Below are 56,926 nucleotides of genomic sequence, written 5' to 3'. Positions count from 1 at the left end.
TCTACGACTCCCCCGCCCCTTATGGAGGTCACCCCAGGTAGTCGGCCACCTTGAGCACCCCACCGGTGGCCTCGAACTCGGCGCGGGCCGCGGCGAGCAGCCGGGGGTCGGCCAGGGCGTCGACCGCCACCTGCGCCAGGCCTATGGAGGAGTCCACCGCGGCGTCCACGGCTTCCTCGGTGCGGGCGTAGACGGCGAATTCCCTCGTGTGCAGGGCGACATTCTCCGGGGAGATCTTCACCATGGGGTGGATGCCGGGGATGATGTGGGAGACGTTGCCGAAGTCGGTGGAGGCCGCCAGTGTGTCGGGCAGGATCCCGGCGGGCAGGGCGGTGCGGCCCCGCAGCTGCTGGGTGCGGGCCCAGCGGGTGGCCAGGACGTGGTTGTTGCGTACCGGGAGGCTGGCGGGGTGGATGTCCCAGTTCAGTTCCAGGCCGACCCCGGCCATCTTCGCGGCGCCCTCCATGACATCGTTGACGCGGGTGGACAATTCCACCAGTGCCTCGGGCAGCAGGGACCGGACGTACACCGCCATCCTCGCCTCGTCCGGGATGACGCTGGGGCGGTTGCCGCCCTCGGTGACGATCGCGTGGAGGCGGTCGCTCGGGGGCATCTGTTGGCGCAGCACGCCGAGGCCCTGGTAGGCCAGGCTGGCGGCGTCGAGGGCGTTGCGGCCCATGAACGGCTGGGCGGAGGCGTGCGCGGAGACCCCGTGGAAGGTGGCGGTCATGGTGCGTCGTCCGACCCAGACGTGTTCGGCGATGTCATAGGCGAAGGGGTGGATCATGATGGCGGCGTCAATGCCCTCGAAGGCACCGCCGGCGATCATGTATTCCTTGCCGGAGTGGCCCTCCTCGGCGGGGGTGCCCAGCAGCACGAGCCGTCCCTCGAAGCCGAGGCCGTCGGGGGCGGTGCGTTCGGCGTCGGCAAGCACGGCCGTCGCGGTGAGGAAGGCGCCGACACCGGCGGCGGCGATGATATTGTGCCCGCAGGCGTGCCCGATCTCGGGCAGTGCATCGTATTCGGCGAGGATGGCGATGGTGGGATGACGCGTCGCGTCATACCCCCGGGTGGTCCAGCTCGCCTCCAGGGCGGTCTCCACGCCGTAGACGCCGGTCTCAGCGGTGAACCCGCGCGCCGCGAGCTTGTCGACGATCACCTGCCTGGCATGGAACTCCTCGAAGGCCTCCTCGGGGTGGTCGTGGAGATCGAAGGCGATGTCACGGAGATCATCCCGCAGGGCTTCCCCGCGTTCCTGGAGATCACGCCACAACACGGTCTGCCCGGGATAGTCGGCGAGGACCCCCTCGGCGGCCGCCATGAGCGCCTCCGCCTCGGCCTTGCGCCGGGCGATCCCCTCCTCCATGTAATCCAGGTACGTGGTCGGTGGTGGAAGTGGTTGGCTGCTCATAGTGTCCTTCAGTGGGTCGCGCGTGTGTTACAGGAAGATGCCCGATCCGGGTCCCAGGGGCAGGTCCGCGTAGAACCAGATCGCCAGAAGTGATGCCCATGCTAGCCAGAACGGGATGACAAATGGGATCAGACGCGACATGAGGGTACCCAGACCCGCATCGGGTTCATAGCGGCGCAGCAGGCCCAGGATCACGATCATGTACGGATTCAGCGGGGTGATCACCTGGGTGGCGGAGTCACCGACGCGGAAGGCCGCCTGCACAAACGAGGGTTCATACCCCAGCAGCGCGAACATGGGCACGAACACCGCAGCCATGAGCGTCCACATCGCCGACCCCGAGATGATCAACAGGTTCAGCAGCGAGGCCAGCATGATGAACGCCAGGATCGCGGAGAACCCGGTCAGACCGATGGCCTCCAGTCCGGCGGCACCCTGCACCGCGGTCCACGTGCCGATGCCGGTCCAGTTGAACAGCGCCACAAACTGGCCCAGGATGAACGCCAATACCAGGAAGTCGATCATGTCCTTGATGGATTCGCCCATCATGTGGACGACATCCTCCATGTTCTTGATCGTGCCCAGCACCACTCCATAGGCGATGCCCATGACCATGAAGATCAGGAACACGATGAACACCACGGAACTCAACAGCGGTGACTGCGGCAGGAAGCCACCACCCTCGTTGCGCCACGGGGAGTTCGGGATGAGGACCACGACCACCACCAGGATGGACACCAGCAGGGTTGTCCACAGGGATACCTTCAGGGCCCGGTTCTCGTGGGCGGTCAGCGTCGGGGAGATCTCGTCCTCGCGTGCCGGATCATCCTGACCGGAGTCGGTGACCGCGTAGTCGGTGGTGACCTGCTGGCGCCACATGCGCGGTTCCAGCACCTTGTCGATGATGAAACCACACAGCATGCCCAACAGAATCGATGCGGCGATGTTGAAGTAGTAGTTGGACACCGGGTTGACCTCGGTGGTCTCCAGGCTGGGGAGAGACTCCATCACGGCGTTGGTGATACCCGCGAACAGGGCATCCAGGCTGGTGGGCACCAGGGCGGTGGAATAACCAGCACCCACCGCCGCGAAACCACCCAGCAGACCCGCCACCGGGTGCCTGCCGGCGGCCTTGAACACCATGGCCGCCAGCGGGGGAACCACCACGAAGGCGGCATCCGCCATGACCGAGGCGGTCACACCGATGACACCCACCGCATAGGGCAGGACGAGTTTCCTCGCCGAGCCGAACAGTTTGCGGATCAGCGCCGACAACATGCCGGAGCGTTCCGCCACACCCACGGCGAGGAGGATCGGCAGCACCGTGACCAACGGCGGGAAACCGATGTAGTTGGCGCCCAGGTTCACGGTCAGCCAGGTCAGACCCTCGCCGGTGAACAGGCCCCTGATGAACAGCTCCTCATCGGAACCCGGCACGATCACCGAGACGTTCATCCACGCCATGATCGACGAGGCGATCGCGGTGAGCAGGAACAGGATCAGAAAGAGCGTGAAGGGGGTGGGCAGTTTGTTGCCGAGCCGCTCCACGCCGGTGAGGAATTTATCGCTCCACTTCCCCAGCGCGCTGGTGGGGGCGTCCGGGGTGGTCCCCCCGGCGCCTTCAGTAGCTGTGGCGGCCGTGGATCCGGCACGCCCCTCTGTGGCGGGTGGACCGTGGATATTGTCCTTGTCAGCACTCATAGTCATGACCTTCTGCACTTAAGGTGGGATACCCCGGTTGGGGCAATCCCCGGATGAGTTGAAGACTATGAGCGGGCCGGGAATCTGGCCATCCCCACCACGAAGCGTTATGCAAACGTTACCGGTGATCCACCCCCAAAAATGTGGCCCCGGACACTTCTCTCGATGCCTCCCCCGGATCACATACCTACGGGCATCCATCTTTCAATCCTTACCTAAATGACGAGGTGAACCCTAGAATCTACAGGACATGACGCCACGTTTCCGACCGCTATCCCTCCCGGTCGTCCTCACCACCCTGGCCACCCTGGTGGCCACCGCGGCCTACGCCCTCTTCCCCACCTCCGCCGTCGCACAGAGCTCAGCCCCCACCCTCGGCACCAGTCAGCAGCTGTCCTCACAGCTCGCAGGCGGTTCCGCGTCCTATAATCTCATCCACCGATCCATCACCCTGGCAGGGCTCAACCGGGAATATCATGTCGCCCTCCCCGCCTTCTTCACCCCATCGAGGTCCTATCCGGTCATCATCGGTTTCGGCGGCTGGGACCATGATGCCCTGCAGTTCCGGGATTACGCGGGCCTGGAACAGGCCGCCCGGGGGGAGGCCATCATCATCTACGCCCAGGGCATCAACGACGCCTGGGCCGGTGCACCCTATGCCAGCACCACCATGTCCCAGGACATCGACTATGTCCGCGCCGCCATCAATGATGTGATCAGCAACTATTCCGGTGACGCCGACCGCATCTACGCCACCGGCCTGTCCAACGGCGGTGGCATGGCAGCCGCCCTGGGGTGCCATGCGCCCGGGCTTGTCGACGCCATCGCCTCCATCGCCGGAGCCCACTACACCCCGACCGTCACCGGATGCCAGCCCGGTCAGGTCCCCACCCTCCTCATGCATGGAACCCACGATGATGCCATCGCCTATGGGGGTGGCACCCGCCACGGGGCGACCTACCAGGGCGCACATGCCACCTTCGACTCCGTCGCGTGGCGTAATGGCTGCACCGCCAGCACCCGGCAGACCAGTGACTACCACGGCACCACCACCTTCCGCCCCCACTACTGCACCACCGCCACGGAGTTGGTTCGCGTCAACGGCGGGGGTCATACCTGGTTCACGGACCCACGGGCTGCCGATGTGGTCTGGGATTTCTTCGTCAGGCAGGGCTGATTCCAGACCCTCTCCATAGGCGGATGCACAAGTGTCCTGCGTCACTATCATGGCGGGGTATGGAGCATCCATTCCGCACTCTGACCCTCGCCCTCGCCGCCGGCATGACTAGTGCAGCACTGGCCGTGGCGCCGGCAGCATCCGCAGTTGCCCAGGCGCAACCCACGGCATCCGCCGCTCAGTCTGCTCCCACCACCCAGGTCATCGGGACCAACCTTCTTCATGCGTCCTTCACCCAGGACGGCATGCACCGTGAGTACCTGGTCAAACTGCCCGACAACCGTGATCCGGCGCGGACCTATCCGATCGTCCTGGCCTTCGGCGGGAAGGGTGATTCAGCCACCAGTTTCCGGTCCTATGCTGGTTTGGAACAGGCCACCGCCGGTGGGGCCATCATCGTCTACGCCCAGGGGGTGGACAATGCGTGGGCCGGCGCCCCCTATGCCGCCACCACCATGGCGCAGGACGTCGCCTATGTGCGCACCGCGGTGGATGATGTGGTCGCCCATCATGGCGGTGACCGGGGGCGTGTCTACGCCGTCGGTATGTCCAACGGGGGCGGCATGGCGACCGCGCTGGGATGTCACGCCCCGGAGCTTGTCGACGCCACCGCCTCCGTCGCCGGTGCCTACTACGATCCGACGGTCACCGGTTGCAACCCCCGCGGTGGGGTTCCCACCCTGGTCATCCACGGCACCAACGACGGCCTCATGAACTACTGGGGTGGTACCCGCCATGGTGCCCACTACCGGGGCGCCTACGCGGTATTCGAGTCCTTTGCGGCACGCAACCACTGCACCGTGCCGGTGGTCCACCAGGTGCACGAGCATCCCAACAGCACCACCTTCCGGCCGGCGTTCTGCGCGACACCCACCGAGTTCGTGCGGATTGACGACGGGGGCCACGAATGGTCATACACCCCCTCGGTGGCGGATATCAGCTGGGGTTTCCTACAGCGGCAGTAGGTTCAGGCGAACGCAGCGGAGGCGTTGTCGAGGCGGGTGAGGTGTGCGTCGTCAAGCACGAGCGTCGGGGCGGCCATGAGGTCGGGCAGCTGATCGACGCGGGTGGCTGAGGCGATCGGCGCGGTGACCCCGCGGGCCAGCAGCCACGCCAGCGCGACGGTGGCGGGTGCCGCGCCGAGCTCCCCGGCGACGGCGCGCAGCTCGTTGACCACCACGAAGGCATCATCGGTGGCCAGACCCTCTGCGAACCCCTGACGCGCACGGCCCTCCAGATCCGCGCGGGAGGAGTACTTGCCGGTCAGCAGCCCGGAGGCCAGCGCGAAGTACGGGAACACCGCGGGACCGAACTCGTCCACGACCGGGCGGATACCGGTCTCATAATCCCGGCGGGCCAGCAGATTGTACTGCGGTTGGACGGCGACGGGACGGGCCGGGGAATCGGCGGATTGCTCGAAGAATTCCCGCAGGCGCTGCGGGCTGTAGTTGGACAACGCGAGGTGACGGATCTTACCCGCGGCGATGAGGTCCTCGGCAATGGCAATCTGCTCGCCTATGGAGACCGAGTCATCATCGTGGTGGTGGTAGAAGATGTCGATGGTGTCCACACCCAGGCGCGTCAGGGAGGCATCCACGGCGGCAGTGGTGGCGGTACGGGTCCGGCCGGTGTGGGGTTCCAGGGCCCCGGATTTCGTGGCGATGATCAGATCATCCGCTCCCCCACGCGCCCTGAGATAGGCGCCCAACACCCGTTCCGATTCCCCACCCGCGTTGCCCTCGGCCCACACCGAGTACATGTCGGCGGTGTCGACGAAGTTGCCGCCGGCCTCCCGGAAGGCATCGAGCACGGCGAAGGACTGCTGCTCATCGGTGGTCCATCCGAAGGTGTTGCCGCCGAGGTTGAGCGGGAAGATATCGAAGTCGGTACCGGGGATCACGGCCATGGGGGTTGCTCCTTCTATATGCCAGATGTAACGGAGCCCCACCCTAACAGCGTCACGTGAACCATCACGCAGCCGTCGGGGTGGGGCTCACGCCTCAACCCATTCAGCTCACAGCGGTCGTTTCAGATCAGCCGCCAGCTTATGGAAGGCCTCCGAGCGGTTGCCGAAACGGTGCAGGGTCATCGACACCGCCTGCTCCTTGAGCCAGTAGCGCAGCTCGACGCGCCCGGAGGAGGTGACGGGCTCGTCGAGAATCGCCACCTCGGGCCGCACCGCCAGCCGCTCGCGCTGGAAGGGTGTCACGGTGCCGATGACGCGCACGCGCGCGCCGGTGCCGTCGTCGTAGTCACCGCGCAGGAGACGGGTGATGAAGACGGCATCGTCGATGGTCTCCACGCTTGTCGACGCATCGGCCAGCACCTCGCGTACCCCACCGCCGACCCCGGGTCCGACCATGGCTGTCAGCTGCGCGCCCGCCCGGCGGGCCGCAAGGACCGCGCGCGCCACCTCGCGGGGCTCGGCGTCATCGGCGATGCGCAGCACCACCTTCGCCGGGCGGTAGCGGAAGATATTGGCCTCCGCCTCCAGCCCGGAAGGATCCCGCGGGGTACCGAACTCGGAGGTCCATGCCAGTGCATCGCTGGCGTTGGCCTGCTCCAACCAGGTGATGTCATCGGGTGAGAGGGTGTGCGTCCACTTGTTGATCAGCGGCGAGGACTTCACCGGTGCGTCCTTGGCGGGCTTGTCCGACCACCGCCCCATGAGCATGACGTAGTTCGGGCCGCCGGCCTTGGATCCCAGACCCACCGAGGATTTCTTCCAACCGCCGAAGGACTGACGTTCCACGATCGCGCCGGTGATCCCGCGGTTGACGTAGACATTGCCCACCTCAACGGCATCGACCCAGGTGCGAACCTCATCGATGTCCAGGCTCTGGATACCACCGGTCAGGCCGAATTCCACAGCGTTCTGGTACTCGATGGCCTGCTCGAGGTCATCGGCCTTCATCAGACCCAGCACCGGTCCGAAGACCTCGGTGAGGTGGAAGAAGGATCCCGGCTGCACCCCCTCCTTGATACCGGGCCTCCATAAGCGGCCGGTGTCATCGAGGGGTTTGGGTTCCAACAGCCACCGCTCCCCCGGTTCCAGCTGGGTCAGGGCATGCTGGAGTTTGTCGCTGGGTTGTTCGGTCAGGGGTCCGACGGTGGCGGACATGTTGGTCGGCCAGTCCACGACGAGGGAGGAGGCGGCGTCGACAAGCTGGCTGCGGAAGCGCTCCGAGGTGTACATGGTGCCCACCAGAATGCCGAGTGAGGCCGCCGAACATTTCTGGCCGGCGTGCCCGAAGGCACTGTGCACCAGGTCGGCGACCGCCAGGTCACGGTCCGCCGCAGGGGTGATCACCATGGCGTTCTTACCGGAGGTCTCCGCGTTGATCTGCAGGTCAGGGCGCCAGGACGCGAACATCGCGGCGGTTTCCGACGACCCGGTGAGGATCACCCGGTCCACCTCCGGGTGGCTGACCAACCTGCGGCCCGCTTCCCTGTTCGCGGGGTACACGCAGTGCAGCACCCGCCTGGGCACACCCGCCTCCCACAGGGCCTCCACCACGGCCGCGGAACAGTGCTGACTGGGTTTGGATGGCTTATGGATGACACCCGCGCCCGCGGCGAGCGCAGCGAAGGTGGATCCGGCGGGGATGGCGATGGGGAAATTCCACGGCGGGGTGATCACCGCAACCCGGTCGGGGGTGAAGTCGGCGTTGTCCACCTGCTCCAGTTCCAGGGCGCGGTGGGCGTAGTAGCGGGCGAAGTCGATGGCCTCGGAGATTTCCGGGTCGGTCTGCTCGACCACCTTGCCCACCTCGGCGGCCGCGATGGAGACCAGGTGTCCGCGGCGGGCGGCGAGGATGTCGGCGGTGCGGTAGAGGATCCGGGCACGCTCCATAGGCGGGAGTGCGGCCCACTCGGCGGCTGCGGCGCGGGTTCCCTCGATGAGGGCGTCGATATCCTCTTCCTCCACGGACAGCGGTGCGGTCTGCTGTTCCAGCCACCCCTCGCCGGCGCTGCGCTTGATGGCGGCGCGGGCCCACTGCTGGTTGGCGGTGAGTGCGGGGTTGGTGTCGGGCTCGTTGGCAAAGGGCGGGAGCTGGTCGGGGGCGCGGGCCGCCTCGAGTTCACGGGCCCGCTCACCGGCTGCCTCCAGGGTTTCGGCCTCCTGCGCGCCACGGTCCTGGGTGTCGTTGGGGCCGGGGACGGGGGCGTCGATAAGCCCGGCGAGATCCTCTATGGAGGCGCGGAACCGGCTCTCCTCGCGGCGGAAGGCGGGGTTGTCGGCTTCGAGGTCGAAGATGACGGACATGAAATTCTCGCTGGCGGAGTTCTCCTCCAGGCGGCGCACCAGGTAGGAGATGGCGGCGTCAAATTCCTGCGGACGCACCGCGGGGACGTAGAGCAGCAGCTGGCCGACATCCCGGCTGGCGGCGCGGGCCTGGTCGGAGGCCATGCCCTGGAGCATCTCGAATTCCACCTTCTCGGCCACGCCACGCTCTATGGAGAGCAGGTGCGCGAAGGCGATGTCGAAGAGGTTGTGCCCAGCCACCCCCAGGCGCAGGCCGGTCATGTTCTCCCGGCGCAGGGCCCACCACAGCACGCGTTTGTAGTTGGCGTCGGTGGCCTGTTTGCTGGGCATGGTCGCCACCGGCCATCCGGCGATCTCGGCGTGGACATGCTCCATGGGCAGGTTCGCGCCCTTGACCAGGCGGATCTTGATGGGCGCGCCACCATTGTCGACGCGGTGTGCGCCGAACTCCGCCAGTTCCTGCAGCGACGCGAGCGCATCGGGGAGGTAGGCCTGCAGGACGATACCCGCCTCGAGGTTCTCCACTCCGGGCAGGGACATCAGGCGTTTGAACACCTCGATGGTCAGGCGCAGATCACCGTATTCCTCCATGTCCAGGTTGATGAACTTCGTGCCGCCGGGTGTGCCAGTGGCCGCGGCGGCCTCCTTATATAGAGGTGTCAGACGCTTGACGACGGCCTCCACCGTCTCATCAAATCCCCACAGCGAGATCTGCGAGGCCACCGAGGAGACCTTGATGGAGACATAATCCACGTCCATCCGGCCCAGGAGCCGACGGGCGTCCTCGAGGTGTTTGAGTGCCTCCTTCTCACCGAGCACAGCCTCACCGAGGAGGTTGATGTTGAGGCGGTTGCCGTCGCCCTGGAGTTCCGCGACGGCGCGACCGAAGGGTTTGTCGCGGGCGTCGACAATCATGTGGCCGACCATCTGCCGGATGCGCGCGCGGGCAGCCGGCACCACAACATGCGGCAGGGCACGCCCCACAAGCGAACCGGCCTGGATCTGGGCGCGGTCGATGAAGGACATCGTGGACGGGGCGATACTGCCCAGGTCATTGAGGGCGCGGGCCGCGGCGTGGATGTCCTCGGTGCGCACCACCCGGTCGACGAACCCGACGGTGAACTCCAGACCATTGGGGTCCTGGAGGATCGCTGCCAGTCGTTCAGCGGTGGGATTGGGCACGCTTTCCTGCTGGGCATACTCCAACCAGTCCCTGACCTTCACCACCGCCCGGTCAGTCAGTGTGGCCAGTTCGATGGGCAGTTTCATGGAATGGTCTGTGGTTGCGGTCATGGTGCTCGCTCCCTGCTCTCCCGGGTTGGTTACATCCCGGGCCGTGTTCGTGGGCCATCTGGGTCCGGACCCCACCACAGAACGTGCTGACACACGCCCATCATGTGATCCGCACCAGTTGTCTCGGTTGTTATGACCCCCAACATACTGACAAGTGCTGATGCGGTCACCCGCCGTCCCCGGCGCGGGGGCACTAGCCCCACCAGAGACCGTCGCTGCCTTAACCCCGAGTTCCTGTTCCCAGAAACCGCGGAAGTTAACCCAGAGATCAGTACTGCTTTCTGCAGACAGGATCTCTGGGTTGGGGGGAGGCGATCCGGCACAGCGCAGAAACCCCATCTGCGCAGGGACGCGACCCCATCTCTGAACATCTCACGGTGCACCGGGATGGGGGTGTGTCTGCGAACCACGGGGGCGTTTCGCTACCCTCGGGTGGTGTGACCCCCGACATAGAGGCTGTGCTCCATTCCGGGCACCTGCCGTTCCATATCCCCTCCCCCGGGCCCTGATCACCGGCGAACCGTGGGGGTGACAGTGAGATCGAACAACTTCATATGGTTTCCCGAACCCGCCCTGGGGAGGGATCGACGAGAAGGAGTACCCATGTTCACACGTAAACTGTTCACCCTCACCGCCGTCGCCGGCCTGTCCCTCAGCCTCGCGGCCTGCGGTGATGATTCCGGCGATTCGGATGCCACCGCCACCGAAACCACCGTGGTCACCTCTGAGGACGAGACCACGGACGACCCCGCTACCACCGAGGAGACCGCTGACAACGGGGTGGCCACCGAAACGCAGACCGCGGTGTCCGATGCGGATGCCACCGCTGACCGCGACATCGTGTTCGACGCCATCGACCTGGTGATGGCGGAACATGCTGACGGCATCATCATCGATATCGACCGCGAGGATGACACCGAGGCCTACGAGATCGACGTGGTGGTCGGTGAGGAGGTCATCGAACTCAATGTGGATACCGCCGCCGGTGAGGTCCGTGAATCCGACCGTGACAATGACGATGCCGAGGATGTCCGCCGCGCCCAGGAGGCCACCGTCACCGTCGCCGATGCCATCACCCAGGCACTGGAGGCCCACCCCGACGGAGTCGTGGATGAAGCCTCACTCGAGGATGAGGACGGCCGACTGGAGTGGCAGATCGACCTCGACGATGTCGAGCGCAATGACCTGGCCGAGTTCACCGTCCTGGCGAACTAAGCGTCGCTAAGCGTCACCAAGCGCAACTAAACGCGACGACGCCCCTCCCCGAATGCCCCGCCTATGGGTGGCGGGGGGCGTCGACAGGCAGCCGGTTAACGGAACGGCACCTCGCCCAAGGTGCGGCGCAGCTTGCGGGTGCGTAGACGTTCCGGGTCCATCGCCAGGTATTCCATCGCCCGCACCGCGCACATGACATGCGCCTCCTTGGAGTTGGAGTAGAACGCCTGCGCCTGGGCGGGCAGTTTCGGCACCGAGTGCAGTGGCAGATCCGAGACTGACAGCAGTGTTCCATAGGGGATCCGGTAGCGGTATCCGTTGGTGGCCAGGGTGGAGGATTCCATGTCGATGGCCACCGCCGTGGACCCGTTGAACCATTCCCACAGTTTGCGGGGGGTGTGCCACTCCCAGTTGCGGTCGTCGGTGGATAAGACGGTGCCGGTGCGCATGAGGTCATTGTCATCGCCGTAGATCTCATCCACGCTGGCCTCGAGAGCCTTCTGGATCTCGGGGATGGCGGGGATGGGGTTGCCGAGGGGGATGTGGCGGTCCAGGATGTGGTCCTCGCGCTGGTAGGCATTGCCCAGGATGAGGTCACCGATGCGCATGCGGGCATCAAGACCCGCGCAGTGCCCGATCATCACCCACGCCTCCGGGCGCAGCACCGCCAGGCAGTCGGTGATGGTCTTGGCGTTTGACGGGCCCACTCCGATGTTGATGATGGTCAGGCCGTCACCCTCGGCGGTGGTCAGGTCAAACCGCGGCATCTGGAACCGGCTGGCCAGATCCATCGCCGTGACCCCACCCAGACCATGGATCTCCTCCACCGCGTCCCGGGTGATCACCTCCCCATTCGGCAGGGTCAGCGCCGTGTACTTCGACCCCTCCCTACTCAGCTCCCCCAACCCGAAACTGACGAACTCGGTGGTGTGCATCGCATAGTTGGTGAACAGGATGTACTTCTGCACATGATCCACCCGGATGCCGGTGTAATGCTCGATGCGGGCGCAGGCGATATCGAAACGCTGCGGCCCGAAATGGAACAGCGGGTACTCCTCACCGTGGAAGGCATCCCACTCGCCATCGATGATCGCATCATGGACCTCATCGAGGGTGGGACGCGGGATGATCTCCGCAACATCACCAGCCCGACGCGCCTCCGTCGCCGACGGCGCATCCCGGATGTACTCCGGCGGAATCCGGATATCCGACGGCCCCACCTCGATCCGACACGGATAATTCCCCGTCAGGCGCTCCAACTGCTCCCGCAGATACCGCTCCATGATGTGCGGTTTGGACAACACCGCCGAGAAACGCCCCGCCTGATCCACATACCCGAACGGTTCCGTACGGTCGATCGGCTCCCACCGCAACACCTCCACCACCAGCTTCGGATACACCACATCCGCATAGGCTGCGTAGTCACCGTCCTCCAGCGTCCTCTTCGCCAGGTCTGTGGAGTTGGTGTAGATCTCCTTCAACCGGTCGATGGCCTCGTCAATGCTGCCCATAACCTCCATAGAGGAAACGGGTGTGGTTTCTGGGGTGTCAGGGAAAGTAGTCATGGGGTCCAGATTATCCGCGGGCGCGGGATCCTGCCCTCACCAACCGAACGCCCCGCGCTTCAGGTCCTCACGGAACAGGGCGAAATCCCCGGCCAGCCGGTCGAGGTAGTCCACGGCGAATTCCTCGGTGTCGGCACGGAACACCTCGCCGGAGGCAGCCCGGGTGATGCGTCGGGCGAGTGGTTCGGCCGCCCGCACACCGGAGCTTGTCGACGCCTCCCGTGCCTCCTGCCAGGCCCCGTCGGCACGCACATGCTGGATGCCCAGCACCCGCCCGCACACCTCGGCGTAGTCACGCAGGTCATCCTTGTCCATGACCCCGGTGCTGATGTTGACCTTCTGGGGCCCGCGTTCGCGCACCAGGAAGCTGATGCCCGCGATGTCGGTGAAGCCGTAGTAGGGGTCGCCGTTTTTCACGAAGGCGTTGAAGGCCATGGCGATGCGCTCAGCCGGGGAGTCCGGCACCCAGTCGCCCTCCGGGTCCGGGACCAGGCCCTCCAGGGAGGAGGCGCGGGACATCTTCATCTCGAGAATGAGGTGGTGGGGTTGGTCGTCGACAAGCTCCTCGACCAGAAACCAGAACCTGGTCAGGCCGCGGGAGGCCGTGCCCGATCCCTGGCGGATGGCCAGGTCGTGCGCGGTGAGGGTGCGGCCCTGGGAGTCGGCGTAGGCGGTGAGCGCGGGTTCCAGTGCGTCGAGGAATTCCGGGTGGCGGTGGGTGCGGTCGTCCTCGCGGAAGGTCATGGACTCGAAATCGATGCGCTTGGCCAGGAAGGCAACCCGGTCACGCTGGGCCTTGCGGAAGAACGGTCGGATCACCGGGGGTACGTCGGCGGCGGTGAAACGCTGTTCGGCGCGGGAGGGGTCCTCGAGGCATTCGCCTATGGAGGTGAAATACCCCTCGATGAAGGCGCGGATCACCTTGGCCACCTTCTTTTTCTTCGCGCCCGCCTGCTGCGCGGCCAGGCCGAATCCCACGGCGCCGCGTTCCACATCCCAGGTAAAGGGTGCCATCCAGGCCTCGTCAAGATCGTTGACGCTGAAGATCGGCTGGCCGTCGCCGCCGGGGAGGATGCCGAAGTTCTCCGGGTGCACATCGCCGACCACGGGCACCACGGGCAGGTGGAGGTCACTGCCCACCAGGTCGCGGTAGAACAGCAGGGCGGTGCCACGGAAGAAGAGGAAGGGGTCGGAGGCGAGGTCGTCGAGTTTGCTGCGCACCGCATCGGGGACGAGCTGCATGCGCTCCACGTGGTCCTCGATGATGGTGTTGCGGATGTGGCGTCGGCGGTCGCGTCCGTGGAGCAGGCCCGGTGGGATGGGGACGGCACCGTCGGCCAGGGCCTGCGCCAGCTCGGTGAACCCCTCGCGGTGTTGGACGTAGCGGGGGATGTCGGGGTGGTCGGGGGTCGGCAAACCGAACTTGGCCACGTGGGCGAGCAGGTTTTTGGTATCCATGGTTTGAGTCTATTCACTTTCCGGATTCCGGTGCGGGGACGGGGACTCTGTGAAAGGTTGGTTCTATGTCTGATCGTCGGGTCAACCGAGTTTTCCTGGGTGTGATCCTGCTGCTTCTCAGCGCGGGATGGGCTGCCAATCATTTCGCGTCCATGATCATGGTGTTGCGGGAGCAGCTGGGGATTTCGAGCATGCTGCTCAACAGTGCCTTCGGTATCTATGCCCTGGGCCTGCTGCCGGGTCTGCTGGGCGGGGGTGTGCTGGCTGACCGTTTCGGGGCGCGGCCGGTGGTGCTCACCGGCGCGGTGGGTGCGGCCGCGGGCAACCTGAGTCTGTTGTTCTCCCACGACGGTGCCGGTCTGCTGGTCGGGCGGTTCATCGTCGGCCTGGGCGTGGGGCTGGCGGTCAGTGCGGGCACCGCGTGGGCGGGGCGTCTGCGCGGGGCGAGTGGCGTGACCTCAGCCGGTATCGCCCTGACCAGTGGTTTTGCGCTTGGGCCGATCGCCTCCGGTCTGCTGGCCGTTGCGCTGCCCACCGACCTGGTGGTGGCTGTACCCTTCGCGGTGACCTGCCTGTTCTCCCTCGTCGCGGTGGTGCACGCGGCGCTCGTGGGCGATGTGCGCGCCCCCGTGCCGGCGCCCACCCCACGCTTGTCGACGAACCCCCCGGCCCCACACAGCACGTCGCGGGACACATCGCGCACCGATTCGCGCAGCATGTCCAAGGCTCTGGCGGTCTCCCTTCCGATGGCCATCTGGGTGTTCAGCACCGTCACCACCTCACTGGTGATCCTCACCGCGCGGACCTCCTCGAATTTCGACAACGGCGTGCTGCTGCCGGGCATGGCCTCGGTGTTGTCCTTCAGCGTGGGCCTGGGTGTGCAGGCCCTCGGGCGGCGGTTCGGTTGGGGCAGGGTCTCCGGCATCGTCGGTGCCCTGCTGGCCGCCACCGGTTTCGCCCTGGTCGCCTATGGAGGGGAGGGGGCCCCGGTGTGGGTCTTCGTACTGGCGGCCCCGATCCTCGGTGCGGCCTACGGATTGAGCCTGCGGGAGGGCCTGCTCGGCATCGAGGCGTACACCCCACCGGCCCGACGCGGCACGGCGATCGGCATCTACTACGTGTTCACCTACCTGGGTTTCGGCCTGCCCGTGCTGCTGGATGCACTCATGCCGGTGTGGGGTGCCGTGCTCCCGCTGCTGGTCATCTCCGCCCTGGCGGTGGGGTCGGCGGTGGTGCGCGCCCTGCAGATCAGGCGGGGTTATCTGCCGGCCCGGTGAACGGGTGGCTGCACACGGGGACGACTCCACGTAGAATATAGTGACCTACGCCACTTTGAAAGTGGCCGTCTGCCTGTCGTCCCGCCTATGGAGGCCACCGTGTCCGAATCAATGGTTGAATCCTTCGCCACCACCCTCTCCGGCCAGGAGGCCCACCCCTCACACGCGGTCGTGCGGGGCCGGGGCCCACACCACGTGATCATGCTCAACGGGTGGTTCGGTCGGGCCGGGAACTGGGGGCCGTTCGCCGACTGCCTGGACACCGACCGGTTCACCTGGCACTTCTTCGAATACCGCGGTTATGGCACCCGCCGGGAGGAGACCGGGGTGTTCAGTCTCGCGGAGATCGCCGGGGAGGTGGTGGATTATGTGCAGCGACTGGATGCGGCACAGGTGTCGGTGGTGGGGCACTCCATGGGGGCGGTGATCATGCAGCGGGTTATGCTCGATCTGCCCACCCCGCCGGTGGCACTGGTAGGTATCTCACCGGTGCCGGCCTCGGGAACCCCCCTCAATGAGCAACAGCGCGCCCTGTTTGAATCCGCGGCGACGAAGGTGGAGTCCCGTGGCCGGATCATCAACCTGACCACCGGCAACTGTCTTCCCGCCACGTGGGTGCACCACCTGGCGCAGGATTCCTGGCAGCACACCCGACCCCATGCAGTGGCCAACTATCTGTCCGTGTGGGCTGACTGCGATTTCGCCTCCGAGCTGGGTGTCCGTGACCTGCCGATCCTGCTGCTCACCGGTGACCGCGATCCCGTGGTGACCGTCGCGGCAATCGAATCCGCCTATGGAGGGACCTACCCGGGCATGCAGGTGGACACCATCGCGGACACCGGCCACTACGCCATGTTTGAACACCCCGTCGACCTGGCGGCCCGGGTCATGGGGTTCCTCGATGCCGCCGCAGGCGGCCCCGGGGTGCGCTAACCTGCGGTGAGCCCGCGGGGACCGGGTGGGGGACGGGGGTGTGGGGCGGGCGTCGATAAGCACCGGGTCAGGTCAACCGGAGCTGTCCATGAGCTTGGTCAACAACATCTTCAAAATGTCCTGCTCGGTGTGGGTGAGGCGATTGGACCAGTCCGTGAGCAGATCATTCTGCTCCACGAACACCTCACGGACCACCTCCTGCCCCTTCTCCGTCAGCGCCAACAGGTGCGTGCGTTTATCCACCTCCGACGGCACCTGCACCACATACCCACTCCTGACCAGCGTCTTCACCACCGCGGAGGCCGTCGCCCGACTCATCCCACCCAGCGCCGACACCCGGTGCTGCTCCCGGTCCCCCGCCATCCACAGGATGTAGAGCACCTTGAACGCATTCCAACTGAGCCTCCGCGGACGGTGCACCCTGCCCTCCGCCATCCGCATACCGATACCGGCCGTGCGGTTGAGCATGATCACCAGATCCGTCGGCCGCAGATCAGTGCCCTGGAACTCCTCGCTGAGCTCGGCCATGCTGTGTTCCCGGAAGGAGGGGAAATCCAGTTCCCCGTCGACGTCTCTCACCTCACGCCCCCTGCCCTGCCGTCTGTGTACATCTTGTGTGCTAACCAGGGTACTAGAGGCCCCGGGCGGGCACCTCTCCATAAGCGGATTGAACGGCGTGCGGAGGGCACGCCCGGGGTGTCCGCGTGTTCTCCTCGCCCTGCACCATCCGCTTATGGGGGATATTGTGATCGCATGTCAGAGCAAGATCCGGGCAGGGTGCGCCGTGCGGTGAAGCGGGGGTGGGCGAAGCTTCGCCGTAACCCGCAGGATGATTTCGCTGAGGAGATCACACGCGAGCTCTATGATCACGCCACCAATATCAGGCTGCCACTGACGGCGCGGTCGAAACCACGGGGGTTGTTCCAGGATGACTGGCGGGCGCGGCCGACGCAGGCACGGCCGTGGCCGGTGGTGCTCATCCACGGGTCAGGGGCCAACAAGGGGTCCTGGGAGGAGATGGGCCGGGAGCTGCGCCGGCAGGGGTGGGCGGTGTTCGCACCGGATTTCGGGACGCGGGCAACCGAGCCGATTGCGGAGTCGGCGGCGCAGATCGGGGCGTATATCGACGCGGTGCTGCTGGTCACCGGTGCCGCCCAGGTGGTGCTGGTGGGGCATTCGCAGGGTGGTGTGGTGACCCGGTACTGGATGCGGTCCTATGGCGGGTATATGAAGGTGCGGCACATGATCTCCCTGGCGGTGCCGAACCACGGGACGCTCATGGGTGGGATCCTGCATCCGCTGACCAAGATCCACCGTGGGGAGGGGCTGATGGAGCAGCTGATGACGAGCATGTTCGGGCCCACCGGGATGGAGCAGCTGCGGGATACGGAGATCATCAGGTTCCTGGCCTCGGGCGGGGATCTGGATCCGGGGGTGACGTACAGTTGTATCGCCACGCATTTCGACCCGTTCATCCAGCCGCCCGAGGTGGCGTTTCTGGAGGTCAACGGGGACGAGGACCCGAACCGGGTGCGTAACATCTGGGTGGAGGACACCTACCCGCGGGCGATGATCCGCCACCAGGACATGGTGCGTGATCCGCGGGTGATGGAGATTGTGTGCGCCGAGCTGGAGCGCGTGGCCCGCCTGGGGTGAGACGGTTAAATTGGAGGGCATGCCGTCCCAGCCTGTTCAGACTGCCCAGCAGACCAAACCGCTCAAGCTGCCCGACCTGCGTCGCGAGCTCACCGCCGCGCTCAAGGCGGTGTGGCGCAACCTGCCCACCGGCGATCAGGCCCCGCCCGCGACGGAACTGCCCGATGAGGTGGTCCAGGAGATCATCACCAACTACGCCGAGGACCCCCGCCGCAGCGCCACGCTTATCGACGACACCACCGCCTCACTCCCCCTCCTTGCCCGCGCGCGTCACCGTGGTCTGTTCGAGGACGACTGGCGGGCCCGCACCACACCCGAGCGCCCCTGGCCGGTGATCCTCATCCACGGCACCGGCACCACCAAGGGTGACTGGCAGGAACTGGGTGCGGACCTGCGCCGTGACGGGTGGGCGGTGTTCGCCCCCGACTTCGGTACCCGCGCCACCGGTCCGGTGCACCAGTCCGCGGAGCAGGTCGGGGCCTATATAGAAGCGGTGCTGGGTGCCACGGGGGCGGAGCAGGCGATCCTGGTCGGTCATTCCCAGGGTGGTGTGGTGGCACGCTACTGGATGCGGATCCTGGGCGGGTACCCGAAGGTGCGGCACCTGGTATCGCTGGCGTGCCCGCACCACGGCACCACGATGGGCGGGGTGGTCAGCCCCTTACTGAAAACCAACCGTGGTGAGGCGGTGGCCCAGTCGGTGGTGCAGTCCTGGTTCGGTGGTGCCGGCCTGGAGTTGATCACCGGGCATGAGACCATCGAGAAGATCAACGAGGGCGGGGATCTGGATCCGGGGGTGACGTATACGAATATCGCGACGCATTTCGACACCGTCATCCAACCCCCGGAGACCTGCTTCCTCACCGCCGAGGACCCCGGGGACGCCGAGCGCATCCGTAATCTCTGGGTGGAGAACCTGGACAGTGACGCCGTGGTCCTGCACCCCAACATGCCCTTCGACCACCGGGTCCGCGCGCTGGTGCGTGCCGATCTCGCCCGCCTGGTGGAGGAACTGTGACGGCTTAGAGGTCGAGCGCGTCGAGGATCTGATCGAAGGCCGGTCCCACCCGGGTCCGCCACAGGATGTCCACGCGGTGATCCGCCCGACCGGGCCCGCCGTTGATCACCGCCACGGGTTTGCCGGCGCGTTGCGCCTCGATGACAATCCGGTAGCCGCTCATCACCGCCAGCGACGACCCCGCCACCACCACCGCATCCGCCCCATCAAGCAATTGCGCCACACGCGTTTTCCTTATGGAGGGGACCGGTTCGCCGAAGTAGACCACATCCGGTTTCAGCAGCACCGACCCGCACCGCGCGCAGCCGGCCATGGTGAAGCGTTGCACGTGGTGGTCGTCGAGGGTGACATCGCCATCGGGGTTGACGGCGGACGGGTCGAGGGCGATGGAGTCGAAATAGCCGGGGTTGAGGTGGTCGAGGCGGGCATCGAGAAGCTCACGTGCCTCCCGGTGGCCGCACTGCAGGCACACGATCGTCGCCAGATCCCCGTGCAGCGCCACGAGATTCTCCGACCCGGCCCGCCTATGGAGGCCGTCGACGTTCTGCGTCACGATCCCGCTGAGCAGCCCGGCGCGCTCCAGTTCCACCAGGGCGTAGTGCGTGCGGTTGGGTTGCGCGTCGGCCATCACCCGCCACCCGACGAAGGACCGCGCCCAGTAGCGGTGCGAGGCCACCGGATCGAAACGGAACTCCTGGTACGTCATCGGGCGGCCCTGGTTGAGGCTGCCGCGGGGGCTGCGGTAGTCGGGGATACCGGAATCCGTCGACACGCCCGCGCCCGTCACCGCGAGCACGGAGCCGGCCTCCAGGAGCTTGACGACGCCCTCCAGCGCCGCCCCCTCCTCCATAGGCGCGGTGGTCTCCTCCACGACCCGGCTTATGGAGCGGAGTGCGGAGTGGTGGGCCTGCGTGGCCAGCGGATCGAACATGCCCCTCATGATATTCCGGAAATCGTGATCCGGAATTCTCTTCCGTACCACTTGTTTACTCCTTCATCACCTGTATCCTCTATGGACATGAGCTTCCTCACCACACGCACCCGCCGCCTCGCCGTTACCGTCGCCGCCGTCGGAGCCTTCTCCGTCGCCTCCCCCGCCATCGCCGCCGCCGACCCCATCGACGACGTCCTGAACGCCCTGCCCGCCGGCCAGATCACCTGCGCCCAGGCCGAACGCTACTGGACCAACGAAGCCGACTACCGCAACAAGGTCGCCCAGGCCAACACCCTCGCCATGTTCGACAGCCGCGGCCCGCAGATCCGCGCCGCCCTCGCGCGTGTCGACGAAGCCGCCAACCGCTGCGGCCTCAAGGGCGGTAGCAACACCGGCGGCAATGCTGGCGGCAATGCCGGTGGCAATGCCGGTGGCAATGCCGGTGGCAACAACGCGCCGGCACCGGCAGCCCCGGCAGCACCTGCCGCCCCCGGCCCCGCACAGTCAGCACCCGCACCAGCCCCAGCAGCCCAGAACATCTCCCTCGCCGCACCCGGCACCCCCTCCTTCACCATCGACATCCCCGGCTTCGGCTCACTGACCCTGCCGGACCTCTACCGCATCGTCGCCGAGTTCCTCGCGCAGTTCGGCATCCGCATCTAACCCCCCATAGGCGCAACGCAGGTGACTGATGTGACTACCGCGGGGCGATGATGATCCCCCGCTCCGCTGTCACAGATGGCATACTCTCCCCCATGCTGAAAAAATCCTCCCGCACGGTCATGGCGGTTGCTGTGGGCGTCGCAACGCTCCTTTTGGCGCCCGCCCGGGCCGACGCCGCGGTCGCCGGCATGCTCAACCAGCTGCCCTCCGGGGAGATCTCGTGCGCCACCGCATCGGCGTACTGGACCAACGACGCCGACTACCAGGCCCGGGTCGGCCAGGCGCAGGCGATCGCCGCCCTCGATCCGCGCGGCAATGAGATCCTCGCGGCGCTCGGGCGTGTCGACGCCGCCGCCGAACGCTGTGGCCTCAAAGGCACCGCGGGTACCGGCGGTGGGGTTCCCGACGCTCCTGCCGACGCTCCTGCCGGTGGGGGTGCCGCCCAGCCGGGTGGCGCCGCCGAGCAGCCAGGGGGCGGACAGGGTGGCGCGGCAGGTGGCGCAGGCAACGGTGCCGGGCAGCCCGCCGGCGGTGGTGTCAGCCCGGGCAACCCGGGTGGAGCCGCTGGTACGGCAGGTGATGGTGCTGGTGCGGTGACCCCGCCGTCGGCAGGTTCCGGGGGAACCCCCGACGCACCGGTCACCGACGCCGAGGCCGTCCTCGGACCGATACGTGGCAACCCCGGCACCCCGATGAAAACCATCGAGATCCTCGGTCAGGGGCAGGTCGAGGTCGCCGACGCGGATGCGATGATGTCGAACTTCCTGCGGCAGTTCACCATCGTCCTGTGATTCTGGTCAGCGTCTGTCCATAAGCGAGGAATCCACCTGGCCGTGACGGGAGCACTGCGCATCCCAGCCGTCGGGACGGACCTGCACCTTCATTCTGCGGCCACACAGCTGGCAGAACCGCGGGGCCTCCAGCCCGGCGCGTGCCGACGGTGACAACACCTGTTCCTCCCCGATCGGCAGACCGGTATTCGGGTGGAAGACCGGGGTCTCACCGGTGAGGATCGCGGCGAGCAGGGCATCGGGATCGGTGTGTTTGTTGGGGTGCTTGTGGAGACCGGGCATCAGATGACCTTGTTGAGAACCTTGAGCGGCAGCTGCAGACGGTCCATCATCTCCAGGTCGTCCTCCATGGGGCGGCCCAGGGTGGTCAGGTAATTGCCCACGATGATGGCGTTGATACCACCGAGCAGTCCCTGCTCCGAGCCCTCCGCCCCCAGGGTGAGTTCACGCCCACCCGCGAAACGGATCATGGTGTGGGGCATGGCGAGCCGGAATGCACCGATGGCGCGCAGGGCGTCCTCGCTCTCCATAAGCGGGCGGTCCGCGAACGGGGTGCCTGGGCGGGGGTCGAGGAAGTTGATCGGCACCTCGGTGGGGTTGAGTTCGGCGAGCTGGACGGCGAACTCGGCGCGCTGCTCGAGGGTCTCCCCCATGCCGAGGATGCCTCCCGAGCAGACCTCCATGCCGGCCTCGGCAACCAGGCGCAGCGTCTCACGACGCTCCTCCCAGGTGTGGGTGGTGACCACCTGGGGGAAGAAGGACCGTGCGGTCTCCAGGTTGTGGTTGTACCGGTGGACGCCGGCCCGGGCCAGGCGGGTGACCTGCTCCGGGGTCAGCGATCCCACCGATGCGGCGACCTCGATATCCACCTCGCGCTGGATGGCTGCGACCGCCTCCTCCAACTGGTTCATGAGCTTGTCATCAGGACCCTTGACCGCCGCGACGATGCAGAATTCCGTCGCACCCGATTTCGCGGTCTGTTTCGCAGCCTCCACCAGCTGCTCGATGTCCAGCCACACCGACCGCACCGGGGATTCGAACAGGCCCGACTGGGAGCAGAAATGACAATCCTCCGGGCATCCACCGGTTTTGAGGGAGATGATCCCCTCGACCTCGATCTCCTCGCCGCACCATTTCAGCCGCACCTGGTGGGCGAGCTCCATAAGCGCGGGGATGTCCTCATCGGGGAGATTGAGGATCTCGATGAGCTGTGACTGATCCAGTCCGATGCCGTCCCCGAGGACCTGGTGGCGGGCGGTGTCAAGAATTGATGTTGTGTTGGGCATGGTGAATTACCCTAACCACTAATTGAACAGTGTTCAATCGCTTATGGAGAAAACACCCCGGCCACCCGAAAACCACAGGTGACCGGGGTACCCCATACCCCCACGGGGTTACTTCTTCTTATCCTTCTTACGCTTCTTCACCGGACCGAACACCAGCGCACCGGCAATCGCGGCGAGGAAGACATCCTTCGACAACGCTATTCCATCCTCAGACGGACGGATACCATCCTCCTGCGTCATAGCAGGGTTACGGAAATAGATCGAGAGCAGACCAGCGGAGAAGGTCCCCAGCGCCAGACCCGCGAGACGGTTCGGCACCATCGGGCTCACCAGCGCCGCACCGATCCCCAGCTCGGAGTAGGCCACCACCTTGCCGAAAGTCTCCGGATCCAGCTTGTCCAACGCCGGAACACCCGTAGCCGCGAAACCCTGCATACCCGCAGCCGCCTCAGTCGGCAGACCCAGCTTCCCATAACCCGACTGCAGCAGATACGCCCCGGAAACGCCCCGCAGAATAGCACTAGAAATGCTCATATTTCCCTCCATAACAAAGTTGTTGACTGGACACCTACCCTACCTAAAACCATAGTTAGACTGCGTCGACCCCCTCCCCGGTTCCCGCCCCTCCACTGCGGCCCCCACACCCCTGTGGATGGCCGGAGTTATCCACAGGTTCACGACGCCCGCGTTTCCCTCCCCACCGACCGCCTGCTTCCATAAGCGCCATGTCCTCCATAGAAGAACTGACGGCCACCATCACCCGCTCCATAAGCGAACTGGCCGTGCTCCTCACGGAAACCGCCATCCGCCCCGGCTCCGGCGAGCCCCTCACTCAGCAACATCTCGACGCCGCCATCACGCTCGAGAAGGCCGTCAACCGCAAATCGCTTTTCGACGCCGCTCTCGCCCACCTCGTGCACCTCAGCCGCGCGGGCGACCTGGTCGGCACCACCAGACCCACCACCTTCCTCGCCCAGCACCTCGACATCTCCACCGCCGAAGCCCTCAACCGCCTGCGCCGCGGCACCCGTGAATTCGGCGAACTCGACGACGGTAGTGACCCAGCAGCCGACACCCAGCGCGCCTATGGACGCCAGTATCTCTTCGACAACTCCATAAGCGCCGACAAACAGACCCTCATCGAACGGGAACTGAAAAAGCTCCATAAGCAGGATTCGCTTATGGAGATGAGGGGGCGGGCGGTGAGGGAGGCGTCGACACGCTCCGTTGAGGACCTGCGCACCTGGCTGCGCGCCGAGGTCGCCGCGCACAACGGTTCCGCGCTGGACAGGGATCCGCACGGGGCGGCGCGGAAGCGACATCTGGTGATCGGCAGGCCCGATGTCGACGGCGGCTGCTTCATCCGTGGTTACCTCCCCGCCGCGACCTCCGCGCTGCTCGAGGCCGCCCTCGCACCCGCCCGCAATGCCGGTTACGCCAGTCCCGTCGAACCCGAGGACGACAGCCGCGGCCTGCAACAACGGCGTGTCGACGCGTTCCACCAGATCCTCATGCGCCACGGTGAGGTGCAGACGGAACGCAACGGTGGTGTCGGCACGCTCGCGATCAGCATGTCCATAAAGGACATCGAGGACATGACCCCCGCCAGCCGCTTCCCCACCAACACCCACTGCGAACTCACGCCTATGGACATCCTCACCCTCGGCGCCGCGAAATACGACTTCCTCATCATCCACGACCCCGACAGCGGCCGCCCACTCCACCTCGGCCGCACCCAACGCACCGCCTCCATAGAACAACGCATCGCGCTTATGGCAGCCGAGGGTGTCTGCGTGCACCACCGGTGCGACCAATCCGCCGTCAACTGCGACATCCACCACGTCACCCCCTGGGCCCGCGGCGGACGCACCGACGTGGAGAACATGCACCAGTACTGCCGCACCCACCACGCACCCAACAACGACTCCCCCATAGACAGCCCCAAACGCGGTCGCTCCGAACTCGACCCCGACACCGGCCGCTACGGCTACCGCCCCCCGAAGAACTTCTACAACCCGGACCCGGTGATCGAACTCAACGAAACCGCCGCCCAGAACCGCTCCGCAGGTGCCAAAATCAGACGCCAGTGATCCCCGGTGCCCGGATGCACCTTCCCCTATGGTGGGTTCCACCCAGCCTCCATAAGGGAAGGATTCACCATGCGCATCTTCGTCGGCTTCGGCGATTACCCCCACACCGTCGCCGCACTCCGCGACGCCGGTGCCACCATCGTTTCCTCCATAAGCGAGGCGGAGGGATTTGTGTTCACCCAGACACCGGGTACCGTTTTTCCGAAACTCCCACCCGGGATCCGGTGGGTGCAGCTGCCGAGCGCAGGCATCAACGCCTACTTCACCGCCGGTCACATCACCCCGGACCGCCGCTGATCGAACGCCTCCGGTGTCTATGGACGGCAGGTCGCCGAGGCCGCCATCGCGCTGCTGCTGGCCCTCCTCCATAGGCATCCCACGATGGTGCGCGCCGACAGCTGGTCACCCCGTCCGCGTGTCGACGCCACCACCCGCTGGCTCGACGGCACGACGGTCGCCATCATCGGCGGTGGCGGCATCGCCCGCGAACTAGCGACGATGCTGCGTCCCTTCGGTGCGACCTCGCTGGCCGTGACGCGCACCGGGGCGCCCCACTGAGCTTTTCGACGCCCCTCTCTCCATAAGCGAATTACACACTGCTCTGCGCACAGCTGACCACGTCGTGATCGCCGTCCCCCTCACCGCGGATACCCACCACCTCTTTAGCGATCCTGAGTTCCAGGCGATGAACAACAGGGCGTGTCTGATCAATGTGGCCCGTGGTGAGGTCGTCGATACCGATGCCCTCGTCCGCGCCCTGGATGCATCCTCCATAGGCGGTGCGGGCCTGGATGTCACCGATCCTGAACCACTTCCTGACGGTCATCCCCTATGGGGCAGGGAGAATGTCCTCATCACCCCGCATACCGCCAACACCCTGGCATCTATGGACGAGCTGTTGGCACCGGTGATCGCGGAAAATTACCGGCGCTTCATCAATGGTGAACGCATGCTCACCGAGGTGGATGTGGAGAAGGGCTACTGAAACTGGAATGCGGTGGCCGCCGCGATCGCCCCGACCGCGTTGAGTGCCCAGTGCAGCGATACCGGTGCCAGGACGGAATCGGGGCGGTGTCGCAGCCAGATGAAACCCGCCCCGGCCACGGAGGTCGCCGCCACCGCCAGTGCCACACCCATCCATCTGCCGAACGACCCGGTTCCCAGCAGCGCGGACAGACCAGCGTTACCTGCCGTCAGATTCAGGGACGTGGCCACATGCCAGAGACCGAACAGCACGGAACCGCCGATGAAGGCTGTTTTCACCCCGAATCGTTCCAGGCTGCCGTGCAACACACCCCGGAAGAGGAGCTCCTCCGGCAGAACTGTTGTGAGCGGAATGATGATCACGGCGGCAAACAGGGCGGTCCGCATGGATGTATAGGCATCGTTGAGGAAGAATTCCCTGGCGAACGGTAAGGCAACCCCAGCGGCTACCACCGCAATCACCAGTGCGGCAGCTGTACCCCCATAGGCCAGACCTCTGCCTATGGAGGACCGGCGAACACCCAGATCACCCCAGGTCAGTCCCATGCCAGGTGCCAGTGCCACCAGGGCAACCGCACCTGCCGGTATGACCACCCAGGGATTCAGATTACTGAAATGGGCCGCCACATTGACACCCATAAGCATGGTGACGACCACAACGGTGTCGCGGACTTTCCGCCTATGGAGGTGCATGGGGGAAGTCTACAACGAGGGGGTGTCCAGAACCTGGGTGACGAGTTCGGCGATCTTGGACCGCTCGGAGCGTTGCAGGGTGATGTGGGCGAAGAGTCCGTGGCCCTTGAGGGCTTCAATGACGGAGACGATGCCGTCGTAACGCCCGACGCGCAGGTTGTCGCGCTGCGCGACGTCGTGGGTGAGCACGACACGGGAGTTCTGGCCGATGCGGGACAGCATGGTCAGCAGGACGTTGCGCTCCAGGGACTGGGCTTCGTCGACGATGACGAAGGCGTCGTGAAGCGAACGGCCGCGGATGTGGGTCAGCGGGAGGACCTCGAGGAGGCCGCGGGAGAGGGCCTCGTCGACGATGTTCTGACTGACCATCGAGCCGAGCGTGTCGAACACCGCCTGCGCCCACGGCCCCATCTTCTCATCCTGATCACCGGGCAGGTAACCCAGCTCCTGGCCACCGACCGCGTACATGGGGCGGAACACCACGATTTTTCTATGGAGGCGACGTTCCATAACAGCCTCGAGGCCGGCGCACAGGGCGAGCGCACTCTTTCCGGTGCCGGCCGCGCCGCCTATGGAGACGATGCCGACGGAATCATCCAACAACAGGTCAATGGCGATACGCTGTTCCGCGCTGCGGCCGGAGACCCCGAAGATCTGTTGGTCGCCGGGCACCAGTTCGATGGTTTTGTCGAAGGTCATCCGCCCCAGCGCCGATCCCCCCATAGGCGCCTTGAGGGTGAAACCGTGGTTGACGGGCAGGTGCTCCAGTTCGCCTATGGAGAGTTCGTGGGTGTCGTACAGTTCCTGCATCTGCTCGTCGGTGATGTGCGCGGTGGTCATGCCGGTGTACCCGCGGTCGCGCGCGAGGGCGGCGCGGTACTCCTGGGCGGGCACCCCGCTTGCCGACGCCTTGATCCGCATCGGCAGGTCCTTCGACACGAGGATCACCTTCTGCCCCTCCAGCTGCAGATTCTTCGCAACGGCGAGGATGCGGGTGTCATTCCCGGCAATCCGGAAACCGGCGGGCAGAGTCTCGATGCTCTGGTGGTTGAGCTCCACATGGATATGACCACCCTCCTCACCTATGGGCAGGGGTTGGGAGAGGTCACCATGGATCTCGCGGAGCTCGTCAAGCATCCGCAGCGCCTGACGGGCGAAGAACCCCAGTTCCGGGTGCTGACGTTTGGCCTCCAGCTCGGTGATCACCACGATCGGCAGCACCACATTGTGCTCCGCGAACCTGGTCAGTGACAGCGGGTCGGACAGCAGCACCGAGGTGTCCAGCACATACGTGATCGTCTCCATAGAGGAATCAATCCCGGTTTCCGGTGCCGCCTGGATCGGAGGAAAGACCTGTCTGTCACCCCCTTCCGTTTCCCTGTCGTGTCCTCCGCTTATGGGCGGGAACTGCGCGTTTCCAAGGAAATCAGGATGGGTAGTGGTCACAAAGTCCTCCTTCAGTGGCTTATGGGCCACGGTAGTTCCATAAGCGGAGGGGGGCCGCGGGGTCAGGGAACTTTCATCGGGTGGTCATCGCGAGTTCATCATCCGAGGGTGGCGAATGCACAAGGGTTGTGGTGGGGATGAATGGATTTCGTGTCGGGGGTCACTGGGGCGGGTTATGCTGAGGGTGTTCTCAGGGCGGGGTGTAATTCCCCACCGGCGGTGAGAGTGTCCTCCAGATGGGGAGGCTCAAGCCCGCGAGCGCCACCGTATTCCGCTTATGGAGGGTGGGTCAGCAGATCCGGTGTGATTCCGGAGCCGACGGTCATAGTCCGGATGGAAGAGAACCGTGGTGTCGGCGACTCCGTGTGCCTTATGGGCGCGGTTGTTGGCGTACCCGGATTGAAGGCCCCGAGGATTACATGTTTTCTGTCCTGTGGAGGGGTCTGATCATGAATCCTGTAACTGAGCTTCTCGACGCCACCCTGTGGATCGGCGGTGTCCCGATCCTGTGGCGTGAGATCGTCGGTAATCTTTTTGGCCTTGCGTGTGCGTGGGGTGGCATGAAGCGTCTGGTGTGGGCGTGGCCGGTGGGCATCGTGGGGAATGCGCTGTTGTTCACCGTGTTTATGGGTGGGTTGTTCAATACGCCCCAGAACCTGGATCTCTATGGGCAGGCAGGGCGGCAGGTGATGTTCATCCTTGTCAGTTGTTATGGGTGGTACCGGTGGTCGGTGGGGCGTCGACATGGTGGGCACGGCAGCGTCGACGCCGGTGAGGCTGTGGTGCCGCGGTGGGCGTCGAATCGTGAGCGGGCGGGCCTGGCGGCCGCGGCTGTGGTGGGCACGGTGGTGTGCGCGTGGATCTTCCAGTCCCTGGGGTCGTGGGGGCCGTGGGCGGATGCGTGGATCTTCGTGGGGTCGGTGTTGGCCACCTATGGGATGGCGCGGGGGTGGACGGAGTTCTGGTTGATCTGGATCGGTGTGGATATTGTCGGTGTGCCGTTGTTGTTGGTGGCGGGGTATTACCCGTCGGCGTTCCTGTATCTCGTCTATGGGGTGTTTGTGTCATGGGGGTTTGTGGTGTGGCTGCGGGTGCAGAAGCAGGCGAGGAAGCAGGAGCAGCCAGGGGAACCAGCCCTGGTCGGATAGCCCCTGCCTAAAAACCCACTCAGCTCCATAGGCGAATTTCGCTTATGGAGGGTTATTTCAATTCGCCGGTCCAGTTGGCGTAGGTGATGGGCAGGGCGCGGACGGTTTGGTCGGTGAGGACGGTGAAGAGTCGTACGGCGAGGATGGCGGAGGCGACGGTGAGGAAGATGGGGAGGTAGCCCTGGGGTTCCATGTCGGTGAATTCGACGGCGGCGATGAGGCCGAAGAGGGGTGCTGCCATGGCGGTGGAGAGGAAGGCGGCGGCGCCGAGGAGGGCGGCGGCGGGGATGGGGAGGTTGAGGAGGGGGTGGAGGAGGGTGCCGACGAGGGCTCCGGTGATGGTGCCGAGGGCGAAGGAGGGCATGAGGTTTCCGCCGATGGTGCCGACGCGGAAGGCGATGAGGAAGAGGAGGACGCGGAGGGCGAGGAGGCCCAGGAGGCTCAACAGGGTGGGGGTGAGGAGGTCGTCGTTAAGCAGGTGGTCGGAGATGGACCGCGGGTTGGCGAGGGCGGTGGGGTGGGCGTAGACGATGGCGGCGATGAGGAGGAAGCCGAGGGGCATTTGCCAGAGGATGGCGGGTCCGCGGGGGGCGCGGGCGGCGGCGTGGGTGGCGGCGCGGCTGAAGAAGTGGCCGCCGAGGCCGGCGATGGCACCGACGATGACGGCGAGGAGCAGCATGCGGGGGTCTTCGTTGAGGGGGACGGTGGTGAAGACGGCCGGGATGGGGACGAAGAGGCCGGTGGTGGCGACGGCGGCGGTGGTGGTGACCACGGAGATGACGACGGTGCGGGTGGAGGTTTCAACCAGCAGGACTTCGAGGGCGAACAGCACGCCGGCCAGCGGGAGGTGGAAGCTGGCGCCGAGGGCTGCGCCGGCGGCGGAGGCGACGAGGATGCGGGTGGCGTCGAGGTCGAGGCGCAGCCAGTGGGAGAAGCGTTCGCCGACGAGGCTGCCGGCCAGTCGTGGGGCGTTCTCGGCACCGACGGGTGCACCGGCCGCGACGGTGATGACCTGCAGGAAAGCCGATGCGGCGGTTTCGGGCAGGGGCATTTTCTCCCCGCGCAGGGCACCGACCACGGACACGGGTGTGCGCCCCCAGCGGTGCACGATGAACCACGCCCACGACATGACGAATCCGAGCACCACGAGCGTCACGGCGAGGCGCGCCGGGGTGACATCGGCGGTCGGGTTGGCGTTGTTGAGGTGGTCGGCTCCATAGACGAGCCGCTCGACCCCGATGGCCGCCCAGTTCAGCGCGGCGACGAACAGGCCGGTGAGCACGCCGATGATGGTGGCGACCACCGCGAGCCGGTTGAGCGGGATCCGGGTCATGGGCAGACGGTGGGGCATGGGGTTCCTCTCTTATGGAAGCTGCACCCAGCTTATCGACGCCCGACCCCCTCCCCCCGTCCCCCACCTCCGCGCCGGGGGTCGCCGGGGGTTGCCGGGCACCACCGGGAGTGATCCCTCCTGACCAACCCCCCTAGGTGTAACCCGAGACACGGTCGGGGTGGAAAATCGTTACCCTGTTGGGAAGCTATAGAGACAACACGTGCGCCTATGGGGCGCGGGAGGACTGGCAGAGGCAATGAGCACTGAGAATTTTGTGAGTAATCAGATCTTCATCAACGGCTGGGTGGATGGGACCTCGGAGCGGTCGACCACCACGCTGAATCCGTTCAATGGTGAGGAGGTCGCCACGATCCGGAATGCCTCGCAGGAGGATGTGGATAAGGCGTACGCCACTGCTGCGGAGGTGCAGAAGGAGTGGGCGGCGGTGCCGCCGGTGAAGAAGGCGCGCATCCTCAACAAGGCCGCCCAGGTCATCGAGGACAACCGCGATGCCATCGTGGAGCTGATCCGCCGCGAGTCGGGGTCCACCGCCCTGAAGGCGAATATCGAGGCCGGTCTGGCGATGGCCTCGCTGCGGGAGGCGGCGACCTTCCCGGCGCGTATCACCGGTCAGATCCTGCCGTCGAACACCCCGGGCAAGTCCAACTATGTCTTCCGTGAGCCGCTCGGTGTGGTGGGTGTGATCAGCCCGTGGAACTTCCCGTTCGCGCTGTCTATGCGTTCGGTGGCCCCAGCCCTGGCCTGCGGTAACGGTGTGGTGCTCAAGCCGGCATCCGACACCCCGATCGTCGGCGGCACCCTGCTGGCCCACATCTTCGAGGCGGCGGGCCTGCCGACGGGTCTGTTCAACGTGGTGGTGGGTGCCGGTTCGGAGATCGGTGACTACTTCGTCGAGCACCGCATCCCGCGTCTGATCTCCTTCACCGGTTCCACCCCGGTGGGCAAGCAGGTCGGTGCGACCGCCACGGGTGGCAAGTACATCAAGAAGGTCGCCCTCGAGCTCGGTGGCAACGCGCCGATGGTGGTGCTGTCCGATGCGGATATCAACAAGGCCGTTGCCGCTGCGTCCATGGGCAGTTTCCTGCACCAGGGTCAGATCTGCATGGCGGTCAACCGCATCATCGTCGAGGCGCCGGTCTATGACCAGTTCCTCGAGGGCTTCGCCGCGCGCGTCAGCAAGGTCGCTTATGGAGACCAGTTGGACGACGCGACGATGGTCGGCCCGATCGTCAACGATTCCCAGGTGGAGTCCGTGTCCGGCAAGATCGATCTGGCGCGTGAGCAGGGTGCGCGTGCGGTGGTGTCCGGTCCGATCGAGGGTCGGGTCATCGCACCGCATGTGTTCGCGGATGTCACCCCGGATATGGAGCTGTTCCGCGAGGAGATCTTCGGACCGGTCGTGGGTGTGGTCAAGGCGGACAACGAGGAGCACGCCCTGGAGCTGGCCAATGACACCGAGTTCGGTCTGTCGTCGGCGGTGTTCACCGAGGATCTGCAGCGTGGCATCAACTTCGCCCGTCGCGTGGAGGCCGGTATGACCCACATCAATGACATCACCGTCAACGATGAGGCCCATGTCATGTTCGGTGGTGAGAAGAACTCCGGCCTGGGTCGTTTCAACGGCGAGTGGGCCATCGACGAGTTCACCACCGACCACTGGGTGAGTGTGACCACCGGTACCGACGCGTACCCGATCTAACACCTCCCCTTCCATAGGCGATACTGGTGGGGTGGGTGTCGTGTGGAGTGAGGGTGAAATGCAGAAGAAGACTGATGTGAACGGGTCGTCGCGGCGTAGGGATATCCTCCGCCGTCGATACGCACCGGTGACCACCGCGCCGGACGCCCCGAGCGCGCCGCTGAACCGGTGGGTAACCGACGGGGTGGCCGACGAGCCCCCCATCGGCGCGACCGTGGCCGATGGTCTGGCGTTCGCCGATGCCGCCTCCAACCGCATGGTGATGTCGATCTACCCCGCCCCCGACCGCGCCCAGATCCGGGAGTTGGCGCAGGCGTGGGAGCTGCACCCGGTGATCGTGGAGGATCTCATCCTGGGTCAGCAGCGCCCCAAACTGGACCGTTATGGGGACGTGGTGTTCATGGCGGTGCGGTCGGCCCGCTACCTCGATGAGGCGGAGGAGGTCGAGTTCGCGGAGTTCCACATCGTGATGCGCCCCAACGCCATCGTGATTCTGTGCCAGGACAAGCAGTGGATCGACGGTTCCCCCGCCCTCGGTGTCGACGAATCCGGGGACCGCCGTTTCGACCGGCGGGTCGCCACCCTGCTTGCCGACGGCGACCTGCTCAAACTCGGTCCCCGCGCGGTGGCGTACCGGATGATCGACCTCATCGTCGACGGGTACGCCCCGGTGCTGCGCGGCATCGCCATCGACCAGGAGCAGATCGAACGGCAGGTGTTCAGCGGTGATGTCGCCGTCGCGCAGCGTATCTACCGCCTGAGCCAGGAGATCATCGACATGCAGCACACCACCTCCTCGGTGGGTGAGGTGGTGCAGCGCCTGCAGAATGATTTCATCCGGCACGGTGTGCCGGAGGAGCTGCGCGCCTACCTGGAGGATGTGGCCGACCACCTCACCCGCGACAACAGCCGGGTGGCGGAGTACCGCGAGTCGCTGTCCCAGATCCTCAGTGTCAATGCCACGCTCGTCGCCGAGCGCCAGAACGAGGACATGAAGAAGATCTCCGGCTGGGCCGCGATCCTGTTCGCCCCGACCCTCATCGGTTCCATATACGGCATGAACTTCGACGTCATGCCGGAGCTGCACTGGGCGTTCGGGTACCCGGTGGCACTGTTGGCCATGGTGGCGCTGGCGGTGTTCCTCTACTGGGTGTTCAAGCGCAGCAAGTGGATATAAAACTGCTTTACGACGCCCCGGCCCCCGCCTATGGAAGCGGCGGGTGCCGGGGCGTGCGGTTTATTTCCGCTTATGGAAGGCTCAGCTCCCGGGTGGGTGCTGAGGGCGCCGTTGTGGCAGCGACTGCGGTGTCGGTGAGGGTGGGTCGCAGCAGGAGCATCGCGATGGCGATGACCAGCAGGACGGAGGCCTCGTGGACGAGCATGCCGATCGACATGGTCACGCCACCGAACAGGACACCGGCCAGGAGGATCGCGACGGTGGCCAGGGCGATACCGATGTTGACGCGCATGGTGTTGACGGTGCGCTTGGCCAGTCCCAGGGCGTAGGGCAGGCGGGGCAGGCGGTCGGCCATGAGGGCGATGTCGGCGGTTTCGATGGCAGCCGGGGAACCGGCGGCTCCCATGGCGACACCGATGTCGGCCTGGGCCAGGGCGGGGGTGTCGTTGACGCCGTCGCCGACCATGGCCACGGTGTGTCCCTGCGCCTGCAGTTCCTTGACGATGACCAGCTTGTCCTCCGGCATGAGTTCGGCGCGGACCTCGTCGACACCCAGTTCGGCGGCGACGTTCTCGGCGACCAGGCGGGCATCACCGGTGGCCATGATGACCTTCACGCCCTTGTCGTGCAGGGCCTGGATGGCGGCCGGTGCATCGGCGCGGATGGTGTCCGCGACAGCGACGATGCCGGCGGCGCGGCCGTCGACACCGACATACATGGCGGTCCGGCCCAGGTTGTTCAGTTCCAGGATGCGGGTGGCGTCCGGGGTGTGGTCCAGCAGCTCGGCGGACCCGACGGTGACGGTGTGGCCGTCGACAAGCGCCCGGATACCACGGCCGGTGACGGGTTCAGCCTTCTCCACCATCTCGACCTCCAGGCCACGGTTCTCCGCACCGCGGATGATCGCCTCGGCCAGCGGGTGCTCAGAGGCGGTCTCGGCGCGGGCCGCCAGCAGCAGGATCTCGTTCTCGGTGTAGGCCGGGTCGAGCACCTCGACGTCGGTCAGCTCGGGGCGACCATTGGTCAGCGTGCCGGTCTTGTCCACGACCACGGCATCCACACGGGCGGCGTTCTCCAGGTACTCGCCACCCTTGATGAGCACACCATCCTTGGCGGCGCGACCGATACCAGCGACGATCGACACCGGGATGGAGATGACCAGCGCACCGGGGCACGCGATGACCAGCAGCGTCAGGGCAAGTTCCGTGTTGCGGGTGATCAGGCCGACAGCCAGGGCCGCCACCATCACACCGGGGGTATACCACTTGGAGAACTTCTCCAGGAAGGTCTGGGTTTTCGCCTTGTCATCCTGCGCGTCCTCGACGCGGTGGATGATCTTGGCCAGGGTGGAATCCGCACCGATGCCGATGGCCTCCACGCGCAGCAGTCCGGCGCGCAGCCAGGTTCCGGCGAAGACCTCAGATCCCTCGGCCTTCTCCGCGGGCACGGACTCACCGGTAATGGTGGCCTCGTCCACGCCACCGTGACCGGAGATCACGCGACCGTCGACGGGAATCTGTTCACCGTTTTTCACCAGGACGGTATCACCCGGGATCAGCTCCCACAGCTCCACCACCTCAGTCGTGCCGTCCTCATTGAGCCTGGTGGCGGTCTCCGGTGCGGAATCCACCAGATCGGACAGTGCCTTGCGGGTACGGTTCATCGTGGCCCGCTCCAGCGCCTTACCGAGGGCGAAGAGGAAGGTCACGGCCGCCGACTCCCAGTAGTTGTTGATGAACAGCGCACCAACCGCCGCGACGACCACCAACAGGTCAATGGAGACCATCCGGATCCGCAGCGCCTGCACCGCACTGACGGCGATGGGCCATCCCGCGATCGCGGCCGCCGCGATCATGAGCCAGTCCCAGCCCGTGATCCACGACAGGACAATCAGTAATCCCGAGACTGCAACAACGCCCCAGGTCTTCCAGGTTTTCATTGTTTCTTTCCTTTCTTCTCAACTTCTCATGTGGTGTTATTTCTCAATCTATGGCGCTTATGGAGGGAGTTCCTTGACCTGCGTCAATGACCTCCACATCCATTCCCTCCATAAGCGAAAGAGAACCCGCCGGCACCGTGGGGTGCGGGCGGGCTGTGATGTGGTGGGCGGTTAGATGGCTGAGGGTTTCGCCGTGTAGCCGACATCGGCAACCGCCTTGACCAGATCGCGGACGGTGGCCTTCCGGGGGTCGTGGCTGACCAGGATGCGGCCGGAGGAGAATTTCACCTCGGCGGATTCAACGCCGTCAAGGGAGTTGAGTTTGTTCTCGATCTTGGCCACACAGCTCGGGCAGGTGAACTCGTCGGAGCGGAGGGTGGTGTTCTTCAGGGCGGTGGGGGCGGTCATGATAACCAGGTCCTTTCTTTTCGGTTTCTTCCTGTTTCTTACAACCCTCACGTTATGGAGGTTGGGCTGGGAGTTCCTTGACGTGGATCAAGGATCGGCGAACCCGTTGTTCCCATCCGCTTATGGAGGGTGGGCGGGTTAAGATCGTGGGCGGGTTGAAAGGAGTGGGAATGTCGGATCACGCACAGCGCACGGATGAGGACATCGCCAGGCTCGAGCAGATTCTGCGGGAGGACAGTGAAGTAGCCCCGGGTGGTGCCCGGAAGATCTCGGAGTTGTTGGGCTCCATCGGGTTGAAGGATCTCATCCACGTGTTGGAGAGGATGCCGTCGGTACGCGCGGCCCTGATCCTGCGCCTGTTGCCGCGTCGGCGCTCCATCGAGGCCTTCGAGGCGCTGGATGCCGCGCATCAGGCGGATCTGGTGGATGCGCTTGGCGACGATTCCCTCGTCTCCTTCTTCGACGCCCTCGACCCCGACGACCGTGTGTCCCTGCTCGATGAGCTGCCGGCGGAGATCGCGGAACGTCTCATGCGCAGCCTGGAGGAGTCCCAGCATGATCTGACCAGTGTGATCCTGGGGTATCCCAAGGGCTCCATAGGCCGACACATGTCGCCGGAGGTGCCGATGGTCCGGGTGGATTCCACGGCCGCGCAGGCGTTGGAGGCTCTGAAGGAACAAAACGACCGCGTGGAGTCGATCTACACCGTTCCCGTGGTCACCGCGGACCGCAAGCTGGTCGGGGTGACGAGTCTGCGGCGGTTGTTGATGGCGGGGGGTGAGGAGGGCGTCGATACGCTTATGGACACGCCTGTCTACGCGCACACCGGTGACCCGGATGAGGAGACCGCCCGCTGGTTCAGGTCGTTGGATCTGCTGGCGCTGCCGGTGGTGGATGATTCCACGCGCTTGGTGGGCATGGTCTCTATTTATGATGCGATGGACATTCTGGAGAGCGCGGACAATGAGGACACCGCCCGCTCGGGTGGTTCGGAACCGCTGCAGCAGCCGTATCTGACCACCCCGGTGTGGCGGCTGGTGCGCTCGCGCATCGTGTGGCTGGGGGTGCTGGCGGTGTCCGCGCTGCTCACGGTGAGTGTGCTCGATGCCTTCGAGGATGCCCTCGCTGCGGCGGTGGTGCTCAGTCTGTTCATCCCGCTGATCACCGGCACCGGTGGCAACACCGGCAACCAGGCCGCGACCACCGTCACCCGTTCCCTGGCGTTGGGCGATGTGCGTAAACGTGATGCCCTGGCGGTGACGTGGCGGGAGACGCGGGTGGGCCTGATCCTGGGCACGCTGCTGGGTGCGCTGTTCGGGGTGTTGCTCGGCATCTTCTATGGGGCCTCCATAGGTATCGTGCTGGGTCTGACGCTGTTTGTGGTGTGCACGCTGGCGGCGACGGTGGGTGGGATCATGCCGATCATCGCGAAGACGATCGGTGCGGATCCGGCGGTGTTCTCCAACCCGTTCATCACCACCTTCGTGGATGCCGCCGGTCTGGTGATCTATTTCCTCATCGCCAAGTCCGTGCTGGGGATCTAGGCCGCACCGCCGGGCTGGTCGCTCTGCTGGTCACCGGGCTTGTCGCCCTGCTTGTCGACGCCTCCCCGCCCCGGCCCATTTTCATCCCGTTAATGTAAATGCGGATTTATGTACCATGGGTCACACTGTGCGCCAGGTGACACCCGCCATGGTGGGCACCTGTGCGTATGAGGAGAGTTCAGCAGAAACACACCAACGAAGCTAACGACCTGCCACAGGAGGCTGAAAAATGTCAGCGAACCCAGGAATCCCCTCCTCCGGAACCCCGGAGGTCAACGAGCCGACCACCCCGGTCCCGCCACTGCCCCGCAAGCCCGATCAGGCCACGGCGGAGCCCTATTCCCCCACCGGCTGCCCGATGCATATCAGCCCCGATGTCAATGCGCAGCAGGGTGAATACCTCACCACCGCGCAGGGCGGGCGTCTACGTGACACCGACCATTCGCTGAAAGCCGGTGAGCGTGGTCCCCTGCTCATGCAGGATCACCACTTCCGCGAGAAGATCACCCACTTCGACCACGAGCGCATCCCGGAGCGTGTGGTCCACGCCCGCGGTGCCGCGGCCCACGGTGTGTTCAAGGCCAATGGTGCCGCCTCCTCCATCTGCCGCGCCGGTGTGTTCGCCGAGGGTAAGGAAACCCCGGTGTTCACCCGGTTCTCCACGGTGCTGGGCAACCGCGGTTCCGCCGACACCGTGCGTGACACCCGTGGTTTCGCCGTGAAGTTCTACACCGATGAGGGCACCTGGGACCTGGTGGGTAACAACATCCCGGTGTTCTTCATCCAGGACGGCATCAAGTTCCCCGATGTCATCCACGCCGCCAAGCCCCACCCGGACCGCGACATCCCGCAGGCCCAGAGCGCGCATGACACCTTCTGGGATTTTGTCACCCTGCACACCGAGGCCACCCACCACACCATCTGGAACATGTCGGACCGCGGCATCCCGCGGTCCTACCGCATGATGGAGGGCTTCGGTGTCAACACCTTCCGCATGATCAACGACAAGGGCGAGACCAGCCTGGTGAAATTCCACTGGAAGCCGAAACTCGGTGTGCATTCCCAGGTGTGGGAGGAAGCCCAGATCACCGGTGGTGTGGACCCCGATTTCCACCGCCGTGATCTGGCGGATGCGATTGAAAGTGGTGCCTTCCCCGAGTGGGATCTGGGCCTGCAGGTCTTCCCCGATAATAAGGAGCAGATGTTTGAGGGCATTGACCTGCTGGATCCCACCAAGATCGTCCCCGAGGAACTCGCCCCGGTGCAGATCGTGGGCACCATGACCCTGAACAAGAATGTCTCCAACTTCCATGAGGAGACCGAGCAGGTCGCCTTCCACCCCGGCCACCTGCCCCCGGGTATCGATGTCACCGCCGATCCCCTGCTGCAGGGTCGCCTGTTCTCCTACCTGGACACCCAGATCAGCCGTTTGGGTGGGCCGAACTTCGCGCAGCTGCCGATCAACCGTCCGCATGCACCGGTCAATGACATGTTCCGTGAGGGCATGCACCAGCAGGGCCAGCACATCGGCGTTGCCCCCTACCAGCCGAACTCGCTCGACGGCGGCAACCCCTTCCCCGCCGAGCCGAGCAACGGGGCGCTTATCGACGTCCCCGTCCCCGTCGAAGGCGAGATCACCCGCAGTGCCCCCGCCAGCTTCGATGACCACTACTCCCAGGCCCGCCTGTTCTACGTGAGCCTCTCGCCCATCGAACAGAAGCACGTGGCCGACGCCTACACTTTCGAACTGGGCAAATGCTACGAGAAGGCCATCAAGGAACGCGCAGTGCACGTTCTGTCCAACGTCGATCACGACCTGGCCAGCACCGTGGCCAAGGGCCTGGGTGTGCCCGCCCCGGAGAAGAAGGACCTGCCCGAGCCCACCCCGAGCCCGGCGCTGTCCCAGGTGGGCAAGACCTGGCCCATCGACGGCCGCCAGATCGGCATCCTGGTCACCGATGATCTGCCCGAGGATCAGGTCGCCGACGTCGCCTCCCTGTCCAAGGCCATCGAGGACGCCGGCATGGTACCCCTGGTGACCTCCACCTCCGGTGGCACCATCGGCGAACCCGAGGAAGCCACCGGCGTGGCGGTCTCCCGCACCTACGTCACCGTGCGTTCCATCGAATTCGATGCCGCCGTGGTCGTGGAGACCCCCGAGCAGCCCGAGGTGAGCATCCTGCTGTCCGAGATGATCCGCCACGGCAAGGCCGTCGCCCTCGTCGGCGATGCCACCGCGCAGGTACCCGATCGCATGGGTGATGCACCCGGCGTGGTCACCGTCAACGCTGCCGCCGACGCGCTCGATGTGCTGACCCCGATGCTCAAGGGCCACCGCACCTGGGCCGCCAACCCGGCCTGATCCCTCCATAAGGGAAATAACCAATTCAACCCCGCTGATCAGATCCGGTTATCTGGTCAGCGGGGTTGTTTCTCTGCTCTGGTCTGCCGCACCCATATGGCAGCTAAAAAATTGATCTCCCGGTGGTCTCTCTGCGGTCACCTATTTTGACCACTAAGATATTTTTCGTTTAGAACGCCACCACCATCTTTTAAAACAACTGGGAGATAAGTCAGATGACCCGCAGAACACTTGCACCAGAGGGTCCATCCTTCAGTACCAGTTCAACCTTGGATGAAACAGGCCTGGCACTCGCCCTGGCCCCGGCGCTGACCCCGGAGGGGGTGGATTCCTCCCCCAGTTTCTTCCATGGCTTTCTTACTCAGCCGAAGGTCTACGCTCAGTGTCTCCTGGTTCTGGCAGAGGTCACCCGAACCCGTTATTTCGTCCCGCCGCAGATGGCAGCAGCCGCCGCAATGCGCGATCCGGTATTCACCGCCCACGGTGATCGCCTGCGTGCAGAGGTCTTTTCTGCCTGCAACAGTGTCAGCGCACGCTTGGATCTGGGCGCTGACGGCCTTGATGGTGGGGAGATCGGTTATGGCACCACCAATGTCGACCTTGGGGATCATCTCCAACAGATGCTCTCCGGGATCCACCACAATGAACTGCTTCATCTCGATGTCGGTTCCCAGCATGTGAATGTCTCAACCCTGGAGCGCACGGAGTCGGAACGCAAGGTTGTCATGCCTACCCGGTGGGTACGGGCCTTCGGCAATGTCGCGGAGATCCACCGCGGCTTCTCGGGAGTGCTCGACCTGGATGGACGTGGAGCGCGTCGTCTATTGATGGCCCTGCCCCAGGCAAAGGTAGACACGGTGTGGGTCCAGGCCTCCACCAGAGGTGTGAACGTATCTGCCCGTCCGGTTCCTGGTGCTGTGCGCATCCCTGGGCCTGTCCGCCTCCAGCCGCTGCGACGCCTGTTATCTCTGCTCACCGGTGTGCAGATCTACCAGGATGCCGGATCCGGCGCCGGTGTGGTGATGGAATGCCGGTTGCCTGGGGCGGCTATCACTCTCGCACTGTCGGAAGAACCCTCCCGTGGTTTCTCCGGAGAGGGGTCCCTGTTGTCTGCAATGGCCTCTGAAGATGTGATTGATGATGCAGATCTGCTGGCCACGCAGTTGGGTTTCTCTTCCCGTATCTCCCCTGATCTCCTGGCACTGGACACAGGATTGGAGCGGGTCCGGGTTGACCAGGCCCTTGCCTCCCTCGCTGCCAGCGGGAAGGTGGGTTGGGACATCGCCGAGCAGGCTTACTATCACCGGGAGTTACCCCACGATCCGGAGCAGGTGGCACGCGATAACCCACGTCTGGTCGGGGCCCGACGGCTTGTCGACGCCCGCGCCGTCCACTGGAGCGAGGACCGACTCACCGCCGATGTACGCAGCGGTGCCCGCAGTTATCAGGTCATTCCGGACAAGGGCACCTGCTCGTGCACCTGGTATCTGCGCACCCGCGGTTCCCGGGGACCATGCAAACATCTGCTGGCTGCAGCCCTGTCGACTGAGACCAGAGAAGGAGTATGACCGTGAAGTACACTGCTGACACCGTGGTAGTCGCGCAGGAACCGGAGAAGCTGCCCCAAGCAAGTCCCGATTTCGCCGAGGTGATGGAATTTCTCGACCGCATTGGGTGGAACGCTGCCCCGCTCGCGGAATTACGCACCGCATCCCTGGGGCCTGATGAGGAGCAGCAGCGGTTCATCGAGACGGTGGTTGCCGAGGAGCACTTCTTTGACTCCGTGATCCTCGATGTCGTGCGGGAACCGCACGGAATCCGCGGGTCGGAACGCTTCCACCACCCCTGTTGGGAGCAGGTGGACCATCTGCGTGTCGCGCTTTATCTGCTGCGGGGGAATGCACCCGCTGAAGTCACCGGGCGGTGGCTCAACGAATCAGTCCGGGCCATTGAGAAACTCAATCCAACACTGCAAGAGATAGCTTTAGAACTGATTGTCGACCTCCTGCTGGCAACATCCCCCTCATATCAAAAAACAGTGGAGAAGCAGTGGGATCCGCAGCACGCGGAAGAACTGTGGATCAGCCTGATCCACCGCCAGCAACGCCCCATCATTTCCCAGGAGGACCCCCTGCAGATTCCTGTGGTTTTAGTTAATTCCTCCACCCACTTCCGGTGGGAACTGCACATGAATTTCTTTCTTGGACATCGAAACCACTGGGGTGATCCAAAAATACGACAACCACGTGAAGTGATTTTCGACCGTCGTCTCGACTGGTTCCGCGCCACTTTGTTCAGTTATGAGGACAGACCACCCTTCTACTCCCACATCGAATTGATAACCAAGGATCAACACCTGTCTGCAGAAGACCGCGGAGTCCTCCTGCGTGACGGACTTAATGGTTACCGGGAAGCAAGGAAGCCTGAACCGGTCAAGGCCTGGGCGGAATTTCTCCTGGATTCCCTAGAGATCAGCGATGAGGAGATTGTTGCCCACAGCCATGAACTGGTGCCACTGTTGTTCCGCAAGGATTCCACCTCTCTGCTCCGCTTCGGCACGGTGCTGGCACAGAAAGGATCCGAGGACATCCTGACTGAGGTGATCACTGCCTGCCTCACCCTCGCCGGCCGGGCAACACGTATCAAGGTGCTCAATGCTGCCGCCAGACGCGACGCAGTACCGTCACCGGATATTCTCGAACAGTGTCAGTTCCTGTTGGAGGATGCCTTGGCAATGGATGAGCATCCGCAGTTCTCCAAAGCCGTGGATAAGCTTGCGGCCGTCTGGAACCTCAATATAGAAGAACCTGGGACAGAAGCCACAGGTGATGCCTCTTTATGGCAGAAGGCTCCGGTATTATGGCAGATACCTGACTTGACACCATCTGATACTCCATTGGTCGAACTTGCTGCACATGAGCTCGAAAGGTTTGGCCCGGCGATCGCCGCAGGCAACCGTGTCTGGTCTTGGTTCCGTGACGTGGAATCGGAGCAGTTCACAGACGCTCTCGTCCGGTGTGCATACTCCGATCTTGAGGCGACCAAAATATCACTGGTGGGCGTTCCTCGAGCCAGTAAGTCTCTGGAGGGAATTAGGGAGTGGGTCACCGGAGAACTCGCGTTGTACTTGAAGAGTTCGGACCGCAGCAAGCGCGAAGCGGAGATCTTAGAGCTCCTGGGGTCTGTGCCTATATTATTGTCCACCCCGGACCGTGAAGACCTCACCATCGGTGTCGAGACCATCCTTGACCGGCTGGCTGAGTACGCACAAGCCCAGGCGCCTGTCGGTCCTATCGATCTTTCCCTCGCCCTGTTGCGCCTCCGGGGGGACCGCAATCCCGTGATTTCGGTATTGCAATCCTCTCCTCTATTACTGCACACCCGGGGGGAGGAAGAAAAGGTGACCGTGGGTGCGGCCATGTCTTCCCTAGTGTTCCAAGAACCATCCGTCGATACCGAGTGGGTTTTCCCTGAAGTGGAGGTGACCGCGGACGAGGGCGGTGGGCCACAAAAAATCACCCATCGAATAGTCGATTTCCTCACCAGCGGAAGTTGCTTCGATTTTCTTCCCTCCACAGCTGAACAAGCTTTCCTCGGACTTGATTACACCTATCGCTCCTCCCTGGGGACGGGGCTTCTCCTGCGTCAACTTGCCCGTTCATCTTCCCCGTTCACCCCGGCAGCAGCCATCAATTTCCTCGCGGCACTGAGCAACCTGCACACCCGGGAATCCGAGGTGGGATGGACTGCCGCCAGTGAAGCATGGTACCGCGGGCTGTTGATCCCAGGAGTGCCAAATATTGCCCATCTGGGATGGAGTGATGCTCCCCCACAGCGGTTAGGATCGTTGGCAAAAACCTTCCGTGATCTGGCGGATATGGGAATGCTGACTCTGGTCTGGCCGATCCTCAATGATCTGGTGGATGCCTCCGCCCAGCAGGACAAACCGCTCATAGGCACTCCTGATCTACTGCAGGTCATCGCTGAACTGCTGCCTCACGTCATGGCAGCGGTAGATGAGGGTCGGGCAGAGCTTTCCCACCTTGACCTCCCCGGTGTCCGAGAGCTGGCGGCGCGGTCCGGAAAGACCCGGGCGATTGTTCTGGCCCGGGAGATTCGGGACAGGTTGCCCCACGATGACCGGGTGGCGGCGGGGCGTCGATAAGCGTTATGCGCGCAACAGCCCCCGTTTGCTCTTATGGAAGAGGTCGGGATCGGTGTCCAGGTCGGTATAGACCTTTGACGGCTCCCAGGTGACCAGGGCGTGGTCGAGGTCGCGGGCGGCCAGGGCGAGGAAATCCGCCAGGGCTTCAAGCGCCGAAGGCTCACAGGTGGGGCAGGAATTGACCTCATAGACCACGAGTTCGCCGGTGGCGGTGTTCTCCCCGATGTCGATACCACCGATGAGGGTGCCGGCAGCCTGGGAAGCCCGGCGCGCCACCGCAGCGATCTCGTCGGTGAGCGGACACATGGCCAACCCACCGCCGGCGCGGATATTGGTGATCCATTTACCCGGCGGGGCGTAGCGGTACATGGCGAACACCGGCTGGTGGTTGATGGTGTAGACGCGGATGTCACGGCCGGGGTTATCGATCCACGGCACGGCGTAGTAGGAGCCACCGTCGCGACGCAGCTCCGTCAGGAGGTCCTGCAGGTCGTTTTCACCCTCGATTTTGCGCAGGCCCCGTCCGCCGAAACCGACAAGCGGTTTGATCACCGCCGGGCCGTCGAGATCCCGCACCCACTTCTCCAGTGCCTCCGGGTCGTGGCCGGTGAGCACCGGATACCCCAGTGCACCGGCCAGGCTCAGCATGGAGCTGTCCAGGTACTTGTTCTGCGCGCGGAAGAGGGTGACCGCATCATTGATCACGGGGATCCCGGCGCGACGGAACACATCCAGGTGCGCCATGCCGGGGATGAGCAGCTCGTCGAGCACCCATCCGATCACCAGGTCGGGTTCAAGGCGTTGACCCGCCACGAAGAACCCGATGCCGGTGTCGGTCATTTCCACGACCAGGTCATCCGGGTGCACGCGCACCACCGCCACCCCGCGTTCATGCATCGCGGGGAACAACACATCGTGGTCTTCCTCATCAATGTTGTCGCCGAGGAAGACCACCAGGGGGCGGTCGGAGTGAAGGTCGTCGTCAAGCCGGCTCAGCATCGGGTTCAGCCTTCCTTGTCGGGGTATGGCAGCGAACCTATCCGCGCCGCCACCGTCTCGTCCGGGTTTTTGTTATTCCCGGTTCATCTTCTCCTGGATCTTGCCAGCGGTCTGCTCAACAATGTTGGGAATCTCGGTGGTGCCGTAGAAGCGGGCATCGGGGTGGGTCGGCGGCGCCATGGGCACACCCTCCGGTGGGACATCCACGTAGGTGAACTGGCCCAGCCACCTGATGCCGACACCTCTGGTAGAACCACGGGGTGTGTCGTGGGCATTGATCAAGCCACTATCTGGTTGTGAACTCGTCTGGGCGATGAGTAAAAATAAGCATACATTTTTATGTATATGACGGTGGTTACAGAATTGATTTCGGTGGCAATCATGGGAGTTGAGATGCTGATATTTCCTCAACCCCAGCCAGGACAGGTGCATGATTTATCCCGACCCCCGACTGGGCAGGTCGTCTGGGTACCCTCCCACAGGCACCCGACAGCCCTTCCCCTGACAACCCCCACGTCGACTCCCTAGAGTGGCGGTCATGAACACAGCCGTGAACCGCCTCACCACCCCGTTTACGGAACGGTGGAGGCGACCGGAATTCCGGATCTCGATGGTGCAGACGGTCAAGATCGTCTTCGCCACCACCCTGGCGTGGTGGGTGTCGGTGAATCTCCTCCAGACCTCCCTGCCCTTCCTGGCGCCGTGGACTGCGCTGCTGACCATCCAGGCCACCGCCTACCGGACCCTGTCGCGGGGTGTGCAGTCGACGATCGCGTCGGTGCTGGGCATCGTGGTGACCTTCCTGGTGGGCCAGTTCCTGGGGGTGACTCTATGGACGTATGCGCTGGCCATCCTCATCGGCATGCTCATCGCGCGGATCAGGTGGATCCGGGAGGAGGGCATCACGGTGGCCACCACCGCGATCTTCCTGCTCAGTGATGGGTTCACCGACGAGTCACGCAATTTCGATGAACGCATGCTGGAGATCATTGTGGGTGTGCTCATCGGTGTGCTGGTGAACATGCTGGTGATGCCACCCCTGCGGGATAGACAGGCGGCGAATTACCTGGATAATGTGGCCCGGCGCATGGGCGAGGTGCTGGAGAATATGGGCGAGGAGATCTCCTCGTCGTGGGACACCGAATGCGTGGAGGGGTGGATCCGGGAGATTGAGTCGGTGGATGCGGAGTTGGATTCCGCCTGGTCCACGGTGAAGTTCGCCCGGGAGAGCAGACGTGCGAACCCCCGCCACCGGATCCTGCGTAAACGCCGGCATGTGCCCGTCCCGGTGGAGAGCCCCGATTGGGAGGAGCTGGTGCAGGATGCCCGGGATGGTCTGGCCCATCTGCGCACCATCACCCACATCCTGCACGCCGCCACCTATGAGGAGGGGGCCTGGGACACCCGCTTCCGCGAACAGTGGTCGACCATCGCCCGCGACACCGGCAGGGCGATCTCCGATCCGGGCATCAACACCAATTCCGCACAGCTGCAGGACCGCCTCGATGATCTCGCCCACCAGATGTCCGATGATGAGGACCTACCCCGCAAACTGTGGCCGGTGTACGGTTCGCTGATCACCACGCTGCGTTATATCGTCTCGCTTGTCGACGAGGTCCGCGTCGCCCGGCGCGAGGAGATCCTGCAATAACACCGGTGATCATGAGGCATGATGAACGGATCACCTATTGATCTCCCGACAGGATCACGCCCATGCACCCCGATGATTATGCCGACCACCCCTCCGATGATCCGGAGGGGTTCGACCCGCAGGTCACCGTGACCTACGATCTGCCCGATGCCACCGTCTCGGTCGACATCGATGTCTTTCCCCATGGTGATGCCGCCTTCGATCTGCAGCACATGGCGTTCGTGGAGGCGTTGCGGGAATCCATCACCACCTTCTGCCAGCTCCACCACTACTACGAGGAGGACCCGGACCTGCTGCTGCACGCGGGGCGCCCGGTGGGGGCTGTGCAGTACTACGTGGAACTCGCCTTCGCGCACGCCATGATCGATGCCCTCGGGGAGGACCGCGCCCGGGTTGATCTCACCCGGCGGGTGTTGTTGTTGGAGCAGCTGGTGGAGAGCCTGAGCATCACGGTGCGTCGCAACGCGTCGATGTCGCAGGCGGTGGCCACCGCCCAGAGTGCGCTGCAACTGGCGGAGGAGTTCGACATCGCAGGTTCCGTGGAACTGATCCCGGAGATCAAGCGCCGCATCCCGATCGATGTGGCCCGCTACCTGCCGCCCGACCCCACCGTGGATCCGGTCAGGGCGGAGCGTGAGCTACGGGAGATGAACGATGACTGCCTGGACTATCCCTTCTTCATCTTTGTCGATGACACCCAGAGCGCCGAGGAGTATGAGGCCGCCGGTGAGCTGGATGACAAGTCGAAACTGATCGTCAGTATCTCGGATGAGCCGCTGGACTGGGCGGATCTGCGGCTCGGCCGGCGGATCTTCCCGCACACGGTGTGAGGGGTCCGGCAGGGAGGCGTCGACAAGCACGCTTTTAACGGCTGTGGTCCGCCGGGTCCGCCTTGTCGGAGGCGAGCGAGCGCAGGCGGGCGAGGTCCTCGGGGTGGATGTCGGTGGGCAGGGATTCCTGGATGAGGCGACGCTGGCGGTCGAGGACGGGAACCAACCCGGGGTGGTCCCGGGCAACGTGATCGATGAGCATGCGCAGCACCCGCAGCAGGGTGGCGAACACCTCGGGTTGCGCGCGGGAGGCCAGGCGCAGCTGGTCGAAGGCGTGGTCGATGTACTCCGCATGGGTGAGATTCCAGGGCTGGATCACCGCGCGACCCTCATCGTCTCGCAGGGCCTCGGGTGCCAGGGGCGTGGTGAGCACGGTGCGCAACAGGGTACCCAGCCGCAGGGTGACCTCAATGGTGGTGGTGGGATCCTCGCTGTCCAGGGCACGCAGACCGATATCCACCAGCTGACGGATGGCGAAATCAGTGTCCTGCAGCATCGCGCGGGAATGGGAGATCTCCACCGCCTGCCCCAGATCCGGTGCCCCCTCCCCCGGCGCCGGCCACACCAGCAACAGTGGTTCACCGGCATGGATGAAGGCACCGATGCGGGTTTCCATCCGCACCGTGGTGCCGGGCGGGGTGGATCTGAACAGGTGGTCGAGGTCCACCTGCGCCACCCACCCGCTGCGGTGGGCCGGGATGGCCTGGGCATCACGGGGCACCTCACGGAAATCCTGCAGGTCCGCGGTGTGCAAACCCTCGGGCACGCCCTCACGCTCCCCGGCCACCCGCAGACCCTCCTCCACGATCTCATTGGCCACGTTCCCCACCTGCAGACCATGGGCGAGGTGATCCAGGTGCGCGAGAATCCCCACCACGGTGATCACGGTGAGGATCATCGCCACGGTCACCGAGATCTGCGGGGCCGGGTCGGTGGCCTCCCCACTGACATTCGGCAACACCAGCACGCAGTAGACGAACGTGGCCACCAGCAGTCCGATCACCTGCTGACTCACCCGGTCCCGGATGAAGGTGCGCATCACCCGTGGCGAGAACTGGTCACTGGCGAGCTGCAGACTGACCACCGTCAGGGAGAAGACCACACCGACCGTGGTGATCATCGCACCCGCCACCGTGGACAGCAGCCACATCGCGGCGTTACTGCTCATCGACAGTGTGAACGGCAGATCCGTGTCATGCCCGAGCTCATCATCAGCCATCGTGGTGATCACCGCCAGCACCACGCCTGCCAGCATCAACAGGGTGGGATAGGCGAACAGGCTCTCCTTGTACCGGTACTGCACCGCCGCCAATCGCAGCCGCTATGACATGTTCTGCTTCCTGGCCATCACTGCCCCCTGCCTCTGAAGATCATCAGGCATCTGATCCCCCACGGTACCGATGCGGGGAAGCCACCCGCCCATGCTTGTCGACGCCCCACCCACCCCACCTCCCGCACCCGGGGAGCGGGGTGTGCGGTCTGCAGTGGGATTGTTAGTGGCCGGTTACTGCGGGTTACTGCCCCAGCTCGCGGCGCCGCTCCGCGGCCCGCCTCAGGCGCTCGGCGCGTTCCTCACGTTCCTTGCTGCGCAGTTCCTCGATGAGCTCCTCATCCTCATCACCGACATCGAGGGCAGATCTGGCACCCCAGGAGGCGAAGGCACCCAGGGGGAACAGCACCCAGGCGAATCCCACGCTGAACACGAAGGTGCCCAGGAAGAACAGGATGAGCACGATGGCCCAGATGGCACCGTCGATGCGTTGGAGTTTCTTGCCCCGGCTGAGCACCTCATCGAGTTCCCGCTGGGCCGATACCTCCGAACGCGGCACCGGTGCGGTGAAGACCTGGGGGTCCTGCTGCTCGGGCAGGTCGGCAAAGAGGGCTTCAAGTTCGCCCTGGGTGCGCGCCACCGCCGCCTTGCCGGTGCGTTCATCGAATTCGGTGATGTCCAGATATCCGTCGGCGAAGTACTGCCCCAACCGGTCCAGTGCGTGGGAGCGTTCGGCGTCGCCCGCGCGTTTATCAGGTGTCTGTTCCATAAGCGGCCTCCCGGGAAGTGTGATGTCACCAGCGTAGAACACCGTTGCCGTCCGGGGAACAGATATCGGGCCCCGCCACCAGATGGTGACGGGGCCCGATATCAGTGAGTGTCAGTGAGTGTGAGTGCTGGAAACCTTATGGGGTGGGGCTCAGGACGGTGTCGACGACATGGATGACACCGTTGCTGGCTTCGATGTCGGTGTCGGTGACATTGACGCGGTTGCCGGCGGTGTCGACAAGCACGACGTTCTCGCCCTCGATCTCCACGGTGAAGGTGCCACCCTGGAGGGTCTCGACGGTCTGGCCGTCCATCTCCAGGACGTCAGCGGCGAAGACCTCGCCGTCAACGACGTGGTAGGTCAGGATCTCGGTGAGGTCACCCTGTGGGTCTGCGAGCAGTGCATCCAGGGTGCCTTCCGGCAGGGCGTTGAATGCCTCATCGGTGGGGGCGAAGACGGTGAACGGACCGTCGCCGCGGAGGGTCTCCTCGAGTCCGGCGGCCTGAATTGCAGTGACCAGGGTGTTGAAGGAACCGGCGCCGGCGGCGGTGTCGACGATGTCATCGCCTTCCGCAGCAGCGGTGGTCTCCTCGGTGGTGGTCTCCTCAGTCGTGGTTTCCTCGGTGGTGGTCTCCTCCATGGTGGCGGCTTCCGTGGCGGTCGCGGTGGTGGTACCGGTGTCGGTGGTGGTGTCGTCCTCACCACATGCAGCCAGGGTGAGTGCGAGGCTGACAACTCCGGATACTGCAAGGATGCGCTTCATTGCGAAGGCCTTTCGGTAGGTCTGGATGTGTGACACCAAGTGTGCGTGTGTAGAAATAGTGATTCAAGTCACCAGGAAAAATACAGTGAATAAATAATGAAGTGGCAGGAATCAAGTCAGCTGCGCTGCAATTTTGGGAGAAAGCTACCAGGGCCCGAAGGTGATATATGAATTTAATTATGGAAAAGAACTTAACCAAGGTTAATTATTTAGCTTTGGCTAGTAATGGAAACGCCAGTGCCCCACCCCCGATGTCCGTACCAAGAAAGGACTAATTCCCGCCCTTGGTACTACTATCCGCAGAAGCAGATCCTCCACTGATCCCACCCAGGGAATCATCCGACGGACACTGCCCCGACCCCCAGAGGACACCATGATCGAAGCCCGCCAACTCAAGTACTTCCTCGCTGTCGCCTCCGCCCGGAACTTCAGCCGGGCCGCGGACGATCTCCACATCTCCCAGCCGCCGCTCTCCCGGCAGATCAGGTTGCTGGAAAAGCAGATCGGGACACCCCTGTTCGAACGGACAAGTCAGGGAGTGGAGCTGACCGCCGCTGGGTCCTTCCTCGCCGAGCGGGCGCCGGCCATCCTCAACGAACTGGAGGAGGTCGAACGGGATGTCCGGGCGATTGGTCAGGGATCCATGGGTGTCCTTCGATTGGGGTTCGTCGGTACAGCCACCCATCAGCTGATGCCCCAGTTGCTGAAACAGATCACCATCCAGCTCCCCGAAGTGGAGGTGCGGGTCAGTGGGGAGAAACTCACCCCTGACCTCGAGCGCCTGCTGTTCACCCGGCAGCTCGATGCCGCGGTGCTCCGACCGCCGGTGTCCTCACCGGATATTGAACTGGAGAGTTTCGGTGTGGATGATTTCATGCTCGCGGTGCATCCCGGGCATCCCCTCTATGACCAGGAGGGCACCATCCCCTTCACCGATCTGGCTGAGCACCCGATCATTGCATTCAAGGAGGGTTCAGCTGCGGAACAGATCATCAGACACGCAGCCCACCAGGCGGGATTTGAGTTGAGAGTTGCCCACCATGCACCGGAGACCTCCACGGTGCTGGCACTTGTCTCAGCAGGGCTGGGGATAGCCCTCGTGCCACACGGGTCCATCCCCCAACCGATGGGGGAGCTGCGGATGCGCGAGGTTTCGGGAGGACCAACCATCGGCCTCGCACTGGCGTGGCTCAAGGGCAACCGCTCCCCCATCCTCCGGCAACTCAAACCCCTGTTGGACACCGCCGCTCTACATGCGCGCAACATCCAACAGGAAGAACACCACCAATCCGGTCTGGATTGATGGTGTTTCCATCTGCGGTGAGAAGTTAATTACCGGGGGTCACCCACGCCGGCACCGACACGTTCGGTGTCCGCCTCCACCGAGATGGATGCCACCGTGGTGGTGGATGGCAGGTTGCCATCGAAGTAGGCATCCTCGGCTTCCTTGGTGATGCCATGCTTGGCCTGCCAGCGGGAGACGAAGGCAACCATGAAGGGGGCGATGAGGGCGGTTACCACAACTGCGGCCGCAATCTGGACAGTAGCCTGGCCCTGGATGGCCTCGAAGGAGGGATCGATCGCCGCGAGTGCGGCCGGGGTGGCAATCGCGTTACCGGCAACAGCGCTTTCCGCCACGCCGGAGACCATGTTGCGTGCCTGCTTCGGGGTCCGGCGGATGCGGTGCCAGAGGTAGACCGCCAGGACAGCCGCACCACCGGAGAAGACCAGGGTCATGAGCCCGAGGAGGACACCAGCCAGACCGGAGGCCAGGAGGACACTGAAGTCAATGCCGGCACCGATGGCGAAGGCCACGAAGGGGATGATCAGAGCCTGACCCGGGGCCAGGAAGTTACGTGCAATGGGCGACAGGTTGCCCAGGGCGAAACCGATGAGCATCGGCAGGATCGCGGCGAGCAGAGCGGTAAGCGGGAAGTCGGCGAAGCCGGCTGCACCGAGGGCGATCATGGTGAGGAACGGTCCATCGTTGATGGAGAGCACCGAGATGGCACCCTTGTCGGTCTTGGAACCGAACTGCTGCATGAGCGCGCTGTAGAGGGAGCCATTCGAGTTGGACATCGCCGCGATGATGGCCAGGGGCAGCAGGCCGAGGAGAACACCGTTGGGGGCGAAGAACGCCACGGACAGACCGATGACGACGGCGATGCCGTACTTGGCCACCAGGAGGACACCGCCCTTCTCCAGTGCGGGACCCGCGGTCTTCAGGCTGATCTGTGAACCAACGGCCAGGAAGAAGAGACCGATCAGCACCGCGGTGCCATCCCTGAACAGAGCCGTGGTGAAGCTGCCGATATCCAGAATGCCCGGGGCGAAGGTATTGACCAGGGCACCGAGGAAGAGAGGCACCACCATCAATGCGCCGGGGATCTTTCCAATGGCGCGGAATGCGGAATCCAACATTGTCTGTTCCTTTCATCGGCGTGCGGGCGGGGAACCAACGTCCCGGTTATGACCCATCCCGCATAAAAGCTGTTATGTGATCTGCAACATATAGTGATCGTGCAGGGCGCCGATGGGAAATACCTTTAAGGCATAGCGTTGTTCCTAATGGGTATGCACCCTGGAGGGACGGCCTTTATGGAGGGGGTAATTGCGGGGGAATTGCCCTCCATAAGGAGCTTGGTCCCACCCGTCCCGGGGGCAGGAGGCAAAGAAAAAACCGAACCGGCACCCAGCGGGGAAAACCCCACCGGGTGCCGGCCCAGGGAAGCGTCGTGGCTGGGGTGGTCGGCCCGTCGACAAGCGCGTACTTTTAGTTGTCAGTCCAGTAGATGTCCTTATCGGCGCGCAGGGCGCGCGCACTGGCGTAGGCGTGGATCTCGTCGAGAAGCTTGACCTGGTTCTCGGTCATCTCGATGAGGTCGGTGAACACCTTGGGGTCGAGGCCGAGGGTCGGGGCCTGGACCTCGAGCATCTGCCACATGCCGAGTTTGCCCATGACGGCACCGCGCATGAGCTCGGTTTCCAGCAGCATGGTCATCGGTGAACGTTCGACGATCTTGCCGTTGCTCTTGAGGCGGCCGACCCGCTCCCCCACCCAGGCGACGGCCTGGCGGTAGGGTTTGCGGTCCAGGCCGAGATCATCGATGAGCTGGATGAGGAAGGCGCGCTCGGCGGAGATCTCATCGACCAGCTGGCCCAGCCGGCCGAACATGGGGGTGTCCACGAAGTCGTTGGCCATGCGGGTGATGCGGCCCACTCCGGCGGTGGCGCCCGTCAGGTGATCGGAGAGGTAGAGCTCCAGCAGGTCGGCGCTCATCTTCTCCGGCGGGACATGGGGGTCCACGTCACCGTCGCCGGCGAAGGCCCCCTCGGAGGCGGGCTGGTGGAAGGCGTTGACATTGCGGTCATCCTGGGCGTCGGGACGCAGCACCGGTGAGGCGTGTCCGCGGCCCTCTGCCAGGCCCTCCAGCAGCTCACGCAGGGCGTCGGCGGCGGTGCGCTTCGGGGACCATTTCAGTTCCGTCCTGGCCTTGGTGGTGTCCATAAGCGGTACCTGCATGGCCATGTCGATCCAGCCGGCGTCGGCCGGGATCACGCCACTGCGGTGCGCGGTGACCACGGCCGCGCGGACGATGGCCGGTGGCATCTCCATGTACTTTCCGGTGCTGGTGAGGATATCCGCCAGCTCCTGGGGGCCGAGGATGTCATCGGCGGCGACGTTGAAGGCGCCACCCTTCTTCGCGAGCACCGCCGCCACATAGGCCTCGGCCACGTCATCGGTGTGCAGCGCCTGGATCCGCAGACCACTGGGCAGGGGCAGCGACAGCATCGATCCGGGCGCCAGCAGACGCGAGGGTACCGCCTTGCCGATGAAGTACCGCTGGATGGAGGAGGCCGCATCGCCCTGGAAGAGCAGGGCCGGACGCATCCGGGTGACGGTGACCCCGGGGTGCAGCGCCTCGAAATCATCAAGCACCTCCTCCTGGGAGGCCTTGTCCACGCTGTAGTGGGAACTGTCGATGCCCTGGTTGGGGAATTCCTCATCCCGCAGCGGGGGTTCGGTGCCGTCCTTGCGCAGCGCGTCACGCGCCTCATCCGGGGAGTACACGCCGACGGAACTGGCCACCACGAGATGCTCCACGCCCGCCTCGGCCACCGCGCGGGCAACCCTGCGCGTGCCCTCCACATTGACACGTTCGAGCAGCTCACGGCGGTCATTGGGCTGGATCATCCAGGCGAGGTGGATCACGGCATCACAACCGCGGAAGGCATCCGTCAGGCTCTGCACGGCATCCGCCTCGGTGGAGGCCGCGGCGATGTCGATGCTGCGCCATTCGCACCGGTCGTAGGGTTCGATTTCCGTATCCGGCAGGCGGCGGGCGATGCCGGCGACCTCTGTAATTTCGGGATGGCGGTGGAGTGCACGCAGCACGGCGGTTCCCGTGTTGCCAGTTGCACCAACAACTGCGATTCGCATTCTGGCTCCTAGTCAACGTCATGGTCGGGCTCTTGCAGCCCAGTCAACACAAGCGCCATGGTCGATACAAGGAACACAGCCAAACCCGCAGGTTGTGAGTGCGGTCACTCAGTCTTCGTGGGTGGATGCGACCGGGTTGGTGTCGCAGGAAACGCCGAGAACCTCCCCGCGAGCCGTGGGGGCGGCGGGGAGGGCGTGAGCTTGTCGACGCGTTGATCACCGACCCATATTCAGCGGCGTGGTCGGTTTAGACGTCGATGTTCTTGGCACCGGCGATGGCCGCGAGTGCGGCGCGCAGCCGGGCATCGGCATCCTCAGCGACCTCGCGGACCTGGTCGCTCTCACCGAGCTGGACCATGGTCTGCGGATCGATCGTCTCGACGGTGGTGCGCTCAGCACCCGGGCCACGCCGGACCACGACATTACAGGGCAGCAGGGCACCCATCTCCGGTTCGGCACCCAGGGCCTTGCTGGCCAGACCGGGGTTGCAGGCACCGAGGATGACATAGTCACCCACGGCGTCGGCGGCCTCCTGGCCCAGTTTCTTGGCGAAGGTGGCGCGGATGTCGATCTCGGTGAGCACGCCGAAGCCATGCTCAGCCAGCGCCTCGCGGGTGCGGGCGACGGCATCATCGTAGGACAGGGACACGGTGACGGTGTGGGTGTAGGACATGCTCTGACTCCTTGGAGTTGGGTGACTCGGCATTTACTTCACGGGGGTTTACGGGCTGCGCAGTCTGCACGCCTACAAGCCTGACAGCGGATGATGGATCCGGCAAGGGGACCTTATGTCGGGGGTTATGCGAGGTTTATGCGAGGGAGAGGAAGAGCTTCTCCATCTCCTTCTTGTCCATCGACTGATCCGGGTTGGTCAGGCACTGCTCAAGGCCGGTGGCGATGATGGCGAAACCGGCGCGGTCCAGCGCCTTGCTCACGGCGGAGAGCTGGGTGACCACATCCTTGCACTCAGCACCCTCCTCCAGCATGCGCACCACGGCGGACAGCTGTCCCTGGGCGCGCTTGAGGCGGTTGATCACCGGTTTGATCTCGGTGGGTTCGAGTTCCATGGGGGTCTCCTTAAACAGACTTCAGATGTTCCCTCACCATAGCCGGAACAGCACATTTTGTATACCCCCATAGGTATGTTGCATACCTTTGGGGGTATATGGAACACTGGTGTGGCACCTACCCCGCGACAGTCTTGAAAGGACGCCCATGAGCTCACCCTCCACCACCGCCAACATCACCACCGTTGAACCCGAGGTCCTGCGCCAGTGGATCACCGATAACGAGGACCTCGTGGTTCTGGATGTCCGCTCAGCCGCAGAGTTTGAATCAGTGCACATCCGCGGTTCCTACAACGTTCCCCTCCAGCTGGTCTCCGAACACACGGATCAGCTCGCAGAACGCCTCGGTGGCCGCGTGGTTCTGGTATGCCAGTCCGGTGTGCGCGCCGAACAGGCCCGTCAGCGTCTCGGCGCCGCCGGTGTGGAAACCGCCCATGTGCTTGCCGGTGGGGTCAACGCCTTCGCCGATGCCGGTGGCGATGTCGTGCGCGGCGCCCAGCGCTGGGACATCGAACGCCAGGTCCGCCTGGTCGCCGGTTCCCTCGTGGTCACCGGACTGCTCGGTGGAAAATTCGTCTCCCCCAAGATGCGCGCCGTCGCCGGCGCGATCGGCGCCGGCCTGACCTTCTCCGGCGTGACCAACACCTGCGCCATGGGCAAGGCCCTGGCCGCGATGCCGTGGAACAAGACCGCCCAGAACCCCACCGCCGCGGAATCCATCAACCAGATTCCTAACACCTCGGCATAACACCGGTCCCCTGCAGCTCGACCCCTACTCCCCTACCTCAGCCTGTCTGGAAGGAGAACACCATGGCAGAAATCACCGTCCCCGAAGCCCAGCAACGCTACACCGATGAGCAGGTCCTCGACGTCCGCGAGGACTTCGAGGTGCGCGAGGGCATGATCCCCACCGCCCTGCACATCCCCATGGGCCAGCTGGGTGCCCGCCTGGATGAACTGGACAAGAACCGACCCGTCATCGTCGTCTGCCGCAGCGGAAGGCACAGCGCAACCGTTGCCGATGCCCTCAACCAGGCCGGTTTCACCGCCGACACCATGGCCGGCGGCATGATCGAATGGAAGCAGGCTGGCCTGCCGACGGGTTGAGCCGCCTCTGCAACAGGCGCTTGTCGACGAAACCCCTCCCCCACCTTGACCAGGACGGCCGGTGGCGGTTCGTACGGCGGTCCGCGCGGTATCGAGCGCGTTAAGGAGGATATGCCCATGAATCCGGCATGTCCCGCTTTGCTCAGTTGTGTGACAGTCCTTAGTAGCGGATCGCCACACGACCGTCGATGCCGCCACTCTCGAGCTTCTCGAAGACATCGGCGACGTCGTCAAGCCCGCACTCGGCAACCTTCGGCTTGATCAGGCCGCGGGCGTAGAAGTCCAGCGCCTCCTCCATGTCCTGGCGGGTACCCACCAGGGAACCGGTGATGGTCAAACCCCGGAAAACAACATCAAAGACCGAGACCGGGAACT

At 64.5% G+C, this 56,926-nt stretch carries 51 protein-coding genes and 1 riboswitch (1 of these 52 running past the window's edge); of the genes, 25 read left to right on the top strand and 26 right to left on the bottom strand.

The window, feature by feature from the left end; genetic code table 11:
- Nucleotides 1-28: 28 nt before the first annotated feature.
- The gene (locus CE_RS00780) at nucleotides 29-1,411 is read right to left on the bottom strand and encodes a M20 family metallopeptidase (protein ID WP_011074817.1); all 1,383 of its coding nucleotides are present in this window, start codon (nucleotides 1,409-1,411) and stop codon (nucleotides 29-31) included.
- 27 nt (nucleotides 1,412-1,438) lie between these two features.
- The gene (locus tag CE_RS00775; protein WP_231295067.1) at nucleotides 1,439-3,112 is read right to left on the bottom strand and encodes an AbgT family transporter; all 1,674 of its coding nucleotides are present in this window, start codon (nucleotides 3,110-3,112) and stop codon (nucleotides 1,439-1,441) included.
- A 250-nt stretch (nucleotides 3,113-3,362) separates the two neighbouring features.
- Between CE_RS00775 and CE_RS00770 the strand changes: the two genes are divergently transcribed.
- Nucleotides 3,363-4,289: an alpha/beta hydrolase family esterase gene (locus CE_RS00770; protein WP_006768588.1), complete on the top strand. Its 927-nt coding sequence runs from the start codon at nucleotides 3,363-3,365 to the stop codon at nucleotides 4,287-4,289.
- A gap of 59 nt (nucleotides 4,290-4,348) precedes the next feature.
- Nucleotides 4,349-5,254 (top strand): alpha/beta hydrolase family esterase, encoded by a 906-nt coding sequence (locus CE_RS00765; protein ID WP_006768589.1) that lies wholly within the window; start codon nucleotides 4,349-4,351, stop codon nucleotides 5,252-5,254.
- 2 nt (nucleotides 5,255-5,256) lie between these two features.
- On the opposite strand, the gene CE_RS00760 is transcribed toward CE_RS00765, so the two are convergent.
- Both CE_RS00760 and CE_RS00755 read right to left on the bottom strand, forming a co-directional pair.
- Nucleotides 5,257-6,195: an aldo/keto reductase gene (locus tag CE_RS00760; protein WP_041628363.1), complete on the bottom strand. Its 939-nt coding sequence runs from the start codon at nucleotides 6,193-6,195 to the stop codon at nucleotides 5,257-5,259.
- 108 nt (nucleotides 6,196-6,303) lie between these two features.
- Complete coding sequence (locus CE_RS00755; RefSeq protein WP_041628393.1) at nucleotides 6,304-9,825, bottom strand: proline dehydrogenase family protein; 3,522 nt, start codon at nucleotides 9,823-9,825, stop codon at nucleotides 6,304-6,306.
- 627 nt (nucleotides 9,826-10,452) lie between these two features.
- Between CE_RS00755 and CE_RS00750 the strand changes: the two genes are divergently transcribed.
- Nucleotides 10,453-11,064, top strand: coding sequence for a PepSY domain-containing protein (locus CE_RS00750; RefSeq protein ID WP_006768592.1), 612 nt, complete (start codon nucleotides 10,453-10,455; stop codon nucleotides 11,062-11,064).
- A 95-nt stretch (nucleotides 11,065-11,159) separates the two neighbouring features.
- Here the strand turns inward: CE_RS00750 and amn are convergent, their stop codons facing one another.
- On the bottom strand, nucleotides 11,160-12,584 hold the full coding sequence (amn, locus tag CE_RS00745; protein ID WP_006768593.1) for an AMP nucleosidase: 1,425 nt from the start codon (nucleotides 12,582-12,584) through the stop codon (nucleotides 11,160-11,162).
- Nucleotides 12,585-12,665: 81 nt separating this feature from the next.
- Nucleotides 12,666-14,087 (bottom strand): DUF2252 domain-containing protein, encoded by a 1,422-nt coding sequence (locus tag CE_RS00740; RefSeq protein WP_006768594.1) that lies wholly within the window; start codon nucleotides 14,085-14,087, stop codon nucleotides 12,666-12,668.
- 65 nt (nucleotides 14,088-14,152) lie between these two features.
- Here CE_RS00740 and CE_RS00735 point away from each other — a divergent pair, with 65 nt between their 5' ends.
- Together CE_RS00735 and CE_RS00730 are read left to right on the top strand one after the other, a co-directional pair.
- Nucleotides 14,153-15,364 carry an MFS transporter gene (locus tag CE_RS00735; RefSeq protein ID WP_006768595.1) on the top strand — a complete coding sequence of 404 codons (1,212 nt, stop codon included), beginning with the start codon at nucleotides 14,153-14,155 and terminating at the stop codon, nucleotides 15,362-15,364.
- Between the two features lie 99 nt (nucleotides 15,365-15,463).
- Nucleotides 15,464-16,297 carry an alpha/beta fold hydrolase gene (locus tag CE_RS00730; protein ID WP_231295069.1) on the top strand — a complete coding sequence of 278 codons (834 nt, stop codon included), beginning with the start codon at nucleotides 15,464-15,466 and terminating at the stop codon, nucleotides 16,295-16,297.
- A gap of 72 nt (nucleotides 16,298-16,369) precedes the next feature.
- On the opposite strand, the gene CE_RS00725 is transcribed toward CE_RS00730, so the two are convergent.
- The gene (locus CE_RS00725; RefSeq protein ID WP_231295071.1) at nucleotides 16,370-16,876 is read right to left on the bottom strand and encodes a MarR family winged helix-turn-helix transcriptional regulator; all 507 of its coding nucleotides are present in this window, start codon (nucleotides 16,874-16,876) and stop codon (nucleotides 16,370-16,372) included.
- 174 nt (nucleotides 16,877-17,050) lie between these two features.
- On the opposite strand from CE_RS00725, the gene CE_RS00720 reads away from it, so the two are divergent.
- Entirely contained in the window at nucleotides 17,051-17,953 is a 903-nt protein-coding gene (locus CE_RS00720) for an esterase/lipase family protein (protein ID WP_006768598.1), read from the top strand.
- A gap of 19 nt (nucleotides 17,954-17,972) precedes the next feature.
- Entirely contained in the window at nucleotides 17,973-18,971 is a 999-nt protein-coding gene (locus CE_RS00715) for an esterase/lipase family protein (RefSeq protein ID WP_006768599.1), read from the top strand.
- A 4-nt stretch (nucleotides 18,972-18,975) separates the two neighbouring features.
- On the opposite strand, the gene CE_RS00710 is transcribed toward CE_RS00715, so the two are convergent.
- On the bottom strand, nucleotides 18,976-19,911 hold the full coding sequence (locus tag CE_RS00710; protein WP_006768600.1) for an SIR2 family NAD-dependent protein deacylase: 936 nt from the start codon (nucleotides 19,909-19,911) through the stop codon (nucleotides 18,976-18,978).
- 78 nt (nucleotides 19,912-19,989) lie between these two features.
- Between CE_RS00710 and CE_RS00705 the strand changes: the two genes are divergently transcribed.
- Together CE_RS00705 and CE_RS00700 are read left to right on the top strand one after the other, a co-directional pair.
- Nucleotides 19,990-20,568 (top strand): hypothetical protein, encoded by a 579-nt coding sequence (locus CE_RS00705; RefSeq protein WP_035109187.1) that lies wholly within the window; start codon nucleotides 19,990-19,992, stop codon nucleotides 20,566-20,568.
- Between the two features lie 92 nt (nucleotides 20,569-20,660).
- A complete protein-coding gene (locus CE_RS00700; protein WP_041628392.1) occupies nucleotides 20,661-21,359 on the top strand; it encodes a hypothetical protein in 699 nt (232 codons plus the stop codon).
- A gap of 6 nt (nucleotides 21,360-21,365) precedes the next feature.
- Here CE_RS00700 and CE_RS00695 read toward each other — a convergent pair whose 3' ends face one another.
- From CE_RS00695 to CE_RS00685, 3 genes are all read right to left on the bottom strand, one after another.
- Nucleotides 21,366-21,641, bottom strand: a complete 276-nt coding sequence (locus tag CE_RS00695; RefSeq protein ID WP_006768604.1) for a hypothetical protein — start codon at nucleotides 21,639-21,641, stop codon at nucleotides 21,366-21,368.
- Complete coding sequence (gene bioB / locus CE_RS00690) at nucleotides 21,641-22,645, bottom strand: biotin synthase BioB (RefSeq protein ID WP_006768605.1); 1,005 nt, start codon at nucleotides 22,643-22,645, stop codon at nucleotides 21,641-21,643. Before bioB ends, CE_RS00695 begins: the two co-directional genes overlap by 1 nt.
- Before the next feature lie 108 nt (nucleotides 22,646-22,753).
- Complete coding sequence (locus CE_RS00685; protein WP_035109124.1) at nucleotides 22,754-23,179, bottom strand: hypothetical protein; 426 nt, start codon at nucleotides 23,177-23,179, stop codon at nucleotides 22,754-22,756.
- A 191-nt stretch (nucleotides 23,180-23,370) separates the two neighbouring features.
- Here CE_RS00685 and CE_RS00680 point away from each other — a divergent pair, with 191 nt between their 5' ends.
- From CE_RS00680 to CE_RS15715, 4 genes are all read left to right on the top strand, one after another.
- Nucleotides 23,371-24,735, top strand: a complete 1,365-nt coding sequence (locus CE_RS00680; protein WP_006768607.1) for an HNH endonuclease signature motif containing protein — start codon at nucleotides 23,371-23,373, stop codon at nucleotides 24,733-24,735.
- 69 nt (nucleotides 24,736-24,804) lie between these two features.
- Nucleotides 24,805-25,032 (top strand): hypothetical protein, encoded by a 228-nt coding sequence (locus CE_RS15555; protein ID WP_006768608.1) that lies wholly within the window; start codon nucleotides 24,805-24,807, stop codon nucleotides 25,030-25,032.
- Between the two features lie 84 nt (nucleotides 25,033-25,116).
- Nucleotides 25,117-25,293, top strand: a complete 177-nt coding sequence (locus CE_RS15720; protein WP_006768609.1) for an NAD(P)-dependent oxidoreductase — start codon at nucleotides 25,117-25,119, stop codon at nucleotides 25,291-25,293.
- Between the two features lie 64 nt (nucleotides 25,294-25,357).
- Nucleotides 25,358-25,720 (top strand): NAD(P)-dependent oxidoreductase, encoded by a 363-nt coding sequence (locus CE_RS15715; RefSeq protein ID WP_011074805.1) that lies wholly within the window; start codon nucleotides 25,358-25,360, stop codon nucleotides 25,718-25,720.
- Here the strand turns inward: CE_RS15715 and CE_RS00660 are convergent.
- Both CE_RS00660 and CE_RS00655 read right to left on the bottom strand, forming a co-directional pair.
- Nucleotides 25,714-26,412: a CPBP family intramembrane glutamic endopeptidase gene (locus tag CE_RS00660; protein WP_006768611.1), complete on the bottom strand. Its 699-nt coding sequence runs from the start codon at nucleotides 26,410-26,412 to the stop codon at nucleotides 25,714-25,716. The two genes, CE_RS15715 and CE_RS00660, sit on opposite strands and share 7 nt — an antisense overlap.
- Before the next feature lie 9 nt (nucleotides 26,413-26,421).
- Complete coding sequence (locus CE_RS00655) at nucleotides 26,422-27,858, bottom strand: PhoH family protein (protein WP_407921233.1); 1,437 nt, start codon at nucleotides 27,856-27,858, stop codon at nucleotides 26,422-26,424.
- A gap of 182 nt (nucleotides 27,859-28,040) precedes the next feature.
- A riboswitch (FMN riboswitch) is annotated at nucleotides 28,041-28,207 on the top strand.
- 100 nt (nucleotides 28,208-28,307) lie between these two features.
- Here CE_RS00655 and pnuC point away from each other — a divergent pair.
- On the top strand, nucleotides 28,308-29,006 hold the full coding sequence (pnuC, locus tag CE_RS00650; protein WP_035109192.1) for a nicotinamide riboside transporter PnuC: 699 nt from the start codon (nucleotides 28,308-28,310) through the stop codon (nucleotides 29,004-29,006).
- Between the two features lie 52 nt (nucleotides 29,007-29,058).
- Here pnuC and CE_RS00645 read toward each other — a convergent pair whose 3' ends face one another.
- Complete coding sequence (locus CE_RS00645) at nucleotides 29,059-30,357, bottom strand: chloride channel protein (protein ID WP_011074803.1); 1,299 nt, start codon at nucleotides 30,355-30,357, stop codon at nucleotides 29,059-29,061.
- 238 nt (nucleotides 30,358-30,595) lie between these two features.
- Here CE_RS00645 and CE_RS00640 point away from each other — a divergent pair, with 238 nt between their 5' ends.
- Both CE_RS00640 and CE_RS00635 read left to right on the top strand, forming a co-directional pair.
- Nucleotides 30,596-32,059, top strand: a complete 1,464-nt coding sequence (locus tag CE_RS00640) for an aldehyde dehydrogenase family protein (RefSeq protein WP_006768616.1) — start codon at nucleotides 30,596-30,598, stop codon at nucleotides 32,057-32,059.
- Nucleotides 32,060-32,117: 58 nt separating this feature from the next.
- Nucleotides 32,118-33,236 (top strand): magnesium and cobalt transport protein CorA, encoded by a 1,119-nt coding sequence (locus tag CE_RS00635; RefSeq protein ID WP_006768617.1) that lies wholly within the window; start codon nucleotides 32,118-32,120, stop codon nucleotides 33,234-33,236.
- 70 nt (nucleotides 33,237-33,306) lie between these two features.
- Here CE_RS00635 and CE_RS00630 read toward each other — a convergent pair whose 3' ends face one another.
- Together CE_RS00630 and CE_RS00625 are read right to left on the bottom strand one after the other, a co-directional pair.
- Nucleotides 33,307-35,175, bottom strand: coding sequence for a heavy metal translocating P-type ATPase (locus CE_RS00630; protein ID WP_006768618.1), 1,869 nt, complete (start codon nucleotides 35,173-35,175; stop codon nucleotides 33,307-33,309).
- A gap of 171 nt (nucleotides 35,176-35,346) precedes the next feature.
- Nucleotides 35,347-35,583 carry a heavy-metal-associated domain-containing protein gene (locus CE_RS00625; protein WP_006768619.1) on the bottom strand — a complete coding sequence of 79 codons (237 nt, stop codon included), beginning with the start codon at nucleotides 35,581-35,583 and terminating at the stop codon, nucleotides 35,347-35,349.
- A gap of 170 nt (nucleotides 35,584-35,753) precedes the next feature.
- On the opposite strand from CE_RS00625, the gene mgtE reads away from it, so the two are divergent.
- From mgtE to CE_RS00605, 4 genes are all read left to right on the top strand, one after another.
- Nucleotides 35,754-37,127, top strand: a complete 1,374-nt coding sequence (gene mgtE / locus CE_RS00620; RefSeq protein WP_049783599.1) for a magnesium transporter — start codon at nucleotides 35,754-35,756, stop codon at nucleotides 37,125-37,127.
- A gap of 229 nt (nucleotides 37,128-37,356) precedes the next feature.
- Entirely contained in the window at nucleotides 37,357-39,489 is a 2,133-nt protein-coding gene (locus CE_RS00615) for a catalase (RefSeq protein ID WP_011074797.1), read from the top strand.
- Nucleotides 39,490-39,758: 269 nt separating this feature from the next.
- Nucleotides 39,759-41,057 carry an SWIM zinc finger family protein gene (locus CE_RS00610; protein WP_049783598.1) on the top strand — a complete coding sequence of 433 codons (1,299 nt, stop codon included), beginning with the start codon at nucleotides 39,759-39,761 and terminating at the stop codon, nucleotides 41,055-41,057.
- Nucleotides 41,054-43,654 (top strand): hypothetical protein, encoded by a 2,601-nt coding sequence (locus tag CE_RS00605; RefSeq protein WP_006768623.1) that lies wholly within the window; start codon nucleotides 41,054-41,056, stop codon nucleotides 43,652-43,654. Before CE_RS00610 ends, CE_RS00605 begins: the two co-directional genes overlap by 4 nt.
- Before the next feature lie 3 nt (nucleotides 43,655-43,657).
- Here the strand turns inward: CE_RS00605 and CE_RS00600 are convergent, their stop codons facing one another.
- Both CE_RS00600 and CE_RS00595 read right to left on the bottom strand, forming a co-directional pair.
- Nucleotides 43,658-44,653, bottom strand: coding sequence for an ATP-grasp domain-containing protein (locus CE_RS00600; RefSeq protein WP_006768624.1), 996 nt, complete (start codon nucleotides 44,651-44,653; stop codon nucleotides 43,658-43,660).
- A 72-nt stretch (nucleotides 44,654-44,725) separates the two neighbouring features.
- Nucleotides 44,726-44,935 (bottom strand): hypothetical protein, encoded by a 210-nt coding sequence (locus tag CE_RS00595; protein WP_006768625.1) that lies wholly within the window; start codon nucleotides 44,933-44,935, stop codon nucleotides 44,726-44,728.
- Nucleotides 44,936-45,191: 256 nt separating this feature from the next.
- Between CE_RS00595 and CE_RS00590 the strand changes: the two genes are divergently transcribed.
- Both CE_RS00590 and CE_RS00585 read left to right on the top strand, forming a co-directional pair.
- Nucleotides 45,192-46,304: an FUSC family protein gene (locus CE_RS00590; RefSeq protein ID WP_006768626.1), complete on the top strand. Its 1,113-nt coding sequence runs from the start codon at nucleotides 45,192-45,194 to the stop codon at nucleotides 46,302-46,304.
- A 62-nt stretch (nucleotides 46,305-46,366) separates the two neighbouring features.
- Complete coding sequence (locus tag CE_RS00585) at nucleotides 46,367-47,134, top strand: hypothetical protein (protein ID WP_006768627.1); 768 nt, start codon at nucleotides 46,367-46,369, stop codon at nucleotides 47,132-47,134.
- 34 nt (nucleotides 47,135-47,168) lie between these two features.
- Here the strand turns inward: CE_RS00585 and CE_RS00580 are convergent, their stop codons facing one another.
- The 3 genes from CE_RS00580 to CE_RS00570 form a co-directional block, all read right to left on the bottom strand.
- Complete coding sequence (locus tag CE_RS00580; RefSeq protein ID WP_006768628.1) at nucleotides 47,169-48,446, bottom strand: DUF2254 domain-containing protein; 1,278 nt, start codon at nucleotides 48,444-48,446, stop codon at nucleotides 47,169-47,171.
- Between the two features lie 202 nt (nucleotides 48,447-48,648).
- Nucleotides 48,649-49,173 (bottom strand): DUF1707 SHOCT-like domain-containing protein, encoded by a 525-nt coding sequence (locus tag CE_RS00575; protein ID WP_006768629.1) that lies wholly within the window; start codon nucleotides 49,171-49,173, stop codon nucleotides 48,649-48,651.
- 136 nt (nucleotides 49,174-49,309) lie between these two features.
- Nucleotides 49,310-49,936: a fasciclin domain-containing protein gene (locus CE_RS00570; protein WP_006768630.1), complete on the bottom strand. Its 627-nt coding sequence runs from the start codon at nucleotides 49,934-49,936 to the stop codon at nucleotides 49,310-49,312.
- 373 nt (nucleotides 49,937-50,309) lie between these two features.
- On the opposite strand from CE_RS00570, the gene CE_RS00565 reads away from it, so the two are divergent.
- Nucleotides 50,310-51,239, top strand: coding sequence for a LysR family transcriptional regulator (locus tag CE_RS00565; RefSeq protein WP_006768632.1), 930 nt, complete (start codon nucleotides 50,310-50,312; stop codon nucleotides 51,237-51,239).
- A 29-nt stretch (nucleotides 51,240-51,268) separates the two neighbouring features.
- Here the strand turns inward: CE_RS00565 and CE_RS00560 are convergent, their stop codons facing one another.
- The 4 genes from CE_RS00560 to CE_RS00545 all read right to left on the bottom strand — a co-directional run bounded on the left by CE_RS00560 (nucleotide 51,269) and on the right by CE_RS00545 (nucleotide 55,444).
- Nucleotides 51,269-52,357, bottom strand: coding sequence for a 2-keto-3-deoxygluconate permease (locus CE_RS00560; RefSeq protein WP_006768633.1), 1,089 nt, complete (start codon nucleotides 52,355-52,357; stop codon nucleotides 51,269-51,271).
- A 352-nt stretch (nucleotides 52,358-52,709) separates the two neighbouring features.
- Nucleotides 52,710-54,377 (bottom strand): NAD-dependent epimerase/dehydratase family protein, encoded by a 1,668-nt coding sequence (locus CE_RS00555; protein ID WP_006768634.1) that lies wholly within the window; start codon nucleotides 54,375-54,377, stop codon nucleotides 52,710-52,712.
- Nucleotides 54,378-54,624: 247 nt separating this feature from the next.
- Nucleotides 54,625-55,050, bottom strand: coding sequence for a DUF302 domain-containing protein (locus CE_RS00550; RefSeq protein WP_006768635.1), 426 nt, complete (start codon nucleotides 55,048-55,050; stop codon nucleotides 54,625-54,627).
- Nucleotides 55,051-55,186: 136 nt separating this feature from the next.
- On the bottom strand, nucleotides 55,187-55,444 hold the full coding sequence (locus tag CE_RS00545) for a metal-sensitive transcriptional regulator (RefSeq protein WP_006768636.1): 258 nt from the start codon (nucleotides 55,442-55,444) through the stop codon (nucleotides 55,187-55,189).
- A gap of 148 nt (nucleotides 55,445-55,592) precedes the next feature.
- On the opposite strand from CE_RS00545, the gene CE_RS00540 reads away from it, so the two are divergent.
- Nucleotides 55,593-56,192: a rhodanese-like domain-containing protein gene (locus CE_RS00540; RefSeq protein WP_006768637.1), complete on the top strand. Its 600-nt coding sequence runs from the start codon at nucleotides 55,593-55,595 to the stop codon at nucleotides 56,190-56,192.
- A 62-nt stretch (nucleotides 56,193-56,254) separates the two neighbouring features.
- Nucleotides 56,255-56,551 (top strand): rhodanese-like domain-containing protein, encoded by a 297-nt coding sequence (locus CE_RS00535; RefSeq protein ID WP_006768638.1) that lies wholly within the window; start codon nucleotides 56,255-56,257, stop codon nucleotides 56,549-56,551.
- A 160-nt stretch (nucleotides 56,552-56,711) separates the two neighbouring features.
- On the opposite strand, the gene CE_RS00530 is transcribed toward CE_RS00535, so the two are convergent.
- Nucleotides 56,712-56,926, bottom strand: partial view of a zinc-dependent alcohol dehydrogenase gene (locus tag CE_RS00530; protein ID WP_006768639.1) — the end only. 808 nt of this gene lie beyond the right edge of the window; 215 of the gene's 1,023 nt are visible here — the last part of the coding sequence; the start codon falls outside the window, past its right edge — the gene reads right to left on this strand; its stop codon occupies nucleotides 56,712-56,714.

This window comes from Corynebacterium efficiens YS-314, from assembly GCF_000011305.1.
Lineage (GTDB): Bacteria > Actinomycetota > Actinomycetes > Mycobacteriales > Mycobacteriaceae > Corynebacterium > Corynebacterium efficiens.
The sequence above is the reverse complement of the archived record's forward strand: the minus strand, read 5'-3'. Positions and strand labels throughout refer to the sequence as shown.

Excerpts from the sequence above, each read along its gene's own strand:
- CE_RS00780 (WP_011074817.1), bottom strand. The coding sequence starts at position 1,411 with ATGAGCAGCCAACCACTTCCACCACCGACCACGTACCTGGATTACATG.
- CE_RS00775 (WP_231295067.1), bottom strand. The coding sequence starts at position 3,112 with ATGAGTGCTGACAAGGACAATATCCACGGTCCACCCGCCACAGAGGGG.
- CE_RS00770 (WP_006768588.1), top strand. The coding sequence starts at position 3,363 with ATGACGCCACGTTTCCGACCGCTATCCCTCCCGGTCGTCCTCACCACC.
- CE_RS00765 (WP_006768589.1), top strand. The coding sequence starts at position 4,349 with ATGGAGCATCCATTCCGCACTCTGACCCTCGCCCTCGCCGCCGGCATG.
- CE_RS00760 (WP_041628363.1), bottom strand. The coding sequence starts at position 6,195 with ATGGCCGTGATCCCCGGTACCGACTTCGATATCTTCCCGCTCAACCTC.
- CE_RS00755 (WP_041628393.1), bottom strand. The coding sequence starts at position 9,825 with ATGAAACTGCCCATCGAACTGGCCACACTGACTGACCGGGCGGTGGTG.
- CE_RS00750 (WP_006768592.1), top strand. The coding sequence starts at position 10,453 with ATGTTCACACGTAAACTGTTCACCCTCACCGCCGTCGCCGGCCTGTCC.
- amn (WP_006768593.1), bottom strand. The coding sequence starts at position 12,584 with ATGGAGGTTATGGGCAGCATTGACGAGGCCATCGACCGGTTGAAGGAG.
- CE_RS00740 (WP_006768594.1), bottom strand. The coding sequence starts at position 14,087 with ATGGATACCAAAAACCTGCTCGCCCACGTGGCCAAGTTCGGTTTGCCG.
- CE_RS00735 (WP_006768595.1), top strand. The coding sequence starts at position 14,153 with ATGTCTGATCGTCGGGTCAACCGAGTTTTCCTGGGTGTGATCCTGCTG.
- CE_RS00720 (WP_006768598.1), top strand. The coding sequence starts at position 17,051 with ATGTCAGAGCAAGATCCGGGCAGGGTGCGCCGTGCGGTGAAGCGGGGG.
- CE_RS00715 (WP_006768599.1), top strand. The coding sequence starts at position 17,973 with ATGCCGTCCCAGCCTGTTCAGACTGCCCAGCAGACCAAACCGCTCAAG.
- CE_RS00710 (WP_006768600.1), bottom strand. The coding sequence starts at position 19,911 with ATGAGGGGCATGTTCGATCCGCTGGCCACGCAGGCCCACCACTCCGCA.
- CE_RS00705 (WP_035109187.1), top strand. The coding sequence starts at position 19,990 with ATGAGCTTCCTCACCACACGCACCCGCCGCCTCGCCGTTACCGTCGCC.
- CE_RS00700 (WP_041628392.1), top strand. The coding sequence starts at position 20,661 with ATGCTGAAAAAATCCTCCCGCACGGTCATGGCGGTTGCTGTGGGCGTC.
- CE_RS00695 (WP_006768604.1), bottom strand. The coding sequence starts at position 21,641 with ATGCCCGGTCTCCACAAGCACCCCAACAAACACACCGATCCCGATGCC.
- bioB (WP_006768605.1), bottom strand. The coding sequence starts at position 22,645 with ATGCCCAACACAACATCAATTCTTGACACCGCCCGCCACCAGGTCCTC.
- CE_RS00685 (WP_035109124.1), bottom strand. The coding sequence starts at position 23,179 with ATGAGCATTTCTAGTGCTATTCTGCGGGGCGTTTCCGGGGCGTATCTG.
- CE_RS00680 (WP_006768607.1), top strand. The coding sequence starts at position 23,371 with ATGTCCTCCATAGAAGAACTGACGGCCACCATCACCCGCTCCATAAGC.
- CE_RS15555 (WP_006768608.1), top strand. The coding sequence starts at position 24,805 with ATGCGCATCTTCGTCGGCTTCGGCGATTACCCCCACACCGTCGCCGCA.
- CE_RS15720 (WP_006768609.1), top strand. The coding sequence starts at position 25,117 with ATGGTGCGCGCCGACAGCTGGTCACCCCGTCCGCGTGTCGACGCCACC.
- CE_RS00660 (WP_006768611.1), bottom strand. The coding sequence starts at position 26,412 with ATGCACCTCCATAGGCGGAAAGTCCGCGACACCGTTGTGGTCGTCACC.
- pnuC (WP_035109192.1), top strand. The coding sequence starts at position 28,308 with ATGAATCCTGTAACTGAGCTTCTCGACGCCACCCTGTGGATCGGCGGT.
- CE_RS00645 (WP_011074803.1), bottom strand. The coding sequence starts at position 30,357 with ATGCCCCACCGTCTGCCCATGACCCGGATCCCGCTCAACCGGCTCGCG.
- CE_RS00640 (WP_006768616.1), top strand. The coding sequence starts at position 30,596 with ATGAGCACTGAGAATTTTGTGAGTAATCAGATCTTCATCAACGGCTGG.
- CE_RS00635 (WP_006768617.1), top strand. The coding sequence starts at position 32,118 with ATGCAGAAGAAGACTGATGTGAACGGGTCGTCGCGGCGTAGGGATATC.
- CE_RS00630 (WP_006768618.1), bottom strand. The coding sequence starts at position 35,175 with ATGAAAACCTGGAAGACCTGGGGCGTTGTTGCAGTCTCGGGATTACTG.
- CE_RS00625 (WP_006768619.1), bottom strand. The coding sequence starts at position 35,583 with ATGACCGCCCCCACCGCCCTGAAGAACACCACCCTCCGCTCCGACGAG.
- mgtE (WP_049783599.1), top strand. The coding sequence starts at position 35,754 with ATGTCGGATCACGCACAGCGCACGGATGAGGACATCGCCAGGCTCGAG.
- CE_RS00615 (WP_011074797.1), top strand. The coding sequence starts at position 37,357 with ATGTCAGCGAACCCAGGAATCCCCTCCTCCGGAACCCCGGAGGTCAAC.
- CE_RS00605 (WP_006768623.1), top strand. The coding sequence starts at position 41,054 with ATGACCGTGAAGTACACTGCTGACACCGTGGTAGTCGCGCAGGAACCG.
- CE_RS00600 (WP_006768624.1), bottom strand. The coding sequence starts at position 44,653 with ATGCTGAGCCGGCTTGACGACGACCTTCACTCCGACCGCCCCCTGGTG.
- CE_RS00590 (WP_006768626.1), top strand. The coding sequence starts at position 45,192 with ATGAACACAGCCGTGAACCGCCTCACCACCCCGTTTACGGAACGGTGG.
- CE_RS00585 (WP_006768627.1), top strand. The coding sequence starts at position 46,367 with ATGCACCCCGATGATTATGCCGACCACCCCTCCGATGATCCGGAGGGG.
- CE_RS00575 (WP_006768629.1), bottom strand. The coding sequence starts at position 49,173 with ATGGAACAGACACCTGATAAACGCGCGGGCGACGCCGAACGCTCCCAC.
- CE_RS00570 (WP_006768630.1), bottom strand. The coding sequence starts at position 49,936 with ATGAAGCGCATCCTTGCAGTATCCGGAGTTGTCAGCCTCGCACTCACC.
- CE_RS00565 (WP_006768632.1), top strand. The coding sequence starts at position 50,310 with ATGATCGAAGCCCGCCAACTCAAGTACTTCCTCGCTGTCGCCTCCGCC.
- CE_RS00560 (WP_006768633.1), bottom strand. The coding sequence starts at position 52,357 with ATGTTGGATTCCGCATTCCGCGCCATTGGAAAGATCCCCGGCGCATTG.
- CE_RS00555 (WP_006768634.1), bottom strand. The coding sequence starts at position 54,377 with ATGCGAATCGCAGTTGTTGGTGCAACTGGCAACACGGGAACCGCCGTG.
- CE_RS00550 (WP_006768635.1), bottom strand. The coding sequence starts at position 55,050 with ATGTCCTACACCCACACCGTCACCGTGTCCCTGTCCTACGATGATGCC.
- CE_RS00545 (WP_006768636.1), bottom strand. The coding sequence starts at position 55,444 with ATGGAACTCGAACCCACCGAGATCAAACCGGTGATCAACCGCCTCAAG.
- CE_RS00540 (WP_006768637.1), top strand. The coding sequence starts at position 55,593 with ATGAGCTCACCCTCCACCACCGCCAACATCACCACCGTTGAACCCGAG.
- CE_RS00535 (WP_006768638.1), top strand. The coding sequence starts at position 56,255 with ATGGCAGAAATCACCGTCCCCGAAGCCCAGCAACGCTACACCGATGAG.